This window comes from Streptomyces sp. NPDC034099 (genome assembly GCF_055575415.1).
The window spans coordinates 1-56,283 of sequence record NZ_JBVISR010000016.1; the positions used below are offsets into that span (position 1 = coordinate 1).

The 56,283-nt window shown below is 71.5% G+C and carries 54 protein-coding genes and 5 tRNA genes (1 of these 59 only partly in view); 20 read left to right on the top strand and 39 right to left on the bottom strand.

What is annotated here, in order from left to right:
* Positions 1-276: 276 nt before the first annotated feature.
* The 3 genes from smc to ACZ56V_RS33520 form a co-directional block, all read right to left on the bottom strand.
* A complete protein-coding gene (smc, locus tag ACZ56V_RS33510) occupies positions 277-3,831 on the bottom strand; it encodes a chromosome segregation protein SMC (protein WP_468947395.1) in 3,555 nt (1,184 codons plus the stop codon).
* Positions 3,832-4,081: 250 nt separating this feature from the next.
* Complete coding sequence (locus tag ACZ56V_RS33515) at positions 4,082-4,294, bottom strand: hypothetical protein (RefSeq protein ID WP_003973418.1); 213 nt, start codon at positions 4,292-4,294, stop codon at positions 4,082-4,084.
* A gap of 379 nt (positions 4,295-4,673) precedes the next feature.
* Positions 4,674-4,955, bottom strand: a complete 282-nt coding sequence (locus tag ACZ56V_RS33520) for an acylphosphatase (protein WP_467383605.1) — start codon at positions 4,953-4,955, stop codon at positions 4,674-4,676.
* 188 nt (positions 4,956-5,143) lie between these two features.
* On the opposite strand from ACZ56V_RS33520, the gene ACZ56V_RS33525 reads away from it, so the two are divergent.
* A complete protein-coding gene (locus ACZ56V_RS33525) occupies positions 5,144-6,328 on the top strand; it encodes a CAP domain-containing protein (protein WP_398914787.1) in 1,185 nt (394 codons plus the stop codon).
* A gap of 20 nt (positions 6,329-6,348) precedes the next feature.
* Here the strand turns inward: ACZ56V_RS33525 and ACZ56V_RS33530 are convergent, their stop codons facing one another.
* The 5 genes from ACZ56V_RS33530 to ACZ56V_RS33550 are packed head-to-tail and all read right to left on the bottom strand — an operon-like array spanning position 6,349 to position 10,076.
* Positions 6,349-7,590 carry a tyrosine-type recombinase/integrase gene (locus ACZ56V_RS33530; protein WP_468947397.1) on the bottom strand — a complete coding sequence of 414 codons (1,242 nt, stop codon included), beginning with the start codon at positions 7,588-7,590 and terminating at the stop codon, positions 6,349-6,351.
* Entirely contained in the window at positions 7,590-7,784 is a 195-nt protein-coding gene (locus ACZ56V_RS33535; RefSeq protein ID WP_308884359.1) for a helix-turn-helix domain-containing protein, read from the bottom strand. The genes ACZ56V_RS33530 and ACZ56V_RS33535 overlap by 1 nt, the downstream gene beginning before the upstream one ends.
* The gene (gene repSA / locus ACZ56V_RS33540; RefSeq protein WP_468947399.1) at positions 7,781-9,208 is read right to left on the bottom strand and encodes a replication initiator protein RepSA; all 1,428 of its coding nucleotides are present in this window, start codon (positions 9,206-9,208) and stop codon (positions 7,781-7,783) included. The genes ACZ56V_RS33535 and repSA overlap by 4 nt, the downstream gene beginning before the upstream one ends.
* Positions 9,205-9,942: a helix-turn-helix domain-containing protein gene (locus tag ACZ56V_RS33545; RefSeq protein ID WP_468947401.1), complete on the bottom strand. Its 738-nt coding sequence runs from the start codon at positions 9,940-9,942 to the stop codon at positions 9,205-9,207. The genes repSA and ACZ56V_RS33545 overlap by 4 nt, the downstream gene beginning before the upstream one ends.
* Positions 9,939-10,076 (bottom strand): hypothetical protein, encoded by a 138-nt coding sequence (locus ACZ56V_RS33550; protein ID WP_468947403.1) that lies wholly within the window; start codon positions 10,074-10,076, stop codon positions 9,939-9,941. The genes ACZ56V_RS33545 and ACZ56V_RS33550 overlap by 4 nt, the downstream gene beginning before the upstream one ends.
* Positions 10,077-10,373: 297 nt before the next feature.
* On the opposite strand from ACZ56V_RS33550, the gene ACZ56V_RS33555 reads away from it, so the two are divergent.
* Together ACZ56V_RS33555 and ACZ56V_RS33560 are read left to right on the top strand one after the other, a co-directional pair.
* A complete protein-coding gene (locus ACZ56V_RS33555) occupies positions 10,374-11,132 on the top strand; it encodes a GntR family transcriptional regulator (RefSeq protein ID WP_468947405.1) in 759 nt (252 codons plus the stop codon).
* Positions 11,129-11,677: a P-loop nucleotide/nucleoside kinase family protein gene (locus ACZ56V_RS33560; protein WP_468947407.1), complete on the top strand. Its 549-nt coding sequence runs from the start codon at positions 11,129-11,131 to the stop codon at positions 11,675-11,677. The genes ACZ56V_RS33555 and ACZ56V_RS33560 overlap by 4 nt, the downstream gene beginning before the upstream one ends.
* Positions 11,678-11,902: 225 nt before the next feature.
* Here ACZ56V_RS33560 and ACZ56V_RS33565 read toward each other — a convergent pair whose 3' ends face one another.
* Positions 11,903-12,067, bottom strand: a complete 165-nt coding sequence (locus tag ACZ56V_RS33565) for a hypothetical protein (protein WP_282089785.1) — start codon at positions 12,065-12,067, stop codon at positions 11,903-11,905.
* Positions 12,068-12,728: 661 nt separating this feature from the next.
* Here ACZ56V_RS33565 and ACZ56V_RS33570 point away from each other — a divergent pair.
* Positions 12,729-13,133: a winged helix-turn-helix transcriptional regulator gene (locus tag ACZ56V_RS33570; RefSeq protein WP_468947409.1), complete on the top strand. Its 405-nt coding sequence runs from the start codon at positions 12,729-12,731 to the stop codon at positions 13,131-13,133.
* Here ACZ56V_RS33570 and mutM read toward each other — a convergent pair.
* The 9 genes from mutM to ACZ56V_RS33615 all read right to left on the bottom strand — a co-directional run bounded on the left by mutM (position 13,123) and on the right by ACZ56V_RS33615 (position 22,242).
* Positions 13,123-13,983, bottom strand: a complete 861-nt coding sequence (mutM, locus tag ACZ56V_RS33575; RefSeq protein WP_398914785.1) for a bifunctional DNA-formamidopyrimidine glycosylase/DNA-(apurinic or apyrimidinic site) lyase — start codon at positions 13,981-13,983, stop codon at positions 13,123-13,125. The two genes, ACZ56V_RS33570 and mutM, sit on opposite strands and share 11 nt — an antisense overlap.
* Before the next feature lie 82 nt (positions 13,984-14,065).
* The gene (gene rnc / locus ACZ56V_RS33580) at positions 14,066-14,896 is read right to left on the bottom strand and encodes a ribonuclease III (RefSeq protein WP_051851890.1); all 831 of its coding nucleotides are present in this window, start codon (positions 14,894-14,896) and stop codon (positions 14,066-14,068) included.
* A gap of 7 nt (positions 14,897-14,903) precedes the next feature.
* Positions 14,904-15,077 (bottom strand): 50S ribosomal protein L32, encoded by a 174-nt coding sequence (rpmF, locus tag ACZ56V_RS33585; RefSeq protein ID WP_003951102.1) that lies wholly within the window; start codon positions 15,075-15,077, stop codon positions 14,904-14,906.
* Positions 15,078-15,079: 2 nt separating this feature from the next.
* Positions 15,080-15,733 carry a YceD family protein gene (locus ACZ56V_RS33590; RefSeq protein ID WP_104632562.1) on the bottom strand — a complete coding sequence of 218 codons (654 nt, stop codon included), beginning with the start codon at positions 15,731-15,733 and terminating at the stop codon, positions 15,080-15,082.
* A gap of 144 nt (positions 15,734-15,877) precedes the next feature.
* Positions 15,878-16,999, bottom strand: coding sequence for a cell division initiation protein (locus tag ACZ56V_RS33595; protein ID WP_398914782.1), 1,122 nt, complete (start codon positions 16,997-16,999; stop codon positions 15,878-15,880).
* A gap of 121 nt (positions 17,000-17,120) precedes the next feature.
* Positions 17,121-17,600, bottom strand: a complete 480-nt coding sequence (gene coaD / locus ACZ56V_RS33600) for a pantetheine-phosphate adenylyltransferase (protein WP_104632564.1) — start codon at positions 17,598-17,600, stop codon at positions 17,121-17,123.
* Between the two features lie 26 nt (positions 17,601-17,626).
* Positions 17,627-18,214 carry a 16S rRNA (guanine(966)-N(2))-methyltransferase RsmD gene (gene rsmD / locus ACZ56V_RS33605; RefSeq protein WP_356365638.1) on the bottom strand — a complete coding sequence of 196 codons (588 nt, stop codon included), beginning with the start codon at positions 18,212-18,214 and terminating at the stop codon, positions 17,627-17,629.
* 55 nt (positions 18,215-18,269) lie between these two features.
* The gene (gene recG, locus ACZ56V_RS33610; RefSeq protein ID WP_467383596.1) at positions 18,270-20,486 is read right to left on the bottom strand and encodes an ATP-dependent DNA helicase RecG; all 2,217 of its coding nucleotides are present in this window, start codon (positions 20,484-20,486) and stop codon (positions 18,270-18,272) included.
* A gap of 61 nt (positions 20,487-20,547) precedes the next feature.
* Positions 20,548-22,242: a DAK2 domain-containing protein gene (locus ACZ56V_RS33615; protein ID WP_467383594.1), complete on the bottom strand. Its 1,695-nt coding sequence runs from the start codon at positions 22,240-22,242 to the stop codon at positions 20,548-20,550.
* Positions 22,243-22,507: 265 nt separating this feature from the next.
* On the opposite strand from ACZ56V_RS33615, the gene rpmB reads away from it, so the two are divergent.
* The 3 genes from rpmB (at position 22,508) to ACZ56V_RS33630 (ending at position 27,265) form a co-directional block, all read left to right on the top strand.
* The gene (gene rpmB / locus ACZ56V_RS33620; protein ID WP_003973430.1) at positions 22,508-22,693 is read left to right on the top strand and encodes a 50S ribosomal protein L28; all 186 of its coding nucleotides are present in this window, start codon (positions 22,508-22,510) and stop codon (positions 22,691-22,693) included.
* Positions 22,694-22,787: 94 nt separating this feature from the next.
* On the top strand, positions 22,788-25,823 hold the full coding sequence (locus ACZ56V_RS33625) for an ATP-binding protein (RefSeq protein ID WP_468947414.1): 3,036 nt from the start codon (positions 22,788-22,790) through the stop codon (positions 25,821-25,823).
* Positions 25,824-26,062: 239 nt separating this feature from the next.
* Complete coding sequence (locus ACZ56V_RS33630; protein WP_468947416.1) at positions 26,063-27,265, top strand: FAD-dependent monooxygenase; 1,203 nt, start codon at positions 26,063-26,065, stop codon at positions 27,263-27,265.
* Here the strand turns inward: ACZ56V_RS33630 and thiD are convergent.
* Both thiD and ACZ56V_RS33640 read right to left on the bottom strand, forming a co-directional pair.
* Positions 27,246-28,046, bottom strand: coding sequence for a bifunctional hydroxymethylpyrimidine kinase/phosphomethylpyrimidine kinase (gene thiD / locus ACZ56V_RS33635; protein WP_468947418.1), 801 nt, complete (start codon positions 28,044-28,046; stop codon positions 27,246-27,248). The genes ACZ56V_RS33630 and thiD overlap by 20 nt on opposite strands.
* The gene (locus ACZ56V_RS33640; RefSeq protein ID WP_052838407.1) at positions 28,043-29,011 is read right to left on the bottom strand and encodes a thiamine-phosphate kinase; all 969 of its coding nucleotides are present in this window, start codon (positions 29,009-29,011) and stop codon (positions 28,043-28,045) included. The genes thiD and ACZ56V_RS33640 overlap by 4 nt, the downstream gene beginning before the upstream one ends.
* Positions 29,012-29,238: 227 nt before the next feature.
* Here ACZ56V_RS33640 and ACZ56V_RS33645 point away from each other — a divergent pair, with 227 nt between their 5' ends.
* Positions 29,239-29,472: an Lrp/AsnC family transcriptional regulator gene (locus ACZ56V_RS33645; RefSeq protein WP_398914769.1), complete on the top strand. Its 234-nt coding sequence runs from the start codon at positions 29,239-29,241 to the stop codon at positions 29,470-29,472.
* A 210-nt stretch (positions 29,473-29,682) separates the two neighbouring features.
* On the opposite strand, the gene ACZ56V_RS33650 is transcribed toward ACZ56V_RS33645, so the two are convergent.
* From ACZ56V_RS33650 to ACZ56V_RS33660, 3 genes are all read right to left on the bottom strand, one after another.
* Positions 29,683-30,852 (bottom strand): D-alanine--D-alanine ligase family protein, encoded by a 1,170-nt coding sequence (locus ACZ56V_RS33650; RefSeq protein WP_398914767.1) that lies wholly within the window; start codon positions 30,850-30,852, stop codon positions 29,683-29,685.
* Between the two features lie 102 nt (positions 30,853-30,954).
* Positions 30,955-31,965, bottom strand: a complete 1,011-nt coding sequence (locus ACZ56V_RS33655) for an NAD(P)H-dependent glycerol-3-phosphate dehydrogenase (RefSeq protein WP_468947420.1) — start codon at positions 31,963-31,965, stop codon at positions 30,955-30,957.
* On the bottom strand, positions 31,962-32,768 hold the full coding sequence (locus tag ACZ56V_RS33660) for a lysophospholipid acyltransferase family protein (RefSeq protein WP_398914765.1): 807 nt from the start codon (positions 32,766-32,768) through the stop codon (positions 31,962-31,964). The genes ACZ56V_RS33655 and ACZ56V_RS33660 overlap by 4 nt, the downstream gene beginning before the upstream one ends.
* A gap of 143 nt (positions 32,769-32,911) precedes the next feature.
* Here ACZ56V_RS33660 and cofC point away from each other — a divergent pair, with 143 nt between their 5' ends.
* Together cofC and ACZ56V_RS33670 are read left to right on the top strand one after the other, a co-directional pair.
* Positions 32,912-33,550: a 2-phospho-L-lactate guanylyltransferase gene (cofC, locus tag ACZ56V_RS33665; RefSeq protein WP_398914763.1), complete on the top strand. Its 639-nt coding sequence runs from the start codon at positions 32,912-32,914 to the stop codon at positions 33,548-33,550.
* A 9-nt stretch (positions 33,551-33,559) separates the two neighbouring features.
* On the top strand, positions 33,560-33,781 hold the full coding sequence (locus ACZ56V_RS33670; protein WP_468947422.1) for a hypothetical protein: 222 nt from the start codon (positions 33,560-33,562) through the stop codon (positions 33,779-33,781).
* A gap of 116 nt (positions 33,782-33,897) precedes the next feature.
* Here the strand turns inward: ACZ56V_RS33670 and ACZ56V_RS33675 are convergent, their stop codons facing one another.
* The 4 genes from ACZ56V_RS33675 to leuC form a co-directional block, all read right to left on the bottom strand.
* On the bottom strand, positions 33,898-34,554 hold the full coding sequence (locus tag ACZ56V_RS33675; RefSeq protein ID WP_076976489.1) for an HU family DNA-binding protein: 657 nt from the start codon (positions 34,552-34,554) through the stop codon (positions 33,898-33,900).
* A gap of 137 nt (positions 34,555-34,691) precedes the next feature.
* Complete coding sequence (locus ACZ56V_RS33680) at positions 34,692-34,922, bottom strand: SCO5555 family protein (RefSeq protein WP_052838413.1); 231 nt, start codon at positions 34,920-34,922, stop codon at positions 34,692-34,694.
* A 286-nt stretch (positions 34,923-35,208) separates the two neighbouring features.
* A complete protein-coding gene (gene leuD, locus ACZ56V_RS33685; RefSeq protein ID WP_468947424.1) occupies positions 35,209-35,802 on the bottom strand; it encodes a 3-isopropylmalate dehydratase small subunit in 594 nt (197 codons plus the stop codon).
* Between the two features lie 5 nt (positions 35,803-35,807).
* A complete protein-coding gene (gene leuC, locus ACZ56V_RS33690) occupies positions 35,808-37,238 on the bottom strand; it encodes a 3-isopropylmalate dehydratase large subunit (RefSeq protein WP_356365614.1) in 1,431 nt (476 codons plus the stop codon).
* A gap of 197 nt (positions 37,239-37,435) precedes the next feature.
* Here leuC and ndgR point away from each other — a divergent pair, with 197 nt between their 5' ends.
* Positions 37,436-38,152, top strand: a complete 717-nt coding sequence (gene ndgR, locus ACZ56V_RS33695) for an IclR family transcriptional regulator NdgR (RefSeq protein ID WP_011030305.1) — start codon at positions 37,436-37,438, stop codon at positions 38,150-38,152.
* Positions 38,153-38,219: 67 nt separating this feature from the next.
* Here the strand turns inward: ndgR and ACZ56V_RS33700 are convergent, their stop codons facing one another.
* Positions 38,220-38,447: a hypothetical protein gene (locus tag ACZ56V_RS33700; protein ID WP_468947426.1), complete on the bottom strand. Its 228-nt coding sequence runs from the start codon at positions 38,445-38,447 to the stop codon at positions 38,220-38,222.
* Here ACZ56V_RS33700 and ACZ56V_RS33705 point away from each other — a divergent pair.
* Entirely contained in the window at positions 38,343-38,924 is a 582-nt protein-coding gene (locus ACZ56V_RS33705; RefSeq protein ID WP_468947506.1) for a MerR family transcriptional regulator, read from the top strand. The genes ACZ56V_RS33700 and ACZ56V_RS33705 overlap by 105 nt on opposite strands.
* A 58-nt stretch (positions 38,925-38,982) precedes the next feature.
* Here ACZ56V_RS33705 and ACZ56V_RS33710 read toward each other — a convergent pair.
* The 9 genes from ACZ56V_RS33710 to ACZ56V_RS33750 form a co-directional block, all read right to left on the bottom strand.
* Positions 38,983-39,055: transfer RNA gene (locus ACZ56V_RS33710), tRNA-Glu, on the bottom strand.
* A gap of 44 nt (positions 39,056-39,099) precedes the next feature.
* Positions 39,100-39,171: transfer RNA gene (locus tag ACZ56V_RS33715), tRNA-Gln, on the bottom strand.
* A 20-nt stretch (positions 39,172-39,191) separates the two neighbouring features.
* Positions 39,192-39,264, bottom strand: a tRNA-Glu gene (locus tag ACZ56V_RS33720).
* A 62-nt stretch (positions 39,265-39,326) separates the two neighbouring features.
* Positions 39,327-39,399, bottom strand: a tRNA-Glu gene (locus tag ACZ56V_RS33725).
* A gap of 22 nt (positions 39,400-39,421) precedes the next feature.
* Positions 39,422-39,493: transfer RNA gene (locus ACZ56V_RS33730), tRNA-Gln, on the bottom strand.
* A 92-nt stretch (positions 39,494-39,585) separates the two neighbouring features.
* Entirely contained in the window at positions 39,586-40,320 is a 735-nt protein-coding gene (locus ACZ56V_RS33735) for an HAD family hydrolase (protein WP_356365609.1), read from the bottom strand.
* Positions 40,321-40,420: 100 nt separating this feature from the next.
* A complete protein-coding gene (gene gltX / locus ACZ56V_RS33740; protein WP_467383579.1) occupies positions 40,421-41,905 on the bottom strand; it encodes a glutamate--tRNA ligase in 1,485 nt (494 codons plus the stop codon).
* Positions 41,898-42,683 (bottom strand): fumarylacetoacetate hydrolase family protein, encoded by a 786-nt coding sequence (locus ACZ56V_RS33745; protein WP_356367570.1) that lies wholly within the window; start codon positions 42,681-42,683, stop codon positions 41,898-41,900. Before ACZ56V_RS33745 ends, gltX begins: the two co-directional genes overlap by 8 nt.
* Positions 42,684-42,890: 207 nt before the next feature.
* Entirely contained in the window at positions 42,891-43,079 is a 189-nt protein-coding gene (locus ACZ56V_RS33750; protein ID WP_356367568.1) for a hypothetical protein, read from the bottom strand.
* A gap of 602 nt (positions 43,080-43,681) precedes the next feature.
* Between ACZ56V_RS33750 and ACZ56V_RS33755 the strand changes: the two genes are divergently transcribed.
* The 8 genes from ACZ56V_RS33755 to ACZ56V_RS33790 all read left to right on the top strand — a co-directional run bounded on the left by ACZ56V_RS33755 (position 43,682) and on the right by ACZ56V_RS33790 (position 54,465).
* Positions 43,682-47,665: a nitrate- and nitrite sensing domain-containing protein gene (locus tag ACZ56V_RS33755; protein WP_468947429.1), complete on the top strand. Its 3,984-nt coding sequence runs from the start codon at positions 43,682-43,684 to the stop codon at positions 47,663-47,665.
* A gap of 9 nt (positions 47,666-47,674) precedes the next feature.
* The gene (locus ACZ56V_RS33760) at positions 47,675-48,088 is read left to right on the top strand and encodes a roadblock/LC7 domain-containing protein (protein WP_003973453.1); all 414 of its coding nucleotides are present in this window, start codon (positions 47,675-47,677) and stop codon (positions 48,086-48,088) included.
* Between the two features lie 111 nt (positions 48,089-48,199).
* On the top strand, positions 48,200-48,598 hold the full coding sequence (locus ACZ56V_RS33765) for a DUF742 domain-containing protein (RefSeq protein WP_003973454.1): 399 nt from the start codon (positions 48,200-48,202) through the stop codon (positions 48,596-48,598).
* A complete protein-coding gene (locus ACZ56V_RS33770; protein WP_003973455.1) occupies positions 48,579-49,154 on the top strand; it encodes a GTP-binding protein in 576 nt (191 codons plus the stop codon). The genes ACZ56V_RS33765 and ACZ56V_RS33770 overlap by 20 nt, the downstream gene beginning before the upstream one ends.
* 406 nt (positions 49,155-49,560) lie before the next feature.
* Positions 49,561-52,812, top strand: a complete 3,252-nt coding sequence (locus ACZ56V_RS33775) for a nitrate- and nitrite sensing domain-containing protein (protein ID WP_468947431.1) — start codon at positions 49,561-49,563, stop codon at positions 52,810-52,812.
* A gap of 10 nt (positions 52,813-52,822) precedes the next feature.
* Positions 52,823-53,236, top strand: coding sequence for a roadblock/LC7 domain-containing protein (locus tag ACZ56V_RS33780; protein WP_004983065.1), 414 nt, complete (start codon positions 52,823-52,825; stop codon positions 53,234-53,236).
* A 94-nt stretch (positions 53,237-53,330) separates the two neighbouring features.
* Positions 53,331-53,903 (top strand): DUF742 domain-containing protein, encoded by a 573-nt coding sequence (locus ACZ56V_RS33785; RefSeq protein ID WP_467383573.1) that lies wholly within the window; start codon positions 53,331-53,333, stop codon positions 53,901-53,903.
* On the top strand, positions 53,884-54,465 hold the full coding sequence (locus tag ACZ56V_RS33790) for a GTP-binding protein (protein WP_009314218.1): 582 nt from the start codon (positions 53,884-53,886) through the stop codon (positions 54,463-54,465). Before ACZ56V_RS33785 ends, ACZ56V_RS33790 begins: the two co-directional genes overlap by 20 nt.
* 275 nt (positions 54,466-54,740) lie before the next feature.
* On the opposite strand, the gene ACZ56V_RS33795 is transcribed toward ACZ56V_RS33790, so the two are convergent.
* Positions 54,741-54,938 (bottom strand): acyl-CoA carboxylase epsilon subunit, encoded by a 198-nt coding sequence (locus ACZ56V_RS33795; protein ID WP_059302326.1) that lies wholly within the window; start codon positions 54,936-54,938, stop codon positions 54,741-54,743.
* 17 nt (positions 54,939-54,955) lie between these two features.
* A protein-coding gene (locus ACZ56V_RS33800; protein WP_398914744.1) for an acyl-CoA carboxylase subunit beta crosses the window boundary here: on the bottom strand, positions 54,956-56,283 show its 3' portion. 256 nt of this gene lie beyond the right edge of the window; the window shows 1,328 of its 1,584 coding nt (coding positions 257-1,584); the start codon falls outside the window, past its right edge; it ends in the stop codon at positions 54,956-54,958.

Genomic DNA, 56,283 nt, shown 5'->3' on the forward strand with positions numbered 1-56,283 from the left:
AGATGACGTGCCCGAGATGATCGGGATGAGCCGTCCTGGCTCCTGAATTGGGCGCCTGCGATGTGCTGGCCACGTGAACTCCTCGGGCTACCGGCAACGCTGCCGGGGCGGTTCTCTCTTCGAGGTACCGACGAAGGGACCTGAAGGTAAAAGCAACGTTGCAGAGACTATGCCTTCAAGTTTCGAAGTCAATAGGACGAGAGGTGTGAGTTTGGAGATGCCGAGCGGGGTTACTCATTCAAGAGTTGAAGCTAACTGCTGGGGGAACTGCCGCAGCTACCGCAGCCGCTGGCTGATGACCTTCGACACACCGTCGCCCTGCATGGACACGCCGTAGAGCGCGTCGGCGACCTCCATCGTGCGCTTCTGGTGCGTGATGACGATCAGCTGCGATGCCTCCTGCAGCTCCTGCATGATCCGGATCAGCCGCTGCAGGTTGGTGTCGTCGAGCGCCGCCTCGACCTCGTCCATCACGTAGAACGGACTCGGCCGGGCCTTGAAGATCGACACCAGCATCGCCACCGCGGTCAGCGAACGCTCCCCGCCGGAGAGCAAAGAGAGCCGCTTGACCTTCTTGCCCGGCGGCCGGGCCTCGACGTCCACACCCGTGGTGAGCATGTTGTCGGGGTCGGTCAGGAACAGTCGCCCCTCCCCGCCCGGGAAGAGCCGGCTGAAGACACCCTCGAACTCCCGGGCCGTGTCCCGGAAGGCCTCGGTGAAGACCTGCTCGACGCGCTCGTCGACCTCCTTGACGACCTGGAGCAGGTCGGCGCGGGTCTTCTTCAGGTCCTCCAGCTGCTCGCTGAGGAACTGGTGCCGCTCCTCCAGCGCCGCGAACTCCTCCAGGGCCAGCGGGTTGACCTTGCCGAGCTGCTGGTAGGCGCGCTCGGCGGCCTTCAGCCGCTTCTCCTGCTCGGAGCGGACGAACGGACGCGGGCGGTTGCGCGGGTGCTCCGGGTCCTCGGGGAGCACCTCGCCCTCGGCGGGGGGCGAGGGCGGCACCTCTTGATGGGGGCCGTACTCGGCCGCGAGCCCCGCCGGTTCCACACCGAGTTCCTCCAGCGCCTTGGTCTCCAGCTGCTCGATGCGCAGCCGCTTCTCGGCGCCGAGTACCTCGCCCCGGTGAACTGAATCCGTCAACTTGTCCAGCTCCGCCTTGAGGTCGCGCCCTGCGGTGCGCGCGGCGGTCAGTTCCTGCTCGCGCCGGGCCTTGGCCGCCTCGGCGAGGGTGCGCTCCTGGTCGGCGCGGGTCAGCGAGACCTCGACGTGGGCGAGCAGCTGCCGGGCGCCGGTGGCGACCGCTTCGGCGACGGCCGCCTCGTGCCGCAGTCTGGCCCGCCGCTGCTCGGCGCGCGCGCGTGCCTCGCGTTCGGCACGGGCGGCCCGGTCCAGGGAGTCGGCCCGTCCGGCCAGTCCCTTGACCCGCTCCTCGTGGGTACGGACCTGGAGGCGGGCCTCCATCTCGGTCTGGCGGGCGTTGGCACCGTCGGCGGCGAGCCGATCGCGGGCCGAGGTGTCGGGCTCCTCCTCGACCGGCAGTTCCTCCGCGACGGCGAGCCGCTCGGCCAGTTCCTCGACCTCCATGAGCGCCTTGTCCAGCGCCTCCTGCGCCCGTTCGGCCGCGGCGGCGGACCGTTCGGCCTCCCCGGCGGCGCCGCGTGCCTGTCCCGCGAGCCGGCCCAGCTGCTGGGCCACGGACGACTTCTCCCGGTCGGCCGCCCGGCGCCGCTCCCCCAGCTCCTCGACGAGCGCCGCGCACTCCCGGCGCCGTGCCGCGGCCGCGTCCTGCGCCGCGGCCAGCCCCTCGCACCGCACGCCCAGCTCCGTCAGCTCGGCGGCGGCCTGGTCCACGGACGCCTGCACCTCCAGGAGGCTGGGCGCCCCGGCGGACCCGCCCTGCGCGAAGTGGGCACCCAGCAGGTCGCCCTCGGCGGTGACGGCGGTCAGGCCGGGGCGCGCGTAGACGAGATCCTCGGCGTCCTCCAGGGTGGCGACGACGACGATCCCCCGCAACAGCCGCCGTACGGCGGGCATGAGGTCCGCCGGTCCGCGGACCAGGTCGGCGGCATACGGCGGTCCGTCGACGCGCGTCTCGTGCGGTACGTCGTCGGGGGCGCCGGCGAGCAGCAGGGCGGCCCGGCCCGCGTCCTGCTTGCGCAGCAGGCGGATGGCGTCGGCGGCGGCCGCCGGGGAGGTCACCGCGAGGGCGTCGGCGGCGGCGCCGAAGGCGGTGGCCAGGGCGGCCTCGTGGCCCGGCGTCACGGTGAGGAGCCCGGCGGCGGGGCCGAGCAGGCCGGTGAGCCGGTCCTTGGCGGCGAGCAGTGCGCCGGTGCCGTCCTTGCGGCGCAGCCCGAGCGCGAGGGCCTCGTGCCGGGCCTGCGTGGCGGCGCGTTCGCGTTCGGCGGCGGTGGCCGACTCGCGGGCGGCGCCGAGGGCGGCCTCCGCCTCGGTCAGCTGCCGCTTGGCGCTCTCGTGCCGCTCGGCGAGTTCCTGGTCGTCGGCGTCGAGTCCGTCGACCTCGGCCTGGAGGGTCTCGTACTCCTCCTGGGCGGCGGCGGCCCGCTCCCGCGACGCGTCGCGGGCTTCGGCCAGCCGCTCGATCTCGGCCTGGGCGGAGGCCGCGCGGGACCGGGCGGCGCCGACCTGGCCGTTCAGCCGGGCCAGGCCCTCGCGGCGGTCGGCGATGGCGCGGGCCGCGTCCTTGAGGCGGCGCTCCTCCTGGGCCAGTTCGCGTTCGAGGTCGGCGCGGTGGGCGACCGTGTCCTCCAGGGCGTGTTCGGCCGCCTCCAGGGCCGCTTCCAGCTCGGCCTCCTGCTCGCGGACGCGGGCGGCCTCGCGCTCCAGTTCCTCGGGGTCGCGGCCCCGGCGCTCCTCGGGCGGCGCGGAGGTGGCGCTCTTCACGCGCGCGTCGGCCAGCGAGATCGTGCCGCGCACGCGTTCGGCGAGCTGGGACAGCTCGTACCAGGTCTGCTGGGCGCGCTGGAGGCGCGGGGTGAGCCGGCGTACCTCGTCCTCCAGGTCCGCCTCGCGGCGCAGCGCCCGGCCCAGCTCCTGCTCGGCGGTCTCCTTGCGTTCCTTGAGCGCGGCCTCGTCGGCGATCTCGGCCTGGAGCGCCTCGCGCATCCGTACGAGGTCGTCGGCGAGGAGCCGGAGCCGGGCGTCACGGAGGTCGGCCTGGATGACGGCGGCCCTGCGGGCGACCGCCGCCTGCCGGCCGAGAGGCTTGAGCTGGCGCCGCAGCTCGTCGGTGAGGTCCTGGACGCGGGCCAGGTTGGCCTGCATCGCGTCCAGTTTCCTGAGCGCCTTCTCCTTGCGCTTGCGGTGCTTGAGGACGCCGGCGGCCTCTTCGATGAACGCCCGGCGGCCCATCGGGTCGGCGTGCAGTACGGAGTCGAGCTGGCCCTGTCCGACGATGACGTGCATCTCGCGGCCGATGCCGGAGTCGGAGAGGAGTTCCTGGATGTCGAGGAGGCGGCAGGTGTCGCCGTTGATCTGGTATTCGCTGCCGCCGTTGCGGAACATGATCCGCGTGATGGTGACCTCGGCGTACTCGATGGGCAGGGCCCCGTCGGAGTTGTCGATGGTCAGCGACACCTCGGCCCGGCCGAGCGGCGGGCGGCCGGTGGTGCCGGCGAAGATGACGTCCTCCATCTTGCCGCCGCGCAGCGACTTGGCGCCCTGTTCGCCCATGACCCAGCTGAGCGCGTCCACGACGTTGGACTTGCCCGAGCCGTTCGGGCCGACGACGCAGGTGATGCCCGGCTCGAACCGGAGCGTGGTCGCCGAGGCGAACGACTTGAACCCGCGGAGGGTCAGGGCCTTCAGGTGCACGCCGTCGGACTTTACCTCTCGGGTGTGTCTCACTCCACGAACCGGTGAACCGACGCGGTTTCACCGGTGAACGTGCAGGGCACATCAGACGTTGAAGAGGGTGAAAGGTTGCGCGGGGACGGACACGGCGGGCGGGACGGGGGCGGGAAAGAAAGAAGGGACGCCGAAGCGTCCCTTGCAGACTCTGACACCTCAGCGGTTGTACGGGCGAACCCGACCACTGCTGTGCCGTAGTGGAGCGATGCAGTGATCAGGTGAGCGCAGGCTCCGCCTGGTGTGCGTCAACGCTCTCCATGCTCTCCATGATCCTGTCGTGAGAAGCGGCAGCCGCCAGCGCGTCGTTCTCCGCCTGGATTCGTCCGAGCTCGGATTCCAGGTCCTGGACGCGCTGCTGGAGCCGTCGCATCTCGGCGAGGAGTCGAGGGTCGGAGCCGCCGACGTAACCGAGAAGCGCCTTTGCCATGATGGATGGTCCTCCACAATGAGTGACCGCCCGAAGCGGTGTGGGTCGTAGGGGAATCGCACCCGCGGTGCTTGGCACTATGGAGTTTTTGCTGCCGTTCAACCATGCCAAACAGCTAAGGTGCGCGGGGCTTTCAGCGTCTCACCAAAAAGTTTGACGGTCAACACGATCACGCCCCGTATTGGCGGGCGCCCGGGGGCATGCGGCCGGGGAACGGCGGCGCTGCGACTCCTGCGGGCCCCTGGGGGCGTGGCGATCATTCTGCGTGCGGAGCCTGCCACGAGCGGCCGCCCTTGGCAACCACCTGCCCGTTTTCGCCCGGGCCGCCCTGGCGGGGAGGGCCGCTCCCCGCCCCCGCGGGCTCTCGCGCGGCGGGTCGTCAGCGGATGGCGAAGCCGTCGTAGCCCCCGCGGGGTGTGTCCCAGATCTCGGTGACTCCGTCCACGCGTCCGGGCGTGTCGTCCCCGCGCAGCCACGCGAGCAGATCCTCGCAGCGCTCGCGCGGGCCCTCCGCGACGACCTGGACGCGGCCGTCGCCCAAATTGAGAGCAAAACCACTCATCCCGCCGAGTTCCAGCGCCCTGGCCCGCGTGAACCAGCGGAAACCCACGCCCTGGACCTGTCCGCGCACCCACGCGACCAGCCGTACATCCTCGCTCATGACCGCAACCTAACCAGTCAATGTCTCACGGGACACTTCGCCCCCTGGCGCCATGCGGTACCGTCCCGACCCAGTGAATCCCACTTGAAACTCACTCGAACGTGTGAGTTCCGTGTTGATCGTGAGCACAGTCGACCGCAGGGCACGCCCGGCGCGAGGACGAGGACAAGGACGAGGAAGGCCAGGACATGGGACGCCACCGACGCTCCGCCGCCGGCCGCGCCGCCACGGGCCGCGCCGCGGGGGGCCATCAGACGGACGGTACGGCGGGCCACGACCCGCTGGCGCCGGACGCGGGCGAGGCCCCCACGATGGGAATCGCCCCCTATCTGAACCCCGAGGCCTACGCCGAGGTCCGCGCCAAGAGCGACGCCTACCTGTTCGCGGACGACCCGGAGGGCGAGGGCCCGCAGGCCGGCCGCACCGTGGCCTTCCCGAGTGACGGATACACGCCCGACGGCGGCTCGGCGTCCGGCACAGGGCGCCGGCGCCGTCGGAAGAGGGCGGCCACTCCGGTCCGTACCGGTCTGCTCGGCGTCTCCGCCGCGGTCGCCATCGGCACGGTGGCGGTGGCCACCGGCGTGGTGCCCGGCCTCGACAACTACCGGCTCGGCGGCAGCGGCGGGGGCGACCGGGTGCACGCCCAGGACGTCCCGACGAACAGTCCGTCGCAGCAGGGCGGTACCTCGGGCAGCGCCGACACCGGCCGGGGCGACGACGCCGCCACGAGCCGCGGCACCGACCGCTCCTCCTCGCCCTCCCATGCCTCCCCGTCGCCGTCGAAGGAGAAGGAGGAGTCCGCCGAGGACTCCCCGTCCTCCTCGCCGACCTCGCCCTCCGCCTCGGCGCCGGCCACGAAGCCCGCCGCCCCGGCCGGGACACCGTCGAAGACCGAGAAGCCGAAGACGACTCCCAGCGCGAAGCCCAAGCCCGTGCCCTCGCGCCCGGGCACCCAGGAGCCCGCGAAGCCCAGCGCGCCCGCCGCCGTCTCCGAGGGGGCCGTCGCCGAGGCGCAGGTCCTCAAGCTGGTCAACGACGAACGGGCCAAGGTGGGCTGCAGCCCGGTGGCCGCGAACAGCGCCCTGCGCGAACTGGCCGAGGACTTCAGCCGGGCCATGGCCACCCAGGGCTTCTTCGACCACACCGACCCCAGCGGCGCGACCCCCTGGGACCGTGCGGCGGCAGCGGGCATATCCGGCCTCGGGGGCGAGAACATAGCCCGCGGCCAGGCCGACGCCCAGGCCGTGATGGACGCCTGGATGAACAGCCCCGCCCACCGGGCCAACATCCTGAACTGCGACTTCAAGACCCTGGGAGTCGGCGTCCACTTCGGCTCCGGCGGCCCCTGGTGGACGCAGGACTTCGGCTACTGAGATAACCGCAGGTCAGAGGGCTAGACACCCTCGTGGGCCGTGTCCGGGCCGTCAGCGGCGGGGTCCCCGTCCGAGAAGACGCGATCCACAGCGGCCCGGGTCCGGGTCCCGCTCGATGGCATCAGGTGCGTGTACGTCCGCAGCGTGAAGCCGGGGTCGTGGTGACCCAGGTACTCGCTGAGAGCCTTGATGCTCTCCCCCGCGTCCAGGAGCACCGAGGCGTAGAAGTGCCGCAAGGCGTGCATGCCGTTGTCCCGACCGGTCTCGACACTCGCGGCCCGAAGCGCCGGCCGCCAGACGCGATCGTTGAAGCGGTTCCGGTCGAGCGGCAGCCCGGCAGCGCCGGTGAAGATGAGCGACGCCGTGACGGGCGGTCCGTCGAGGTTCTTCCACGGCAGCGTGATCCGCGTAGCGGGGTGGCGCTTGAGGTGAGCGGCCAGGGCGAAGGCGACAGACTGAGGCAGAGGAACGTCACGCTCCTTGCCACCCTTCGGCGGAGCGAACACCGGCCGGTGCAGACGCAGTAGCTTGACCTGCCGGACGACGTGGACCACTCCCCCGAGGAAGTCGACGTCTTCCACGGCCAGGCCGAAGACCTCTCCCTGTCGGAGTCCGCACCCGGCAGCGACGTTGACGAGCGCCTGATAGCGGTCCGGCAGGGCCGAGCGCACACTCATGATCTGCTCAGCAGGCCACGGCTTGACCTTGCGAGGCTCCAGACGCGGCGCCCGCACGGACCGAGCGCTGCACGGGTTGGCGCGGATGATCCGGTCTTCCACGGCCGAGGTGAACACCGTCGACACGTGGGCGAAGATGCCGCGTCGGTACCCGGCGGAGAGCCCACGATCCTCCAGCGTCCGCAGCCAGACCCGCAGATGCGTGGGCGTGAATGACGCCAGGGGCCGTGAGCCCAAGTACGGGATCGCGTGCAGGCGGAGACGGCTCTCCACCGACTCACGGGTCAGAGGGTCGGTGATCTGCGAGGCCATCCACTCAGTGGCGTACTGCTCGAACGTGACCTTGCCAGCCACGGGGTCCACGTAGTCGCCGCGCGACATGTCGGCCTCGATGTTGGCCAACCACTGCTCCGCCTTGCGCTTCTGCTTGTCGGGGAAGCTCTTGGACTTCTCGGAGCCGTCGGGGCCGACGTACCGGGCTCGGTAGCGCAGGCCGACGCCGAAGCGGTCGGTCTTGACCTTGACGGTCTTGCCGTCGATGCCAGTCTCGACCTTGTACCAGCGGTCTTGGACGTGTCCGGCCATCAGGCGGCCCTCTCCATCTGGGTCTCGACCCAGACGCGGACGTCTTCAGGGTCGAAGCGAAGGTGCCGGCCGACGCGGAAGCCGCGTGGTCCGGTCTGCTTGCGGCGCCACTGGTAGACGGTCTCGACCGGGATGCCGAGCAGGTCGGCCAGGTCGAGGGGGGTCAGGTAGCGGTCGGGCAGCGAGCGCTTCATGCCCACACCTCCATGTCGTCCATGTCGTGCAGGTCAGCGAGTGCTTCGCGTGCTGTGTCTCGGTTCAGGCGCAGGTCGCGGGCGATGCTGGCGGCGAGCCAGGATTCGCCGGGGCTATGGCCTTGTCCGGCGTAGGTCCAGTGGGCGAGGACGAGGGTCGAGCCGTCTGTGTCGTCCAGGTCTTCGGAGAGTCCGCGTTCGCGGCGTTCCTGGCGGGCGCGGTAGTCGGCGCGGGTCTGGCGCAGGGTGCCGAGGGTGGTGGAGTAGCGGCGGGACTTGGTGGAGAAGTGCCCGCGGAAGCCGAGCATGTGAGCCCACCGGGCCAACAGCCGGTCAGGGTAGGCGGCATCGAGCAGGCAGCACGCTTCGATCAGCCGCCGCGTGTGCGCGGGCAGGTCAAGCCGGTCGAGTTCGGCCAGCTCCCCGATGCGGCGGTCCACGGTGCCGGTCGTCTCGGCCGCTTTGGTGGCGTACTTGGCAACGTAGGAGGCGACGGCCTGTTCGGTCAGTTCCTCGTGGCCCAGGGCGCCGATGGGCTGTACGTCGACTTGCGTTCCCCAGCGCAGGGTGCGGGCGGGGAAGTCCCCAGCGGCCGGGACCGGTACGGCGACGCGGGCGGCGGCGGCCCGGATCGCAGCATCCAGGAGAGCGACGGTGGCCCATGCCGGCGGGGTGGTGTCGGGGCCGTCCGGTCCGTCGAGGCGCACCACGGCGTGGAAGTGGACGGCACCGCGTTTCTGGAACTCGGCGACCTTGCCGAAGGAGACCCGGCATTCCTCGCGCAGGGCGGCTTGGGTGATGCCCGCACGGGCGGCGATCTCCCGGCGCAGGTAGATGGTGAAGCGGCGCCACAGGTCCCCGGCGTGGTTGTTCCACAGCACCGCCCCGGCGTAGTCGTACCGCTCCGGGTCCAGGGCAGTGCCGAGGGCGGGGTCGGTCTCGGCGTGCTGGGCACCGCAGCGGCAGCGTCCCGAGGCTGGGCGGTTGTGGACCGGGCCGAAGGAGGGCGCGGTCAGGGTGGCGAAGACGCGGGGGTGATCCCGGACGGTGGTGGGCACGTCCTTGCCCTCGTCACCGGTGATCCCGGCGCGGATCAGGTGGTAGGTGTCCCCGGCGTAGGTCCAGGCGCAGGCGGGGCAGCGGGAGGCACGGCGGTTGCCGCAGGCCACGCGTAGGCGTCCGCCGGGCTCCTGCTCAGTGGAGTAGGAGTAGAGGACGTCGCCGGTCTTGGCGTCGCGGGTGACCGTGGAGCCTTGCAGGTGGATCGGATTGGAGCAGCCGCCCGTGCGCTGGATCTGCTCGCGCCACCGGTCGAAGCCCGGGGTGTTGGCGACCCTCAGAAGGTCGGCGAGGGTGAGGGGGTCGGTGCCCACGGCCGACGCCACGTCAGCGACGGCAGCCGTGGGGACGGGCAAATGCGTCACGCGGCCACCGCCCGAAGGTGAAGGGTGGCGGGCCGGGTCGGGGTGGCCGTGGCGTAGAGGTGATCGAGGGTGGCGAGGTAGCCGCCGACCATCGGTGCCGACCCCAGGCGGCGCAGGTGCAGGACCGGAGCCAGTGCCGGGGTGAGCCCGTCGATCGGCGTGGTGACGAGCAGGTCATCGTCCACGCGCATCACGTCGGCCCGCAGACCGGGGTGCGTCGACAGGCGCAGGCCCGGGACCGTCAGCAGTGAGGGGAACACGTCGCCCAGTCCGGTGACCGGTCCGGCCGGGTCCTCCGGGGTGACGATGCGAACGCGAACACCGGCCGATGCCTTGTCGGCCAGCAGGGTCGGCAGGTCCCAGACCGCATCGGCCAGGAACAGCAGGTTGGACACCGCCAGGTCGATGACCGTCGTCGCATTCGCCAGGGTGGAGCGCCACAGGCCGTAGGGGACGGTGGAGCGCATCGCGTAGCAGGCGACGACCTCATCCTGAGCGGTCGGCGTGGAGCGGTGACGCTCGCCGAGCTTGGGCCACAGGTGGTAGGCGTCCGCGCCGAGGAGCTTGGCGGCGGCTTCCGCGTTGCGGGCGTGCGGGGTCCGCTGCGAGTTCAGCCAGCGGTCGACCGACTTCGGATCGATGCCGAGATGATCGGCCAGGCCCTCGATCGTCACGTTCGCGGCGACCATGGCGGCACGCAGCCGCTCGTTCCCGGTGATCGTTGCGGCGCTCATGCGGCCACCGCCTCGGACAGCGAGGCCAGCGGCTGGCCCGTCTCCCAGACGAAGGGCACGGCCACCGGGCAGCGCTCCCGACCGTGGACCAGGACGCCGACGCCGTTAACGTTGATCCAGTCGAGCCCTCCCACCGCACCGCAGGCCCAGCACGGCGAAGGGACGACCACAGCGTCATCACGGCGGGACAGCGGGGCGGCTAACCGCGCCGGGTGCGAGCCAACAGGCATCACGGGCATGATGGGACTTCCCTTCGAGGGAGCCAGGGGCGGCGGTTCTTCTTGGCGGTTGAGGCGCCGTCCCTGGGCAGGCGTTGTTGTGCCGGATCTCTCATCCATGCGGTGCTACATCCCTAAGGTTCCCTAGGGCACCTTAGGGTGTCAAGCGGTACGCTAGGGAAGTAGCCACTGAGACAAGGGAGCTGACGCAATATGGCGGACCAGGCAGACAATCGAGCGCCCTATGCGCAGATTGCCGCCCACTATGCGGAGCTGATCACGTCCGGCGAACTCCAGCCGGGCTCGCTTCTGCCGAGCATCAAGAACCTTTCGCAGGAGTGGAGCGTCAGTGCCGCGACAGCCGAGAAGGCGTTGCGGAAGCTGCGAAACGAGGGCCTGGTCAGGGGCATCCACGGCATCGGGACCGAGGTCCTAGACCGCCCCGCCCCTATGTCCTCTGGGGCTCAGCGCCAGGACCGAGGCCGTCGCACCGGGTCCAGCTGGGGAACCGGCGAACGGTCCGACTCGCACCGGGCTTCGGTAGTGCCGGCGCCCGCAGAGGTGGCCCATGCATTGGACCTCAAGCCCGGCTCGAACGTGATCCGACGCAGCCGGGTCTACCGTGACCGACACGGCATCGTCGCGCACTCGACGTCATGGATTCCCGTCCGGTACGGAGAGCTGATCCCACAGCTCACGAGCAGCGAGCGGCTGACCGGGGGAACGTCACTGCAACTCATCGCGCAGGCAACCGGTCGCCCCATCACGCACCGGTTCGACACCGCGTCGGCTCGACTGCTCACCCCCGAGGACGCGAAGCTGTTGGAGCTGGACCCCCAGAAGGCCCCGCGGGACCCGGTGGTCGTCATGACTGCGAGGTTCGTCGACAGCGAAGGCGCCGTCGTTGAATACGGCGTCGACCTCGGCGGCCCCGGTCGTACGTGGCAGACGGAATCGGAAGTCACCCAGTGAACGGCGCGCGCCAGCCGTTCTGTGTTCTCATGGTGGGGCTCCCCGGCTCAGGGAAGACGACTCTGGCCCGTGCGCTAACAGCACGAGGGTTCGTCAGGCTCTGCCCGGACGAAGAGATGTTCCGGCGCCATGGGGTGTACGGGGTCGACTTCCCCCGAGGGACGTTCCCGACCCTTGAGCGGCCGATCCTCGAAGAGACCGCCGTCCAACTCCGCGAGGAGCTCCAGGCCGGTCACGACGTGGTGGTCGACCACGGCTTTTGGACGCCGGAAGACCGTGCCCACTGGCGATCGATCGCTACCGAAGGTGGCGCGATTTCGGTGGTCGTCTACCTGGAGGCCAGTCACGAAGAGCTGTGGTCGCGCGTCAGTAAGCGCAATGCTCGGCACGAGGACGACCCGAACTCGATCTACTTCGCCGAAAGCGACCTGATCCGCTATCGCAAGCGGTTCATGGCCCCAGAGCCCGACGAGCCGCACCTTGTCTACAACGGGGACCCCGAGTCTGTACTTAAGACGCTGCACTCGGAGCTGGACCGCGCATAGCCGGAAGCACGAAGCCACCCCGGCACGAGTTACAGGTTTCTCTACCTCATCAAGGCCCCCGCGCACGGCGCGGGAGCGCGCCGCCTCTGCGGCGCGGCCCGCCTCCTGTCTTCGCCCCGGCTGGCCGCGCCCGGCGGCGCGCAGGCGACTGCGGGGGCGTGGGATGGGGAAACCCTCTGTGGCTGGGGCGGTCGGCTCCACGGCTTTACCCGGACAAGGCACCGCTCAGTCAGTGTCAAGGGCTTCTCGAACGGCCTGCCGAAAGGTGGTCCGAGGAGCCTGGATCGCCGCCATCGCGGCATCGAATCTCACAGCGAGGTCAAGCAGTGCTTGCCTGTCGGCTTGCACCGCGTCGAACCACTCTTTCCCCGCTGAGTCCAGCTCGTACATGCTTTCGATCAAAGGCTCTGTCGCCTGAACCACCCGCCCTGGACCCGCGACGGAGACAGCAGCCACGGCAGCGCTGAATTCTGTCCACAGCTCATGGGTGCGGAGAAACCGTTCCTCTCGTAGGTCCCGGTCACTGCGCCCGGGTCGCAGGGCCTCAGCGGCAATCCACCAACCATTCGCTAACCGCTCACAACAGTCCAGCAGCGAGGTATAAGCCTGACGCCGCATGTCATCACGCCAATGAGCCTGTTCTGCGCGCCGTTGCTGTCGCTGGCCAAGGAGCGCGAACCAACCAGCTCCCAGACCACCTGCCGCACCTACTGCTGCACCGAGCACTGCCGCAATCCCCGAATCCACGGGGCGCTATTCAATCGCCAGAAGATGCTCGCCACAAGGCAAGGTGATCACGCTTCCGGCGGAAGCTATGGATGGGCCGTCTCGGGGCCGTCGGAGGGTGCTCAACGACGACCAACGCTGACAACCACCGACAGCTAAGTCGCAGGTCGCAGCGTTGATCGATTACGTGGCCGCAGGTCAGAGACCCGGCCCCGCACTTCTTCGGCTACTGACCACCCCGGACGGCGGTCCTGGCGCTGCCCCGGCACTGTCCCCCGCTCAGCGCGGTCTGCGGTGCAGCGCTGTGCTCACGTACGCTGGAGGCATGTCGACCACGCAGGAGCGCACGGCGGAGCAGGATCTGCCGTACGACGTGTTCTCCCGGGCCTGTCCCTCGCGCGGCACTCTGGAGCATGTCACGGGGCGCTGGGGCGCGCTGACGCTCGGCGCGCTGTACGACGGTTCCTTCCGGTTCAACGAGTTGCGGCGCCGGGTGGACGGCGTCAGCGAGAAGATGCTGGCCCAGACCCTGCACGCGCTGGAGCGCGACGGACTGGTGCACCGCGAGGCGCAGCCGACCAACCCGCCCCGTGTGGACTACGAGCTCACGCCGCTCGGGCGCGAGGTGGCCGGGCGGCTGCTCGCGCTCATCGAGTGCGTCGAGGGGCGGATGGACGAGGTGCTGGCGTCGCGCGAGCGGTACGACGCACAGCGGACGCCTACGGCGTGACCCTCGGCGCCCGCTGGCACTTCGGGCAGAAGTAGCTGGAGCGGTTCATCCACGGCCGGCGGCGCATCGGTGTGGCGCAGCGGCGGCAGGGCAGGCCCTCGCGGCCGTACGCGTCGAGCGAGCGGTCGAAGTAGCCGGAGTCTCCGTTGACGTTGACGTACAGGCTGTCGAAGCTGGTGCCGCCCACGGCGAGGGCGGCGTTCATCACGTCCCGGACGTGGCCGAGGAGTTCGGTGGTGCGGGGTCGGGTGAGGGTCGCCGTGGGGCGTTCGTAGTGCAGGCGGGCGCGCCACAGCGCCTCGTCCGCGTAGATGTTGCCGACGCCGCTGATCAGGGACTGGTCGAGCAGGGCCCGTTTGATCGTGGTCCGCCTGCGGCGCAGGGCGAGGTGGAACGCCTCGTCGTCGAAGAGGGGGTCCAGCGGGTCGCGGGCGATGTGCGCGATGACGTCGGGCAGTCCGTCGGGGGTGGTCTCGTGCAGGGAGAGGCCGCCGAAGGTGCGCTGGTCGACGAAGCGGAGTTCGGTGCCGAGGGCGTCGGCGAAGCGGACGCGGATGCGCAGGTGCTTCTCGGCGGGTGTCTCGTGCGGCTGGACCAGGAGCTGGCCGCTCATGCCGAGATGGGCGAGGACCGCCTGGTCGGTGTCCTCCAGGGGCAGCCACAGGTATTTGCCGCGGCGGCTGGGTGTGCCGACGCGGTGGCCCTCCAGGCGGTGGGCGAAGTCGTCGGGTCCCGCGAGGTGCCGGCGTACCGCGCGCGGGTGCAGCACCTCGGCGTCGGCGACGGTCCGGTGGGCGACCCAGCGCTCCAGACCGCGCCGTACGACCTCTACCTCGGGCAACTCGGGCATGGCTTCCCCTCGGGTGGGCCGGTGGCGAGCCGAACGCCCGCCCCTCGGGCGGGGCGGGCGTTCGGACCGTGCGGTGGACGGGTCAGGCGGAGGCGGACGCCCCGTCGGGGTCCACGTCGACGGCGTTCGCCGTCGCCTTGGCGCGCTCGTCCGCCGCGGCCCGGATGGACCGCCACGCGGATTCCGCGGCCTGCTGCTCCGCCTCCTTCTTGCTGCGGCCGGTGCCGGTGCCGTACGAGACGCCTCCGACGCGGGCGGCAGCAGTGAAGGTCTTCTCGTGGTCGGGGCCGGTCTCCGTGACCAGGTACTCGGGGACGCCGAGCCCTTCGGTCGCGGTGAGTTCCTGGAGGCTGGTCTTCCAGTCCAGGCCGGCACCGAGGTTCGAGGACTTCTCGATCAGCGGGTCGAACAGGCGGTGCACCAGTTCGGAGGCCGCGTCGAGGCCCTGGTCGAGATAGACCGCGCCGATCACCGCTTCGAGGGTGTCGGCGAGGATGGACGCCTTGTCCCGGCCGCCCGTGCCCTCTTCACCGCGGCCGAGCCGGATGAAGGAGCCGAGTTCGAGCCCGCGGCCCACCTCCGCCAGCGCACGCGAGTTGACCACCGCGGCCCGCAACTTGGCCAGCTGGCCTTCGGGCAGGTCGGGGTGGGTGCGGTACAGCGTGTCCGTGACGACGAGGCCGAGCACGGAGTCCCCGAGGAACTCCAGCCGCTCGTTCGTCGGCAGACCGCCGTTCTCGTACGCGTAGGAACGGTGGGTCAGTGCACGCACCAGAAGGGCGGACTCGAGCTGATAGCCGAGCCGCCCTTCCAGAAGCGTGTGGGACGAGGCCTGGGTGTCCGCCTTCTTCTTGGCGGGTGGGTCCGCCTTGGCGTCTTCCGCCTTCTTGGGGACTGACACAGTGCCTCTCACCAGCCGCTCAGACCTCGAGGACCTGGCGCTTGTTGTAAGTGCCGCAAGACGGGCACGCGATGTGCTGCTGCTTGGGCTCGTGGCAGCGCTCGCACGCAACCAGGGTGGGGACCGCAGCCTTCCACTGCGACCGGCGGTGGCGCGTGTTGCTGCGCGACATCTTCCGCTTCGGAACAGCCACGGCTACTTCTCCTGCTTCTCGGCGGCGTCCGCGGAGTCTGCCCCGTCGCCGCTCATCTCGTCCTTCTCGCCGTCTCCGAGTGAACCGGCGAGTCCCTGCAATGCCGCCCAACGGATGTCGACGGCGTCGTGGTGGTGGTCCGGGTCGTCCGACAGGCGCACTCCGCACTGGGAGCACAGACCCCGGCAGTCTTCCTGGCACACCGGCTGCATCGGCAGTGCGAGCACCACCGCGTCGCGCAGCACGGGTTCGAGGCCGATCAGTCCGTCCTCGACGAAGAACCTGTCCTCGTCGTCCTCGGCGTCGTCGCCCGGTTCCGCCACGGGGCGGCCACGGTCGTCGGCGTCAGGGTACGAGAACAGCTCCTGGAAGTCCGCTTCGAGCTGCTGCTCCAGCGGCTCCAGACACCTTACGCACTCCCCCTCGGCCCTGGCACGGGCGGTGCCTGTGACGAGCACCCCTTCCATGACCGACTCGAGCCGCAGATCGAGTTCCACGGGGGCGCCTTCCGGCACTCCGATGACTCCCTGGAGACCGAAGTCCTTGGGAGCGTCGACCGTGCGGGTCAGGCGCTGGAGCGCACCGGGCCGCCGTCCCAGCTCGTGTGTGTCGAACACGAGGGGGTCGCGGTGGTCGAGGCGCGCGTTCAGAACCATTCCTGCTTTCGGTCTTCGTGGGTTGGGGGCGCCGCCCTTCGGTGTTCCCGGGCAGCGGCGATCGCGGACGTACGCGCGACCGAAGAGCCAGGATACTGGACCATTCGCTCTCGGCCCAATCCGGGCCGGGGCGCCCCCCTGCCGCTAGTGGCCGCGGCCCTGTTCGTACGCCCGCAGCTGCTCGGCGCTGATCATGCTGGTGTCGAAGAGGCTGGTCTCGTCGAGCGCCTGCGGCTGGGCCTGCGGGGCGTGCGGGGGCTGCTGCGGGGGCTGGGGCTGGGCGTAGCCCTGCTGTGCGTCGTACCCGTGCTGCCCGCCGCCGTACTGGTAGGCGTACGGGTCGGCGCCCTGCTGCTGGTAGCCGTACGGATCCTGACCGGCGTCGTAGGTCTGCTGGTAGGCCGCGTACTGATCGGGCTGCTGCGGGGCGTAGCCGTACGCCGGGTCCTGGGCCGGCATCTCGGGCACGGCCTGCGCCGGCACCTGGGCGGCGGCGGGCTGCCGCTCGCCGTACTGGGGCTGCAGGGGCTGTTCGGCGGCGGCCGGGGCCGGGGCGTCGGAGAGGCCGGCGAGGTAGTCGGCGTCGCTGGAGTGCTGGACGGTGGTCATGTCGTCCGCGAGGGCGCCCAGGTCGTCGCTGGCGATGCGGCCGTGCAGCTTCTGGCGGCCCTTGCCGACCGCGTCCAGCGTCTTGGCCAGTACGGCCTCGAAGGCGCCGAGCTTGGTGTCGACGTAGGCGTCGGCGTCGCGGCGCAGGGTCTCCGGGTCGTGGCTGCGCTCGGGGGCGTCCTCGTCCTCGTAGCCGTTCTCGTCGAGGCCGGGTCCGGTGCCGAGGAGCTTCTCGCGGCCCCGGCCGACGGAGCCGAGGGTCTTGGTGAGGACGACCTCGAAGTTGGCGAGCTTGGAGTCGACGTAGTCGTCGGCCTCGGCGCGGATCTCCTCGGCCTCCTGGCGGGCCTCGGCGAGGATCCGGTCGGCCTCGGCCTGGGAGCGGCGGGCGACCTCGGTGTCGGCGATCAGTGAGCCGCGCTCGGCGTGCGCGCTCTCGATGATCCGGTCGGCCTCCTGGCGGGCCTGCGCGACCATCTGCTCGCGGTCGCCGATCAGCTCCTGCGCCTGGGCGAGGGAACCGGGCAGTTGCGCGCGCAGCTCTTCCAGCATCGAGAGCAGTTCGGCGCGGTTGACCACGCACGAGGCCGACATGGGCATGGCGCGGGCGCCGGAGACCATCGCGGTGATCTCGTCGAGCTTGTTCTGCACGTCCACCGTGTGCTCGCCACTCTCTACAGCTGTGTTGGAGACGGACGGGACGACTGTACGACCCTGGGGTGTCCCGGGGACACCGGGTGACGGGTTGTCAGTCTCCGTGGGCTGCGCGACGGGGCGGTCAGCGGTTGCGCAGACGCTCCGTGAGGGCTTCCAGGACCAGCGGCGGCACCAGGTGGGCGACGTCGCCGCCCCAGGTCGCGACCTCCTTGACCAGGGAGGACGACAGGAAGCTGTAGGTGGGGTTGGTGGGGATGAAGAGGGTCTCCACACCGGAGAGGCCGTTGTTCATCTGGGCCATCTGCAGCTCGTAGTCGAAGTCGCTGACCGCGCGCAGGCCCTTGACGATGGCCGGGATCTCGCGCTGCTTGCAGAAGTCGACCAGCAGGCCGTGGAAGGACTCGACGCGGACGTTCCCGTACTCGGCGGTGACCTGGCGGATGAGGTCGATCCGCTCCTCGATCTCGAACAGGCCCTTCTTCGCCTGATTGATCATCACGGCGACGTAGACCTCGTCATAGAGGCTGGAGGCCCGGGCGATGATGTCGAGGTGTCCGTTGGTGATCGGGTCGAACGACCCGGGACAGACGGCACGGCGCACTTGTGTTCCCTCGCTCTCCGGTCCGGTCATCGTGCGTCTTCGCACGTAGAGGCGGCGCGACCGTACCAAAACGTTCCCTCGCCGTAGCGACGGGCCCGGATCGCTTCGAAGCCGTGCGGCCAGCGGAATTCGCCGCCCCTGGTGCTGCGCTCCACGGTGACGAGCGCTTCGGTCGCGAGCCACCCCTCCGTACGGAGTGTGAGCAGGATCTCCCGAAGATCGTCGTCCGAGACGGCGTACGGCGGGTCCAGGAAGACGACGTCGTACGGCTCGTCCGGGGCCGGGGTGCGGATGATCTGTTCCGCTTTGCCCGCCCTGACCTCGGCGCCGGGCAGACCGAGGGACTTGACATTCTCCCGGACCGTGCGGGCGGCCCGGGCGTCGGCCTCGACGAGCAGGACGTGCCCCGCGCCGCGCGAGAGCGCCTCCAGGCCGACGGCGCCGGACCCCGCGTACAGGTCGAGGACCCGCTCGCCGTCCAGCGGGCCGCCGAGCAGGGACTGCCAGGTGGAGAACAGGCCCTCGCGCGCGCGGTCAGAGGTGGGGCGGGTACCGGTCCCCGGCGGGACGGCCAGGCGACGTCCGCCGGCCTTGCCGGCGATCACGCGGGTCATTTCTGCGTCCTTGTCGGTGTACTCGGGTGGACGGACGGTGTCCGCTGCCAGTCTGTCAGCCCTTCTCCAGGTACTGCTCCCGGTCCTCGTCCAGCAGCGCCTCCAGGGCCGTGCGCAGCCCCGGCAGGCCGGTCAGCTCCGGGTCGGCGGCGACGACGGCCGCGGCCTCCTGTCTGGCCTCCGCGATGATCTCCTCGTCCTCGATGACGGCGAGGACGCGCAGGGAGGTGCGGGCGCCGGACTGGGCCTGGCCGAGGACGTCGCCCTCACGGCGCTGTTCGAGGTCGATGCGGGAGAGCTCGAAGCCGTCGCGGGTGCTCGCGACGGCGTTCAGCCGCTGTCGGGCCGCGCTCGCCTCGGGCATCTCGCTGACCAGCAGGCACAGGCCGGGGGCGGAACCGCGCCCGACCCGGCCGCGCAGCTGGTGCAGCTGGGAGACGCCGAAACGGTCGGCGTCCATGATCACCATCGCGGTGGCGTTGGGGACGTTCACGCCGACCTCGATGACGGTGGTGGCGACCAGGACGTCGGTCTCCCCGGCGGCGAAGCGGCGCATCACCGCGTCCTTGTCGTCGGGCTGCATCCTGCCGTGCAGGACCTCCACCCTGAGCCCCTGCAGCGGCCCCTTGGCCAACTGCTCGGCGACGTCGAGGACGGCGAGCGGGGGCCGTTTCCCGGCGTCGTCCTCGGGCGATGTGCGCGGCGCGGTCTTCTTCTTCGGGTCGTCGTCCTCGTCGCCGATGCGGGGGCAGACGACGTACGCCTGGTGGCCGTTCGAGACCTCCTCGCGGACCCGTTCCCAGGCGCGGGCGAGGAAGTGGGGTTTGTCGGCCGCCGGGACGACATGGCTGGCGATCGGGGACCGGCCGGCCGGGAGCTGGTCCAGGACGGAGGTCTCCAGGTCGCCGAAGACCGTCATCGCGACGGTGCGCGGGATGGGCGTGGCGGTCATGACGAGCAGGTGCGGGGGCTGCTTGCCCTTGCCGCGCAGGGCGTCGCGCTGCTCGACGCCGAAGCGGTGCTGCTCGTCTACGACGACCAGGCCGAGGTCGTGGAACTGGACCTTGTCCTCGATCAGGGCGTGGGTGCCGATGACGATGCCCGCCTCGCCGGTGGCCAGGTCGAGCAGGGCGGGCCGGCGGGCGGCGGCGCCCATGGAGCCGGTGAGCAGCACCACCTTGGTGGCGTGCTCGGCGCCGCCCAGCATCCCGCCCTCGGCCAGCTCGCCCATCATCTCGACGACCGACCGGTGGTGCTGCTGGGCGAGCACCTCGGTGGGCGCCAGCATGACGGCCTGCCCGCCCGCGTCGACGACGGCGAGCATGGCGCGCAGGGCGACCAGGGTCTTGCCGCTGCCCACCTCGCCCTGGAGCAGCCGGTGCATCGGGTGGTCGGTGGCGAGGTCGTCGAAGATCTCCCGGGAGACCCTCTGCTGGCCGTCCGTGAGGGTGAAGGGGAGGCGGTCGTCGAAGGCGGTGAGCAGGCCGTCCGGGCCGGGCTTCCTGGGAACGGCGGGAAGTTGGGTCTCGGCGTGGCGGCGGCGGGCGAGGGCGACCTGGAGGACGAAGGCCTCGTCCCACTTCAGACGGGCCCGGGCGTCCTCGATGTCCGCCTTGGTGTGCGGACGGTGGATCTTGAGGAGCGCCTCGGGCAGGGAGAGCAGGCCCCGGCCCTCGCGCAGGGAGGTTGGCAGGGGGTCGACGGCTTCCCGGGCGCTGGGCAGCACCGTCTGGATCGCCTTGGCGAGCTTCCAGGACTCCAGCTTGGCGGTGGCCGGGTAGAGCGGGATGAGGGCGCCCGCCCAGGACTCGACGGTCTCCTCGCCCTCCGTGTCACCGCGCAGCAACTCGTACGCCGGATGGGCCAGTTGCAGTCGGCGGTTGAAGACGGAGACCTTGCCGGCGAACATCGCGCGGGTGCCCGGCAGGAGTTCCTTGTGGGGCTTGTGCACGCCGTTGCCGAAGAAGACCAGTTGGAGGCGGCCGCTGCCGTCCGTGATGGTCACTTCGAGGCGCTGTCCCTTGCCGCGCGGGGCCTTCGAGGAGGCGAAGGTGTGCAGCCGGGCGTCGGCGACCTGGGCGACCACGGTGACGTGCTCGTCCATGGGCAGGTCGGCGAGGTGGGTGAGCTGACCGCGCTCCTCGTATCTCCGGGGGTAGTGGTGGAGGAGGTCGCCGACGGTGTGCAGGCCGAGGTGCTCGGCCATCACCTTCGCGGTGGCGGGGCCGAGCACCTTCTTCAGGGGTTCTTGCAGTGCGGGCACGAGATCCATTGCACACCACGTCACTGACAACGGCCCAGGGGAGCGCCGTACCGGTCTCCCGGCGTTCCGCCTACTCCACGCCGACGAGCAGCAGGGCGCCCTGCCGGCCGCCCCGGTAGACCACCGTGTCGACGGCGAGGTAGGCCTCCCGGACCCGGGCTTCCAGCTGGTCGGCGACGGCCGGGGGCGCCTCGTCGCCGAGGACCAGGGTGACCAGCTCGCCGCCGGCCGACAGCATGCGGTCCAGGACGGTCGCGGCGACCTGGGAGACATCCGCGCCGATCACGGCCACGTCGCCGTCGATGAGGCCGAGCACGTCACCGGCCTGGCAGATGCCGGCCGTGGTCCAGGACTGGCGTTCGGCGACGGTGACCTCGGCGTGGCGGGTGGCGCCGGCCGCCGAGGTCATCGCCACCACGTCCTCGTCGAAGCGGCGCTCGGGCTCGTGCACGGCGAGCGCGGCGATGCCCTGGACGGCGGAGCGGGTCGGGATGAGGGCGACGCGGACGCCCTCGGTGCGGGCCTGCTCGGCCGCCGCGGCCGCGGTGTGGCGCAGCTCGGCGTCGTTGGGCAGCAGCACCACCTCGCGCGCGTGGGCCCGCCGCACGGCCTGGACCAGCTCACCGCTCGCGGGCGGCTCCCCGGGGCGGGCGAGGAGGGTGGTCGCGCCGGCCTCGGCGTACAGCGCCGCCAGCCCTTCCCCCGGTACGACGGCCACCACGGCGCGCTGGGTGCGCTCCCGCGGCGGGCGCTCGGTCCCGGTGGTGTGCGCGTCGCCGTACCCGAAGTGGGTGATGCGGATCCGGTACGGCCGCCCGGCCTCGACGCCCGCCTCCACGGCGGCGCCGGCATCGTCGACGTGCACGTGGACGTTCCACAGTCCGTCGCCGCCGACCACGACGAGCGAGTCCCCGAGGGCGTCGAGCCGCTGCCGCAGGCGGGCCACGGCCGGGTCATCGGCCTCCAGGAGGTAGATCACCTCGAAGGCGGGACCGTTCTCGTCCTCGTCGGCGGGGTGCTCCTCCCGCGCGGCGTGCTCCACGCGCGCGTGCGGCGCCGCGACCGGACCCGGCGACCGGCCCGTGAACGTCTCCACCAGGGCCGCGAGGACCGTCACCAGTCCGTGCCCGCCCGCGTCGACCACTCCGGCGCGCTCCAGGACGGGCAGCTGGTCCGGGGTGGCGGCGAGCGCCGCGCGGGCACCCTCGTAGGCGGCGCGAGCCACCTCGGCGCAGTCGCCCTCGGCTCCGTCGGCCGCGTCCGCGGCGGCCGAGGCGACGGTCAGGACGGTGCCCTCGACCGGGTGGGCCACGGCCTGCCGGGCGGAGGCGGCCGCGTGCCGCAGGGCCAGCCGCAGTCCGGGGCCTTCGGTGTGGGCGGAGTCACCCCGCGCGGCGAGCACCTGGGCCATGCCGCGCAGCAGTTGCGCGAGGATGGTGCCGGAATTGCCCCGCGCGCCGATCAGCGCGCCGTGTGCCATGGCGCCCACGGCGTCGGCCAGCGAGGGCCCGTCGTACGCGTCCAGGGGCGCCTTGCCCGCGTCCCGGGGGCCCTCGTCCACCTCGTGCGCCGCGAAGACGGCCTCGACGGCGGCGACGGCGGACTCGACGGTCAGGTAGAGGTTCGTGCCGGTGTCCCCGTCGGCGACGGGATAGACGTTGATCGCGTCGATCTCCTCGCGCGCCCGTCCCAGCGCGCGCAGCGACAGACCGCACCAGGTACGCACCGCCAGAGCGTCGAAGAACCTCTGCGGTACCTGCGCCACCTGCGCCTCCCTGAGCTGCGGACGTGGCTGGCAGCGTAGACCTTGGGACCCGGCCCGTCGGAAGAGGGCCGGGACGAGCCCCTGAGCTGCCGTGGTAGTTTCGTTGTACGGGAGCAGCCGTTGTATGCTGCTCCGGTTGCCCGATCCCGATCGGGCTCTCCCCCTGGCACCGCCACTCAGATCCCGGACCGTTCGCGACTCCGAGAGCTTGATCCCGGCATGCCGGGATCAACCGTAAGTGCATCTGAAGTCTTTGGAGTGACCCGTGGCTGCCAACTGCGACGTCTGCGGCAAGGGGCCGGGCTTCGGCAACAACATCTCGCACTCGCACCGCCGTACGTCCCGTCGCTGGAACCCGAACATCCAGCGTGTGCGTACCGTGGTGAGCGGGACGCCGAAGCGCGTGAACGCTTGCACCTCGTGCATCAAGGCCGGCAAGGTCTCGCGCTGACGCATCAGCTGAGCGCGCGGCCACTGCCTGGTCCGCTGCATGGAGCCGGTCCACCTCGTGTGGGCCGGCTTTTTGCCGTGCCAGAATTCCGGGAATGCGCTTCGGGATTCTCGGCCCCCTGGACATCCGCACCGACGACGGCACCCCCGTCGACCCCGGCGGTCCCCGGCCCCGAGCGCTGCTGACGCTCCTGCTCCTCGACGCCGGCCGCACGGTCCCCGCGGCCCGGCTGATCGACGGCCTGTACGGCACCGAGCCGCCCGCCGGTGCCGCGAACGCCCTCCAGTCGCAGATCTCGCGCCTTCGCGGGCGGCTGGCCCCGCACATACCCGTCGAGGGCGGCGGCGCGGGATACCGCATCGTCACGCCGCCCGCGTCCGTCGACAGTCACGTATTCGAACGTCTGTGCAATCAGGGGCGCGCCGCTCTCGCCGCCGGTGACCACGCGCGCGCGGCGGCCGGGTTGCGTGAGGCGCTCGCGCTGTGGCGCGGTCCCGCGCTGCCCGACCTGCCGGAGGCGCCCGCCGAGGCGGCCCGGCTCACGGAGCTGCGGCTGACCGCCGTACAGGACCGGGTCGAGGCGGATCTGGCGCTCGGGGGTGGCGCCGAGCTGGTGCCCGAGCTGCGGGGACTGCTGTCCGCGCATCCCTTGAGCGAGCGGCTGTACGGGCAGCTGATGCGGGCCCTGCACGCGGGCGGGCGGTCCGCCGAGGCGCTGACCGTGTACGAGGAGGCGCGGCGCACGCTGGCCGAGCAGCTCGGCACCGACCCCTCGCCCGAGCTGTCCGCCCTCCACGGTGAACTGCTGCGGGGCCACACCGCCGCCCCGCGCCGGCCCCGGCTGCCGGCCCAGCTGACCCGCTGTGTCGGCCGGGACGCGGAGCTGGACCGCATCACCGCCCTGTTCGCCGACGCGCGCCTGGTCACGCTCACCGGCCCCGGCGGCACCGGCAAGACCCGGCTCGCGATCGAGGCGGCGAGCCGGTGCGAGACGTCGGTCTCCCCGGCGGACGTCTGCTTCGTCGAGCTGGCGCCCCTGACCGACGGCGGGCAGATCCCGTACGCCGTGCTCACCGCGCTCGGTGTGCGCGAGGGCTTCCGCACCGCGGGCGTGGACGCCACCGAGCGGCTGCTGACCGCCCTGGAGGGCCGCGAGGCGCTGCTCGTGCTCGACAACTGCGAGCACCTGGTCGACGCCGCCGCCGCACTGGCGGCACTGCTGCTGGGCACCTGCCGGGGCGTACGGATCCTCGCCACCAGCCGGGAGAGCCTCGGGATCACCGGCGAGACCCTGGTGCCGGTTCCGCCGCTGTCGCCGCGCCCGTCGGTCGAGCTGTTCCTGGAACGCGCCCGCGCGGTGCGCCCCGGTTTCGACGGCCACACGCGCGTGCCGGAGATCTGCGCGGGCCTGGACGGGCTGCCCCTGGCCATCGAGCTGGCCGCGGCCCGGCTGCGCACCCTCGGCCCGGACGAGCTGGCCGACCGCCTGGACGACCGCTTCCGTCTGCTCAGCCGGGGCGACCGTTCCAAGGCGCCCCGCCACCGCACGCTGCGCGCCGTCGTCGAGTGGAGCTGGGAGCTGCTGGACGAGGAGGAGCGGGAGCTGGCCCGGCGGTTCACGGTGTTCACCGGGGGCGCCACGCTGGAGGCCGTGGAGGCGGTGTGCGGGGTGCCGCACCCGGAGGACCTGCTGGCCTCGCTGGTGGAGAAGTCGCTCCTGGAGCACCTGCCCGAGGGCCGCTACCGGATGCTGGAGACCCTCCGCGCGTTCGCGGCCGAGGGCCTGACCGGCCGCGCCGGACTGCGCGACGCGCACGCGGCGTACTTCCTGGACCTGGCCGAGCGGGCGGAGCCGCACCTGCGCACCGGCGGCCAACTGCCCTGGCTGGCCCGGCTCGCCGCCGAGCTGGGCAATCTGGACGCGGCCCAGCGGCACCTCACGGAGACCGACCCGCGCGAGGCCCTGCGGCTCATGGCCGCGCTGACCTGGTTCCGCCGGCTGCGCGGCCTGCACGGCGAACAGGTGCCGCGGGCCCGCGCGCTGCTCGCAGCGGTCGGCGAGGAGCCGCCCGAGGGACTGGCCGAGGAGTACGCGCTGTGCGCCATGAACACGGTCTCCTGGGACGGGGACGGGAACGGTGATCCGGCCGGGACCGGGCGGGTCGCGCGGGTGTCGGCGCTGATGGAGTCGCTGGACCGGCCGCTGCGGCTGCCGTTCGCGGTCGTCCTGCACTCCCTCACCTGCGGGCCCGTACTCGTGGCGGACGCCGTGCCGAGGGTCCAGGTCGGGAAGGCCCCCTGGGGGCTGGCCCTGCTCGACATGGGTATCGGCTACCAGGAGCTGTTCGCCGGCCGGGCGGCCGGGGCGGAGGCCGCCTTCGCCCGCTCCCTGGAGGGGTTCCGCGCCACCGGTGACCGTTGGGGCATGGCCAACTGCCTCGACCCGCTGGGCGGTTTCGCCAACCGGCGCGGCGCGTACGACCGGGCCCTCGAACTGCTCGACGAGGGCCTGGCACACGTGCGGGAGCTGGAGGCGCCCGAGGAGACCGCCGACCTGCTGCGCTCGCGCGGGCTCGTGCTGCTGCACCGGGGCGAGACCGAGCAGGCCGCCACGCACTTCACGCACTCCGCGGCCCTCGCCCGCACGGCCGGGGCCGGTGACAAGGTGGCGAGCGCCCGGCGGGGCCTGGGCGACGTGGCCCGGCTCTCCGGCGACACGGCACGCGCGCGCGCGGAGTACGAGGACGCGTTGCGGCTGTGCGCCGACAACTGGTTCAGCACCGGCGAGTCGGTCCGCATCCTGGTGGGCCTGGGCCGCACGGCCGCCGCGGAGGGCGACGCGGAGACCGCCGCCGACTGGCTGGAGCAGGCCCGGGTGCTCGCCCGCGACTCCCCCGACGTGCTCGCCCTGGCGGAGGTCGCCGAGTCCCTGGCCGTCGTCGCACCGGCCCCGGAGCGCGCCGCCGAACTCCTCGGCGCCGCCACGGGTCTGCGCGGCGCCCCGGCCCCCGGCGACCCGGACGCCGCCCGCGCCGAGCGGCACGTCCGCGCCCGGCTCACCCCCGAGGCGTACGACCGCGCCTTCGAGCGCGGACGGGGCCTGCGTGCGGCGGCGATGGGCGAACGGTAGACGGCGGTGGGCGAGGGGCAGGCGGCGACCACCCCCGGAACACACCCGTCAGGTCCTCGCGCGGCTCCCCGAGCCGACTCCGGCGGCCCGCCACACGCACCGGGGGAACACCGCCCGCGGCCTCGGGGACGACACCCCCGCCCCCCGGCCCACCCCTGCGGCCGTGCGGTCAGCCGCCGTCAGTCCCCGGTAGGCGGACGGTGGGCCAACGGTAAGCGGTGCCGCCGAGGCTCTGTGCCATGACGCATACACACCGCCTCGGCCACCTCACCGTCCTCGTCTCCGGCGCCGGCGTCGCCGGGCCCGCCCTCGCCCTCTGCCTCGCTCGGTACGGTGCCCGGGTCACCGTCGTGGAGAAGGCACCCGCACTGCGCGGGGACGGCTTCGCCGTCGACTTCCGGGGCCAGGTGCACCGGAGAGTGCTCACCGCCATGGGAATCTGGGACGAGATCCACGCCCGCCAGACCCACATGGGCCGCCAGAGCGTCGTCGACGCCGACGGCACGCCGCGCGTGGACCTGCCCCCCGAGATGATGAGCGGGGACGTCGAGATCCTCCGCGGCGAACTGGCGAGGATCCTCCACGAACGCACCGAGGACACCGTCGAGTACGCCTTCGGCGACTCGGTCGACACGCTCACCGACACCGGGGACGGAGTCGACGTCACCTTCGAGCACGCCGCGCCCCGCCGCTTCGACCTCGTCGTCGGCGCCGACGGCCTGCACTCGCGCACCCGCCGCCTGGTCTTCGGCGACGAGTCCCGGTACCTGCGCTTCCAGGACCACTACGTGGCCGGCTTCGGCGTCCCCAACCACCTGGGCCTCGACCGCACCGGCCGCCTGTACAGCGAGCCGGGCCGCGCGGTCTGCGTCGGCAACTACGACGGGGACCCGGAGCGCGCGGGCGCCCTCCTGGTGTTCCGCTCGGAGCCGTTGGCGTACGACCGTGGGGACGTGGCCGCGCAGAAGCGGATCCTGCGGGAGCGGTTCACGGGGATGGGCTGGGAGGCGCCGAGCGTGCTGAAGGCGCTGGAGGACGCCGACGACCTGTACTTCGACGCGATCGCGCAGATCCACGTCGACCGGCTCACCCAGGGGCGCGTCGCGCTGCTCGGCGACGCCGGGTACGGCGCCACCATGGGCGGCATGGGCACGGGCGTCGCGATCGTCGGCGCCCATGTCCTCGCCGGGGAACTCGCCCTGGCCGGTGGCGACCACCGCACCGCGTTCGCCGAGTACGAGACGCGGATCCGGGACTTCGCCAAGGGCTGCCAGAAGATCTCCGGCAACGCGGGCCCGTTCTTCGCCCCGCCCACCGAGCGCCGTATCCGCAGCCGCGACCGCATGTACCGGCTGCTCAGCCACCGCCTGATGGCGGGCTTCTTCAAGCGGCTGACGGAGAAGGCGGCCACCGGCATCGAACTCAGAGAGTATCCCGCCTGAGGGCCCAGCCGTGGTCCACCGGCCCGATCCCGCCGCCGAGCGGGAACCCGGCCGCGATCGCCCCGGTGACGTACTCCTTGGCCGCGCTCACCGCCTCCGGCACCGACTGCCCCTTCGCCAGCCCGCACGCCACGGCCGAGGCGAGGGTGCAGCCGGTGCCGTGCGTGTGGCGGTTGTCGAGGCGGGGTGCGCGCAGCCAGTGCTCCTCGGAGCCGTCGGTGAGCAGGTCGACGGCGTCACCGGCCAGGTGGCCGCCCTTGATCAGCGCCCAGCGCGGGCCGTACTGCAGCACGGCGGCCGCGGCCCGGCGCAGGTCGGTGTCGGACTCGACGCGTACGCCGGTGAGTTGGGCTACCTCGTCGAGGTTGGGCGTGGCGACGGTGGCGGCCGGGAGGAGCCTGGTGCGGACCGACTCCAGGGCCGAGGCTGCGAGCAGCGCGTCCCCGTGCTTGGAGACGCCGACCGGGTCGACGACCGCCGGGGCGTCGGTGCCGGCGAGCAACTCGGCGACGGTCTCGACGAGTTCGGCGGAGGAGAGCATCCCGGTCTTGACCGCCTGTACGCCGATGTCGTCCACGACGCTGCGGTACTGGGCGCGCACCGCGTCCACCGGCAGTTCCCAGGCGCCCTGCACGCCGCGGGAGTTCTGCGCGGTGACCGCGGTGAGGACGCTCATGCCGTGGGTGCCGAGGGCGAGCATCGTCTTCAGGTCGGCCTGGATGCCGGCGCCGCCGCCGGAGTCGGAGCCCGCCACGGTGAGGACCAGGGGCGGTGCGGTCACGACTCCACGTCCCCGCCGAAGTGGTCCCAGCCGCCCTTGCTGGTCCACGGTGCCCCGTCCACGGTCACCTGGGGCAGCGCGGAGGGGTTGAGGACCTCGCCGATGACCTTCCAGCGGGCGGGCAGCTTCACGTCCGGCGGGAAGGTCGCCACGATCGCGTGGTCCTCGCCCCCGGTGAGCACCCACTGCATGGGGTCGACGCCGACGGCCTGCCCGATGTCGTTCATCTGGGAGGGGATGTCGATCTGCCCGGAGCGCACGTCGATCCTGACCTTGCTGGCCTCGGCGATGTGTCCCAGGTCGGCGATCAGTCCGTCGCTCACGTCGCACATGGCGGTGGCGCCCAGGCCCGCGGCGGCCGGACCCGCGTGGTACGGCGGTTCGGGGCGGCGGTGGGCCTCGACGAAGGCGCGCGGCGAGCGGAAGCCGCGGGACAGGACGGCGAACCCGGCGGCGGACCAGCCCAGCCAGCCGGTCACCGCGACGAGGTCGCCGGGCTGGGCGCCGCCCCGGGTGACGGGCTCCTGGTTGCGCAGGTCACCGAGGGCGGTGATGGACACGGTGATGGTGTCGCCGCGCACCACGTCGCCGCCGACCACGGAGGCGCCCGCGACCTGGCACTCGTCGCGCAGCCCGTCCATCAGCTCGGTCGGCCAGGTCACCGGCAGTTCGGCGGGCACGACCAGGCCGAGCAGCAGCGCGGTCGGCACGGCGCCCATGGCGGCGATGTCGGCCAGGTTCTGCGCCGCCGCCTTGCGGCCCACGTCGTACGCGGTGGACCAGTCCCGGCGGAAGTGCCGCCCCTCGACGAGGATGTCGGTGCTGGCCACCACCCTGCGGTCGGGCGCGGCCACCACCGCGGCGTCGTCGCCGGGGCCGACCCGGACCGCGGGGGTGGTGGTGAGACGGGAGGTGAGCTCCCTGATGAGCCCGAACTCCCCCAGCTCACCAACAGTGCCCTTCATCGCCTTGGCTCCCCTTCCGTCCCTGTCCGTGCCCGGTCGCGCGTCATCTCTGTCCTCGTTACCGTCGAAAGGACCGTCGCCACGGTCGGCGTGATCGTCAACTCGTGTTGCTCAGGCACCCCGACGCGCGAGGTCCGGGGCCCGCGGGTCTCCCCGCGGAGAGCGGCTACGCGATACCGTGGCGTTCCTTTTCCCCACATGATCCTCGTGGCCGCTCTGGAGGTTCCGTGGTACAGGCGTACATCCTGATCCAGACGGAGGTCGGCAAGGCGTCGACCGTCGCCGAGACGATCAGCAAGTTCCCTGGAGTGATCCAGGCCGAGGACGTGACAGGACCCTACGACGTCATTGTCCGCGCCCAGTCCGACACCGTCGACGAACTGGGTCGCATGGTGGTCGCCAAGGTCCAGCAGGTGGACGGCATCACGCGCACCCTGACCTGTCCGGTCGTCCATCTCTAGCCCCTCTCCGCCCACTCGCCGCCTGCTGTGCGGTCCGCTCGCTCTCGCCCTGTTGATCGCCACAGCGGGCTGCTCCTCAGCAGACGACTGCGATTCGGCGGCGGTTCCCGGACCGGACGGGAAACCCGCTGATCATACTGCGAGAAGGCGACCCCCGAGGGGATCGCCTTCTCGGCCGTGCACGGCGCGGGTGCGGCGGGGCGGAAGGCGTCAGCGCAGTCCCGTGGACCGCCGCAGTGCCGCCTGGACCAGCCGGTCCACCAGCTCCGGGTAGCTCACGCCGCTCGCCTGCCACATCTGCGGGTACATGGAGATCGGCGTGAAGCCGGGCATGGTGTTGATCTCGTTGATCACGAACTCGTCGTCCTCGGTGAGGAAGAAGTCCGCGCGCACCAGCCCCTCGCAGGAGGCCGCGTCGAACGCCGCCACGGCGAGGCGCTGGACCTCGGCGGTCTCCTCGGCCGTGAGCGGGGCCGGCACGATGCCGGGGGTCGAGTCGATGTACTTGGCCTCGAAGTCGTAGTACGCGTGCTGCGAGGGCGGCGGGATCTCCGCGGGGACGGACGCCCGGGGCCCGTCCTCGAACTCCAGCACCCCGCACTCGATCTCCCGGCCCCGCAGCGCCGCCTCGACCAGGATCTTCGGGTCGTGCCGCCGGGCCTCCTCGATCGCCTCGTCCAGCCCCGCGAGGTCGTCGACCTTGGTGATGCCGATCGAGGAACCCGCGCGCGCGGGCTTCACGAACAGCGGCCAGCCGTGCTCGCCGGCGAAGTCAACGATCTTCCCGCGGGCGCCGGAACGGTCCTGCTCCCACTCGCGGGGCCGGATCACCACGTACGGGCCGACCTTCAGCCCGTAGGAGGTGAAGACCGCCTTCATGTACTCCTTGTCCTGGCCGACGGCGGAGGCGAGCACGCCCGCGCCGACGTAGGGCACCCCGGACAGCTCCAGCAGGCCCTGGAGGGTGCCGTCCTCGCCGTAGGGGCCGTGCAGCACGGGGAAGACGACGTCGACCTCGCCCAGCGCCTTGGGCACCGAGCCCGGTTCGCTGTAGACGACCTCACGGCTCGCGGGGTCGACGGGCAGCAGCACGCCGCCCTCGGTCGACTCGGCCAGTTCCTCGACGTCGGGCGTACGGCGTTCGGTGATCGCCATGCGTTCCGGTTCGTCGGCGGTGAGGGCCCAGCGGCCGTCCCTGGTGATGCCGATCGGCAGGACGTCGTAGCGCGTCCGGTCGATGGCCGCGAGGACGGCGCCGGCGGTGACCACGGAGATCCCGTGTTCGGAGCTGCGCCCGCCGAACACGACGGCCACACGCGGCTTGCGGGGCGGCCGCTTGGGGCTCTGCTCGGGGCTCTGGGGGAGGTTCTCGGTGCTCATATCGCGTCGAGAGTACCCGCCCGCGGTGCGGTGAGACAGCGTCGGCGGGCCGCGTGGCGCGCGGGTTCCGCTCCTCACCCGGGGGGCCTCGCCCGGCGTCGCTCAGCGTCGTTCGGGCTTCGCGCTGCGCGACATCAGTTCCTTCACGGCGACCACCGGGGACTTGCCCTCGTGCACGATGGCGACGACGGTCTCGGTGATCGGCATGTCGACGCCGTGCCTGCGGGCCAGGTCCAGCACCGACTCACAGGACTTGACGCCCTCGGCGGTCTGCTTGGTGACCGCGATGGTCTCCTCCAGGGTCATGCCCTTGCCGAGGTTGGTGCCGAAGGTGTGGTTGCGGGACAGCGGCGAGGAGCAGGTCGCCACCAGGTCGCCGAGCCCGGCCAGGCCGGAGAAGGTCAGCGGGTCGGCGCCGAGGGCGATTCCCAGGCGGGTGGTCTCGGCGAGGCCGCGGGTGATGAGGGAGCCCTTGGCGTTGTCGCCGAGGCCCATGCCGTCCGCGATGCCGACGGCGAGACCGATCACGTTCTTCACGGCGCCGCCCAGTTCGCAGCCGACGACGTCGGTGTTGGTGTAGGGGCGGAAGTAGGGCGTGTGGCAGGCGGTCTGGAGGCGCTGGGCGACGGACTCGTCGGGGCAGGCGACCACGGCGGCGGCCGGCATGCGGGCGGCGATCTCCCGGGCCAGGTTGGGTCCGGTGACCACCGCGATGCGTTCGGCACCGACCTTGGCGACGTCTGCGATCACCTCGCTCATCCGCATCGCGGAGCCGAGTTCGACGCCCTTCATCAGCGAGACCAGGACGGTGCCGGGCGCCAGCAGCGGCGTCCAGTCCGCGAGGCCCGCGCGCAGCGTCTGGGAGGGGACGGCGAGGACGGTGAAGTCGGCGTCCCGCGCGGCCTCGGCGGCGTCGGTGGTGGCGCGCAGGTTCTCGGGCAGCTCCACGCCGGGCAGGTAGTCCGGGTTGGTGCGGGTGGAGTTGACGGCGTCGGCGAGTGCGGCGCGGCGCCCCCACAGGGTGACCTCGCAGCCCGCGTCGGCGAGAACCGTGCCGAAGGCGGTGCCCCAGGATCCGGTGCCGAAGACGGCCGCCTTGACCGGCTTGCTCACGTGCTCTGCCCTTCTGCCTGCGGTCCCTGGGTCCGTGTCCGGGTCGGCGTCGACTGCGCCGACCGCGACTGCGCCTGTGTGCGGCGCCGCTGCTCGATCCGCTCGCGGCGCGGGTCGTAGGGGGTGTCGGGCGCCTTCTCGCCGCGGATCTCCTCCAGCTGGCGGGTGACGGCGGCCATGATGACCTCGGTGGCCTCCTTCAGGAGTTCCGTGGTCATCTCCTTGCCGTAGAACCGCGTCAGGTCGACCGGCGGACCGGCCAGCACCTGGTGGGTCTTGCGCGGCAGGAGGTTCGGCTTCTTGGCGTACGGCGGCAGCAGCTCGTTGCAGCCCCACTGGGCGACCGGGATCACCGGGCACTTGGTCTGCAGGGCGACGCGCGCGGCACCGGTCTTGGCGGTCATCGGCCAGCCGTCGGGGTCGCGGGTGAGGGTGCCCTCGGGGTAGAACGCGACGCACTCGCCGCGCTCCACGGCGTCGATCGCGGCCCGGTAGGCGCTCAGCGCGTCGGTGCTCTCGCGGTAGACGGGGATCTGTCCGGTCCCCCGCATCGCGGCGCCGACGAAGCCCTTCTTGAAAAGGCCGCTCTTCGCCAGGAATCGCGGGACGCGTCCGGTGTTGTACTGGTAGTGCGCGTACGCGAAGGGGTCGACGTGCGAATTGTGGTTCACGGCGGTGATAAATCCGCCCTCGGCCGGAATGTTCTCCATTCCCCGCCAGTCCCGCTTGATCAGAACCACCAGCGGCGGTTTGCAGATCACCGCGGCCAAGCGGTACCAGAAGCCGATTCTGCGGCGGGGCACGCGGACACCTTTCCTCCAGGGCCTGGGGCCGGACAAGTGTCGCCCCGGGCCGTCCGTCTGTCGAGAACACCGTACGCCCCGAAGAGTGAACCGCCAGGTCTCGCAGGTGACAATGACGGCGACGAGAGAAGGACGGAACGCTCGTGCAGTGGACCTTGGTCGTACCCGTGAAGCCCCTTGCCCGGGCCAAGAGCAGGCTGTCGGACACCGCGGACGACGGGGTGCGGCCGGGACTCGCGCTGGCGTTCGCACAGGACACCGTGGCAGCCGCGCTGGCCTGCCCGGCGGTCGTGGATGTGGCAGTCGTCACGGACGACACGCGGGCCGGACGGGAGCTGGCGGCGCTCGGCGCGGTCATCGTCGCGGACGAGCCGGGCGGCGGTCTGAACGCCGCGCTGGCGCACGGTGCGGCCGTGGTACGGGCGGCCCGGCCCAAAAGCCCGGTGGCCGCGCTCAACGCCGATCTCCCCGCACTGCGGCCTGCCGAATTGGCGCGGGTACTGGCCGCGGCCGCGCAATTCCCACGTGCCTTTCTCCCGGACGCGGCCGGAATCGGCACCACCTTGCTGGCCGCGCTGCCGGGCCACGAATTGGCCCCCGCATTCGGCACGGATTCACGGGCCCGCCACCGGGCGTCCGGCGCGGTGGAACTGCGTCCCGGCGCGGTGGATTCCGTACGGCAGGACGTCGACACCGGCGGTGATCTCCGCACCGCGCTGACGCTCGGGGTGGGGCCCCGTACGGCCGCGGTGGCGGCGCGGCTGCTGATCGCCGGGCAGTAGGCTGCCGGCATGCAGGCGACCGCGTACACATACGACCCCGAAAGCCGCAGCGGGCAGGTGCTGCTCGACGACGGCACGCCCCTGCCCTTCGACGCGGCGGCCTTCGACGCGGGGGGCCTGCGGCTGCTGCGGCCCGGGCAGCGGGTGCGGATCGAGACCGAGGACACGGAAGCGGGCGCGGACACGGGCGCGAGCCGCCGGATCACGCTGGTGACGCTGCAGACGTTCTGAACCGGGGGCTTGCCGCCGGACCCGGACACGCCGCGGGCCGGACTCCCGAGGGAGTCCGGCCCGGCGCGTGAGTGCCCTGTGCCCGTTCGCCCGCTGCCGCGGGTTCCGCCTGCTTGCTACTTCTTGCGGGCGGTGGCCTTCTTGGCGGTGGTCTTGCGGGCCGTCGACTTCTTGGCCGGGGCCTTCTTGGCGGTCGCCTTCTTCGCGGGGGCCTTCTTGGCGGCGGTCTTCTTCGCGGCCGCCGTGGTGGTCTTGGCCGCGGACTTCTTGGCGGTGGTCTTCTTCGCCGTCGTCTTCGCCGCTCCGGTGGTCTTCTTCGCGGTGGTCTTCTTCGCCGCCGCGGACGTCTTCTTGGCCGCGCCCGTGGTCTTCTTCGCGGCGCCCGTGGTCTTCTTCGCGGCGGCCTTCTTGCCCGCGGCCTTGGAGATGGTGGGCGGCGGGCCGGACAGGCTGCCCTTGGGGGCCTTCTTGACCGCGATGTCGTTCTTCGGAAGCTTCTTCGAGCCGCTCACCAGGTCCTTGAAGCCCTGGCCCGCGCGGAAGCGCGGCACGGAGGTCTTCTTGACCCGAACCCGCTCGCCCGTCTGAGGGTTGCGGGCGTAGCGGGCGGGACGGTCGACCTTCTCGAAGGAACCGAAGCCGGTGACCGAGACCCGGTCGCCCGCGACGACGGCACGGACGAGGGCGTCCAGGACCGCGTCGACAGCGTCGGCGGCCTGCTGCCGACCGCCCAGCTTGTCGGCAATCGCTTCTACGAGCTGCGCCTTGTTCACGTCTTCCCCTTCGGAGACATCGCCAGAACGAATGTGTTCAAGCTTTTTCGCACGTTAGGCAGATATATACCGCAAATCAAACACGAAACGGGCTAATCACCCTTGTGCCGCAACGGACTCGGGCCGCCCTGGCCGGTTCAGCCTTCCTCTTCGGGGAATCGACCCGCGTCGAGGTCGGCGGTGAACCGATCCAGCCGCCTTGCCGCACCGGCGAGATCGTGTTTGGCCGCGGCCGTAATGACCAGCAGCTTCCGGGTCAGCGCCATCCGTACGCCCTCCGGGACTTGCAGTGCGCGCACTCTTGTGTGCGCTTCCTTGAGCCGGACCGCGACCGCCGTATAGAGCTCGAGTTGGCCGTCGTGTTCCATGCACAGATTGTGCCATCTGGGGCGAGTTGTCGCCTGCGCAGGGGGCAACTGCCGCCTCGAACGGCCTTCCTGACGCACTCGGAAGCCGGTCCTCCATCACCTGCGTACCCCGGCAACCACGCCTCTAACGTGGGAAGTTGTGCGTCACATCGGTCTCGGGCGGGCGCGGACGGAATGAAAAACGGCCGTACCCCCGATCGGGCTGATCGGGGGTACGGCGGGGATGTCGGGTGGCCGAAACTCGACCTTGCGGAGCCCCGGGGAGGCTCGCGCGGGCTCCGGGTGATCAGACCTGGACGGTCTGCGGCTTGAACGAGGGGCGCTTCGCCTCGTACGCGGCGATGTCCGCCTCGTTCTGGAGGGTGATCGAGATGTCGTCCAGCCCGTTCAGCAGCCGCCAGCGGGAGTTCTCGTCCAGCTCGAAGGAGGCCGTGACGCCGTCGGCGCGGACCTCGCGGGCCTCCAGGTCGACGGTGATCTCGGCCTGCGGGTCCCGCTCCACCAGCTCCCACAGCGCGTCCACGATTTCCTGGTCGAGGACCACCGTGAGCAGGCCGTTCTTCAGCGAGTTGCCCCGGAAGATGTCGGCGAAGCGGGAGGAGATCACGGTCTTGAAGCCGTAGTTCTGCAGGGCCCAGACGGCGTGCTCGCGGGAGGAGCCGGTACCGAAGTCGGGGCCGGCGACCAGGACGGTGGCACCCTCGCGCTCGGGCCGGTTGAGCACGAACTCCGGGTCCTTGCGCCAGGCCTCGAAGAGCCCGTCCTCGAACCCGTCCCGGGTCACCTTCTTGAGCCAGTGGGCGGGGATGATCTGGTCGGTGTCGACGTTGCTGCGGCGCAGCGGGACGGCCCGGCCGGTGTGCTTGACGAACGCTTCCATGACTCTCAGACTCCAGCGGGCGTGGGGACGTCGGCGGCGGACAGGTCGGCCGGGGAGGCCAGGTGGCCCAGGACCGCCGTCGCGGCCGCGACCTGCGGTGACACCAGGTGGGTGCGGCCGCCCTTGCCCTGGCGTCCCTCGAAGTTGCGGTTGGAGGTGGACGCGGAGCGCTCACCGGGGGCCAGCTGGTCCGGGTTCATGCCCAGGCACATCGAGCAGCCCGCGTGCCGCCATTCGGCGCCGGCCTCCTTGAAGACCACGTCCAGGCCCTCGGAGACGGCCTGCAGACCGACCCGCGCGGAGCCCGGCACGACCAGCATGCGTACGCCGTCGGCGACTTTGCGGTCCCGGACGATCTCGGCGGCGGCGCGCAGGTCCTCGATGCGGCCGTTGGTGCAGGAACCTACGAAGACGGTGTCCACCTTGATGGAGCGCAGCGGCTGCCCCGCCTCCAAGCCCATGTACTCCAGGGCCTTTTCGGCGGCGAAGCGCTCCGAGGCGTCTTCGTAGGAAGCCGGGTCGGGGACGGCGGCGGAAAGCGGCGCGCCCTGGCCGGGGTTGGTGCCCCAGGTGACGAACGGCGCCAGCTCGGCGGCCTCGATGACCACCTCGGCGTCGAACTCGGCGTCGTCGTCCGTACGCAGCGTCTTCCAGTACGCGACCGCCGCGTCCCAGTCGGCGCCCTCGGGGGCGTGCGGGCGGCCCTGGAGGTAGGCGAAGGTGGTCTCGTCGGGGGCGATCATGCCCGCGCGGGCGCCGGCCTCGATCGACATGTTGCAGATGGTCATCCGGGCCTCCATCGAGAGCTTCTCGATGGCCTCGCCGCGGTACTCCAGGATGTAGCCCTGGCCGCCGCCGGTGCCGATCCTCGCGATGATCGCCAAAATCAGGTCCTTGGCCGTCACGCCGTCGGGCAGTTCGCCGTTGACCGTGATCGCCATGGTCTTCGGGCGGGCCATGGGCAGCGTCTGGGTGGCCAGCACGTGCTCGACCTGGGAGGTGCCGATGCCGAACGCCAGCGCGCCGAAGGCGCCGTGCGTCGAGGTGTGCGAGTCGCCGCAGACCACGGTGGTGCCCGGCTGGGTCAGGCCCAGCTGCGGGCCGACGACGTGCACGACGCCCTGCTCGACGTCGCCCAGCGGGTGCAGCCGTACGCCGAAGTCCGCGCAGTTCTTGCGCAGCGTCTCCAGCTGGGCCCGGGAGACCGGGTCCGCGATGGGCTTGTCGATGTCGAGCGTCGGGGTGTTGTGGTCCTCGGTGGCGATGGTCAGGTCGAGCCGCCGCACCGGGCGGCCGCTCTTGCGGAGGCCGTCGAAGGCCTGCGGGCTGGTCACCTCGTGCAGCAGGTGCAGATCGATGAAGAGGAGGTCGGGCTCGCCCTCGGCGCGCCGGACGACGTGGTCGTCCCAGACCTTCTCCGCGAGTGTCCTACCCATCGCTTTCCCTTCGGTCGGCGACGAGGCGCCGACCCAACTAGAGATCTTGGGGAAGCGGTGCCCGCACCCCTGTGTTTCCGGGCAACCGCCACCAGGCCCTCTCGTCACGGGCCGTTGTGACTTCCTGCCGTCCAGGGTGGCGCGTTCCATGGAAAATTGAACTTGCGTTTCACAGAGTGAGACGGGAGTATCGTGTCATGGACAACAGTAGCGGCGTCGGCGTTCTCGACAAGGCGGCCCTCGTCTTGAGCGCTCTGGAGTCCGGCCCGGCCACCCTCGCGGGGTTGGTCGGTGCGACCGGACTGGCACGACCCACGGCCCACCGCCTGGCCGTGGCGCTGGAACACCACCGTATGGTGGCGCGCGACATGCAGGGCCGTTTCATCCTCGGCCCGCGCCTGGCCGAGCTGGCCGCGGCGGCCGGCGAGGACCGCCTGCTCGCCACCGCGGGCCCGGTCCTCACCCACCTGCGCGACGTCACCGGCGAGAGCGCCCAGCTCTACCGCCGTCAGGGCGACATGCGCATCTGCGTGGCCGCGGCCGAGCGCCTGTCGGGCCTTCGGGACACCGTCCCGGTCGGCTCCACGCTCACCATGAAGGCCGGTTCCTCGGCGCAGATCCTGATGGCCTGGGAGGAGCCGGAGCGCCTCCACCGCGGTCTCCAGGGCGCCCGCTTCACGGCGACCGCGCTGTCCGGAGTGCGCCGCCGGGGCTGGGCCCAGTCCATCGGCGAGCGGGAGCCCGGCGTCGCGTCCGTCTCCGCGCCGGTGCGCGGCCCGTCCAACCGCGTGGTGGCCGCCGTGTCCGTCTCGGGGCCCATCGAGCGCCTCACCCGCCACCCCGGCCGTATGCACGCGCAGGCGATCATCGACGCCGCCGGCCGCCTCTCCGAAGCGCTGCGCCGCAACGGCTGATCCTCGCAGGACACCTCTGACCGGCCAACGGGCCCGCCTCAACGCCGCGGCGGGTCCCGCGCCGTCCTCAGGCCCCGGGGGCTTTCTCCGGCATCCTCTCCGGGGCGACGGCCCCCTTGTCCGCCCGCTCCCCCACGGTCTCCCCCGCCGCCTCCTGCGCGCTCTTCCGCGACCGGTGCGCGAAGCGGTCCTGCGCGCGCCTGCCCCGCCGTTCGAGCGGCACCCGTCCGTGCGCCGCCGCGAGCCCGAAGGGCGGCATGTCCGCGTAGATCGACTCGTACGACCCCTCGGGCACGACGTACGCCTCGTGCCACAGCCCCACGTGCCCGCGCACCGCGCCCTTGCGCTCCTGCTGGGGCGCACCATCCGGCTGGGGGCCGCCCTGTGGGCGCTGCCGCAGGACGCCGAGCCGGACGACGCGGACCCGGCGGTGGCAGCCGCGCGCGCCGAGGCGGACCGGCTGCTCGAGCTGCTGGGCTGGGAGACCTCCCGGGAGTTGGCACCGCTCTCCCCCGTGCACCGCTCCCTGGTGGTGGCGGTGGCCGCACTGCGCCGCCCCGGCTATCCGTGGGACGCGGAAGTGATGGCGCCGTACGGCGAGTTGATGCTGGAGGTGGCCCGGCGGGACCTGGACTTCATGGAGACCCACGCCTCGGAGGCGGAGAAGGTCGAGATGGCGGTCGCGGCGGCGGTGCTCTTCCAGCCGGTGCTGCGGGCCCTGCACCGGCTGGCGCAGGAGGAGGAGTCGGCGCGGCGGTACGGCATCGAGTAGGCGTCGGGGAACGCCGAAGGGGGCTCCCGCCTCAGCGGAAGCCCCCTTGGGACTCGCGTACCCCCGACCGGATTCGAACCGGCGCTACCGCCTTGAGAGGGCGGCGTGCTAGGCCGCTACACAACGGGGGCGTGGATCTTGCAGGCGTTCAATGCTGCATCGCCGCAGATCCGAGCTGGTCTACCAGGACTCGAACCTAGACTAACTGAACCAGAATCAGTCGTGCTGCCAATTACACCATAGACCAATGTGGTTTAGACCAGTTCGTACCCCCGACCGGATTCGAACCGGCGCTACCGCCTTGAGAGGGCGGCGTGCTAGGCCGCTACACAACGGGGGCCCTAGCGATCCTGCATCGAGGACAGTGGGAGCGACCCGAACTGTCCTCGCGGGAAGGATCTGTACCCCCGACCGGATTCGAACCGGCGCTACTGCCTTGAGAGGGCAGCGTGCTAGGCCGCTACACAACGGGGGCTTTGCAGATATAGCTCTGCGAGCTGGCCTACCAGGACTCGAACCTAGACTAACTGAACCAGAATCAGTCGTGCTGCCAATTACACCATAGGCCACTGGAACGCAAGCCCCGAAGGGGTTCTTGTTCTAGCGTTGCGCTTCCGGTTCCCGGCCCTTCGGCCCGCTCTCCGGCGGCGCAGGAAGAACATTACCCGAAGGTGGACGGGGCTCCAAAACGGGTATCGCCGCCGAGGAGCGCGGGAAGTTCGGCGAGCGAGGCGATCCGGCGCGGTCCGGCCGGCGGGTCGACGGTGGCGTACACGCCGCCGCGGTCGATCCACACGGAGAGCAGCCCGGCGTCGGCGGCGCCGCGTCCGTCGATCTCCGGGTGGTCGCCCACGTAGGCGACCTCGTCCGGACCGAGGGCGAGCGCGTCGCAGGCCGCGAGGAAGGCCCCGGCCTCCGGCTTGGAGACGCCCAGCTCGGCGGCGCACAGGATGGCCTCGAAGCGGTCGTGCACGCCGAGGACGCGCAGCTTGCGGTCCTGGACGGTGAGGCTGGAGTTGGAGAGCACGGCGTGCCGGTGGCTGTCGGCGAGGGCGTCCAGGACGGGCATCACGTCCGGGAAGAGGGACCAGGCGGCCTCGTAGTGCGTGACGTACCGCTGGAACCAGTCGTCGGCCTCGGCGTCCGTCAGCTCCGGCCGGCCCAGGAAGACCCGGGTGCGGTCGCGCCGCTGTGTGACGAAGTCCACCTCGCCCGCCGAGAAACGCGCCCACTGCTGGTCGGTGATCTCCCGCCAGCGCACGAGGGCCTCGTCGGCCGACCCGTACCCGGCGAGCAGCCCCTCGGCGACCAGATGGGCGCGCATGCCCTCGCGGTCGGCGGTGGTGTAGTCGAAGAGGGTGTCGTCGACGTCCCAGACCACGGCGCGGATGCTCATGATCCGACGGTAACGCCGGGACACCGGCCGTGTCCGCCGTACGCCCGAGGGGCGGCCCCGGGAAGTCCGGGAGCCGCCCCTCGGGCGCGAGTGCGTGCGGCTACGCCGCCAGCCGCGCCAGCGCCGCGTCGATCCTGGCCAGCGCCTTCTCCTTGCCCAGGACCTCCAGGGACTCGAAGAGGGGCAGGCCGACCGTGCGGCCGGTGACGGCGACGCGGACGGGGGCCTGGGCCTTGCCGAGCTTGAGGCCGTGGGCCTCGCCGGCGGCCAGGACGGCCTCCTTGAGGGACTCCGGGGAGGTCCAGTCGGCGGCGTCCAGCCTCTCGCGGGCCGTGCGCAGCAGGGCGTCCGAGCCCTCCTTCATCGCCTTGGTCCAGCTCGCCTCGTCGAAGACCGGCTCCGGCAGGAAGAGGAAGTCGACGTTGTCGGTGATCTCGGAGAGGACCTTCAGGCGGGTCTGCGCGTGCGGCGCGATCGCCTGCCACTTGGCCTCGTCGAAGTCCTCGGGCGCCCAGGGGGCGGCGGGGGCCTTCAGCCAGGGGCGGCAGCGCTCGGTGAAGTCCTTGACCTCGAGCAGCCGGATGTGGTCGCCGTTGATCGCCTCGCACTTCTTCAGGTCGAAGCGCGCCGGGTTGGGCTGCACGTCGGAGACGTCGAAGGCCGCGACCATCTCCTCGACCGTGAAGATGTCCTGGTCGGCGGAGAGCGACCAGCCGAGGAGGGAGAGGTAGTTGAGCAGTCCCTCGGGGAGGAAGCCGCGCTCGCGGTAGAGATTGAGGCTCGACTGCGGGTCGCGCTTGGACAGCTTCTTGTTGCCCTCGCCCATGACGTACGGGAGGTGGCCGAAGGCGGGGATCTCCTTGGCGACGCCCAGCTCGATCAGCGCCTTGTACAGGGCGATCTGCCGCGGGGTGGAGGAGAGCAGGTCCTCGCCGCGCAGGACGTGGGTGATCTCCATCAGGGCGTCGTCGACCGGGTTGACCAGCGTGTAGAGGGGCGCCCCGTTGGCGCGGACGATGCCGTAGTCCGGGACGTTCTCCGGGAGGTAGGTGATCTCTCCGCGGACCAGGTCCGTGAAGGTGATCGCCTCGTCGGGCATCCGGAAGCGGACGATGGGCTCCCGGCCCTGCGACACGTACTCCTCGACCTGGGCGGCGCTCAGCTCGCGGCAGTGGCCGTCGTAGCCGGAGGGCTTGCCGGCGGCGCGGGCGGCCTCGCGGCGGGTGTCCAGCTCCTCCTGGGAGCAGTAGCAGCGGTAGGCGTGGCCGGCGTCCAGGAGCTTGCCGGCGACGTCCCGGTAGATGTCCATGCGCTGCGACTGGCGGTACGGCGCGTGCGGACCGCCGACCTCGGGGCCCTCGTCCCAGTCGAAGCCCAGCCAGCGCATCGAGTCGAGCAGCTGGTCGTACGACTCCTCGGAGTCGCGGGCCGCGTCGGTGTCCTCGATGCGGAAGACCAGCGTGCCCTGGTGGTGGCGCGCGAAGGCCCAGTTGAACAGGGCGGTGCGGACCAGGCCCACGTGGGGGTTGCCGGTGGGGGACGGACAGAAACGGACGCGTACGGGGGAGCCGGGTGCGCTAGCCACGCTTGACAACCTTGTTGGTGAGAGTGCCGATGCCTTCGATGGTGACGGCGACCTCGTCGCCGACGTTGAGGGGGCCGACGCCGGCCGGGGTGCCCGTGAGAATCACGTCGCCGGGGAGCAGCGTCATCGCCTCGGAGATGTTGACGATCAGATCCGCGATGGAGTGGATCATCTCGCTGGTGCGGCCGAGCTGCCGCTGGCCCCCGTTGACCGTGAGCTGGATGGTCAGGTCGCCCGCGGTCGCGAGGTCGAGGTCCGTCTCCACCCAGGGGCCGAGCGGGCAGGAGGAGTCGAAGCCCTTGGCCCTGGCCCACTGCTTCTCGCGGCGCTGCACGTCGCGGGCGGTGACGTCGTTGGCGCAGGTGTAGCCGAAGATCACGTCCTGCACGCGCTCGCGCGGGACCTCGCGGCACATGCGGCCGATCACGACGGCCAGTTCGGCCTCGTGGTGCAGTTCCTCGCTGAAGGAGGGGTACTGGATGGCGTCGCCGGGGCCGATCACGGAGGTGGACGGCTTGAAGAAGGCGAACGGGGCGTCGGGCACCTCGTTGCCGAGTTCGCGGGCGTGCTCGGCGTAGTTGCGGCCGAAGGCGACGACCTTGTTGGGGAGTACCGGCGGCAGGAGCCGCACCTTGCTCAGGGGCACCTTGGTGCCGGAGAGCTCGTAGTCCGCGAACGGGATGCCCTTGATGATGTCGAGGACGAGCTGGTCCGGCTGGTCGCCCTCGACCGCGCCGAAGGCGACGTTCCCGTCGATGGAGAACCTGGCGATGCGCACGGGTTGCTTGGCCCCTTGACTGAGCTGGCTGGAGTCTGACGCTCCAGGCTAACGCGGCGGGCCTGCCCGGCGGATCAGGCCGAAGGAAAGACGCGGTGCCTCACCAGTGCAGATGGGCGTGCCACACCCCGCGTCTCCGGCATGATCCGCCGGGCAGGCCCTCAGGGGCGCGGGCAGCCGCTGAACGGTCTCCGGCTCGGTGCCGTACTACTCTGCGACCGACGCCGCGACCGGGGCCTCCATGAGGATCGTGCGGCGGGGGTTGGCGGTCTGGGCGGGGAGCTCGACGGCGTGCTCCGGCTGTTCCGGCGTCTGCAGTTCGTCGGCGCCCTCGAGGTGCGCCAGTGTCGTGCGTCGCGGGTTGGCGATCTTGTGGAACATCATCGTCGTCTTCACGGTTGTACGAGGCCCTGTCGTGTCCGGGCGCCCGAGGGGCGGCGAAAGCCCCTGCAAGGGCGCGGGTTGTCGGTTTTGCCTTCTCTGTAAAGCGTCAGGCTAAACACGCCATTCCCCGCCAACCGTGGGGGAGCCCACGATCCGAGTGTGAGTTTGCTCACTTATCAAGGGTCAAACCGGTCAATTGCGACGCCGATACCACTCGGACCAAACAGACATTGCACACCTGAAGCCATCATTCCGCTGCTGATCATGTCGACTGGGACACCCTTCACGCCTCGGCGACTCGCGTGCATACGTCCGCTTTACGGGTGATGATCTTCTACGGCTGGTGACCCGGCCCTCACGTGGTGTCACGTATCTCACGGCCTGCCCCACGGGCCTTGTTGGAGATCCTGCACTGTGCTGGAATTCCACGGACCGCCGCGGGATCGAGCCGGCGCACAGGGGGCGCACACCAGCGCCGAGCGGCGGCGAGAAGGGGGAACCAGCGCCGGTCACTCACGACCAACACAGGGGCGAATTCAGGGCGCCCCTTCGACGCCGACACCGTGCCCAGCCGTTCACGCGGACGGGCGCCTGGTCCAGAGGTTGCGACGCTAGTGCAGGGACGTTTCAAGAGGGATGGCAGCGCTTCGGCGGAGCCGGAGCCGCAGGGCGGGACTGGCCCCAAGGCCGTCAGCTCCTCGCCCCAGCACGCCCAGAACCCGGGCCAGACCCAGTCCGGCGACGGCGGCGAGCGCGCCGGTCAGGCGGCGGGCCCGTCCGCTCCCGGCCAGCAGCCGCCCACCAAGCCGGCCAAGGGCTCGACCGGCCCCGGCCCGCGAATAGCCCTGCGCAACTGGCGGATCTCCACCCGTCTGGTCTCGCTGCTGGCGCTTCCGGTGGTCGCGGCGACCTCGCTGGGCGCACTGCGCATCAACCAGTCGATGGACGACATCCAGCAGCTCGAGAACATGAAGCTGCTGACCGAGATGACCAAGCAGGCCACGGAGCTGGCCGCCGCGCTCCAGGAGGAGCGCGACCAGTCCGCCGGCCCGCTGGCCCACGGCTCGAAGTCCAGCGCGATCGCCGTCAAGGGCGACCGCGAGCAGACCGACCGGGCCCTGAAGAACTTCCTCGACAAGTCCGAGCAGATCGACGCGGCGAGCAAGGACGGCAAGCTCGTCGGCGTCCGGGACAGCCTCGTCGGCATCGCGAGCGACCTGAACGACCTGACCAAGGTCCGCAGCACGGCGTACACGGCCAACGACAACTCGACCCAGACCGTCGAGGCCTACCACCGCCTGATCACCCACCTGCTCGACCTCTCGCAGGACATGGCGGAGGCGACCAGCAACCCCGACATGATCCAGCGCACCCGCGCCCTGTCGGCCTTCTCCTCGGCCAAGGAGTACGCGTCGATCCAGCGCGCGGTCCTCGCCGCGGCGCTCCCGGCGAACAACACGGACAAGGGCGACCTCGCCGAGAACGACCGGCTGTACGCCCAGTCCGCGCTGCAGAGCCAGACCTCCGAGCTGCGCAGCTTCACCAGCATCTACGGCGAGGGCGCCGAGGACCTGCTCAAGCCGATCTCCGAGGGCAACCCGGTGATCGAGGCGTCCGACCAGTACGCGGGCCGCGCCCTCAGCAAGACCGACGGCCTGGCGGGTCTGAGGTCCCGGTCCTACCAGGACTGGCTGGACGACAGCTCCACCAAGATCCAGCAGATGAAGAACATCGAGCTGAAGCTGCTGGAGGACATGGAGCAGCAGGCCCGAGAGCTGCGCAACGAGTCCGAGCAAGAGGCCATCATCTCCGGTGTCCTCATCCTGCTCGTGCTCGGCGTCTCCCTGGTCGGCGCGTTCGTCGTGGCCCGGTCCATGATCCGCTCGCTGCGCCGCCTGGAGGACACCGCGACCAAGGTCGCCCAGGACCGCCTGCCCGAGCTGGTCAAGCAGCTCTCCGAGACCGACCCGCAGGACGTCGACACCTCGGTGGAGTCGGTCGGTGTGCACTCCCGGGACGAGATCGGCCGAGTGGCCGCGGCCTTCGACGACGTGCACCGCGAGGCGGTCCGCCTCGCCGCCGAGCAGGCCCTGCTGCGGGGCAACGTCAACGCGATGTTCACCAACCTCTCGCGCCGCTCCCAGGGCCTCATCCAGCGTCAGCTCTCGCTCATCTCCGAACTGGAGTCCCGCGAGGCCGACCCGGACCAGCTGTCCTCGCTGTTCAAGCTCGACCACCTCGCGACGCGCATGCGCCGTAACGGTGAGAACCTCCTCGTCCTCGCCGGTGAGGAGCCGGGCCGGCGCTGGACCCGCCCGGTCCCGCTGGTCGACGTGCTCCGTGCCGCCGCCTCCGAGGTGGAGCAGTACGAGCGCATCGAGCTGGCCTCCGTGCCGAGCACCGAGGTCGCCGGCCGCGTGGTCAACGACCTCGTGCACCTGCTCGCCGAGCTGCTGGAGAACGCGACCTCGTTCTCCTCGCCGCAGACCAAGGTCAAGGTCACCGGTCACGCGCTGCCCGACGGCCGGGTGCTGATCGAGATCCACGACACCGGCATCGGTCTCTCGCCGGAGGACCTGGCCGCGATCAACGAGCGGCTCGCCTCGCCGCCCACCGTGGACGTCTCCGTCTCCCGCCGCATGGGCCTGTTCGTGGTCGGCCGCCTCTCGCAGCGCCACGGCATCCGCATCCAGCTGCGTCCGTCCGACTCCGGCGGTACGACCGCGCTGGTCATGCTGCCCGTCGACGTCGCCCAGGGCGGCCGCAAGCCGCAGCCCAAGCAGGGCCAGCCCGGCTCGGGCAACGGCGGTCCGGCCGCCGCGCAGGCCGCCGCCGGTGTCGCGGCGGCCCGCCGCGGCGGACAGGGCGGCGGTGCCCTCGCGGGCGGCGGCGCCTTCGGCGGTGGCGGTGCCCTCGGCGCCGGTGCCCCGGGCGGCCGGCTCAGTGCCGGCCAGGGGCCGCGGGCCGCACTGCCCGGGCGCGACGCGGGTGGCCGACCGGGTGCGCCGGGTGGCCCGCGCGGGCCCCAGACCCCGGGCACCCCCACGGCTCCGGGCCAGCAGAACCGTCCGGCCCCGGCCGGCGCGGGAGCCGGTGCCGGTCAGGCGCCGGGCGCCCCGCAGGGCCTGCAGGCCGCGGGCATGAACGCGCCGCAGGGCAACGCGCCGGCCGGCAACGCCTCGCAGGGCCAGGACATGTTCGGCGGCACCCGCGCCCCCGCGGCGCCCCCGCAGCGCGCCAAGCGCGGCGGCAACGGCGACGCCGAGCAGGGCCGTCGTCCCCAGCTGCCGCCGCGCGGCGGTCCGCGGGCCGAGCTGCCCGGCGGCAACCCGCAGCCGCGGGTGCCCAGCTGGAGCGACGAGAACGCGCAGCCGCCCGTGCCGCGCGCCTCGCTGGACGCCCCGCGCGGTCACGACGAGCCGGACAGCTCCCGCACCGACCGGACGTCGCGCCTCGACGAGCGGCAGGGCCCTGGATCGACCGCGGAGATGCCGGCCGTGCCCCGGTTCGGCGAGCCGCAGTCCCCCGCCGCCACGGCCGAGTTCGCCCGCCCCGACTTCGACGCTCCGGCGCCCCGCCGTGACGAGTCGCAGGACACGGGCCAGTTCGCCCAGCCCGGCCAGAACCAGTACGACGGCCGGAACCAGTACGACGGCCGGAACCAGTACGAGGACCAGTACCGGCAGGACCAGTACGGACCGGGCCAGTACGGCCAGGGCCGGCCGGACCAGGGCCAGTACGACCAGGGCCGGTTCGGTCAGGACGCGCCGCAGAACGACCAGTTCGCACGGCCCGAGCCGGCCGCCCCGCAGCAGGGCGGCGGCCCGTTCGTCCGCTCGGACGTGTTCGGCGGGCAGCCCGCCCAGGCCGCCCCGAACGGTTCGGCCCCGGCCGACCGGTTCGCCGGCGCCCAGGGCTACGACAACGGCTCGACCGGGCGGCACGACCTGCCGGCCCGTCAGAACCCGGCGCCCACCGGACAGTTCGAGCGTCCTCAGGTGGGCGACACGCAGGGCGGGAACGACTTCGGCGCCCCGCGTCCGCCGGCCCCGCAGCGACCGGTCGCACCGGATCCCGTGACCCAGAACACCAACGGCACTCCCCCGCAGGGGCCGGGAGACGGATGGGCGCTGCCCCCGGCCACCGGTCCCGGTGACGGGCGTACGCCGCTGTACGACACGCTGGAGACCAACTGGTTCCACGGGGACCGCGAGTCGAGGGCGCCGCAGGACGCCCCGGCCGCGACCCCTGAGCCGCAGGCCGCCCAGCCCCAGACCCCGGCGGCCCCCCAGCGGCCGGCCACCTCCGCCTGGCGCAGCTCGCCGAACGACGACCTCGTCCGGCAGGCGGAGCGCGTCAGGCAGCCGGCCGCGGGCGGGGTCACCACCTCCGGCCTCCCGCGCCGGGTCCCCCGGGCCAACCTCGTCCCGGGGACGGCTCAGCAGCAGTCGCACCAGAGCGGTCCGGCGGTTTCGCGTGCGCCCGACGACGTGCGCGGCCGGCTGACCAATCTCCGTCGGGGAATCGCACAGGGCCGTCAGGCCGGTACCAACCAGACCGGCAGCTACCCGCGGCCCACTCACCAGCAGGAGCGTTAGTTGAGCCCGATGAGCCAGGCGGCACAGAACCTCAACTGGTTGATCACGAATTTCGTGGACAACACCCCAGGGGTGTCCCACACCGTCGTCGTGTCCGCCGACGGACTCCTCCTGGCGATGTCGGAGGGCTTCCCTCGCGACCGCGCCGACCAGCTCGCGGCCGTCGCCTCGGGGCTGACCTCACTGACGGCCGGGGCCTCCCGGATCTTCGAGGGCGGCAACGTGGCGCAGACGGTCGTGGAGATGGAGCGGGGGTTCCTCTTCCTCATGTCCGTCTCGGACGGCTCGTCCCTGGCCGTCCTCGCGCACCCGGAGTGCGACATCGGCCTCGTCGGCTACGAGATGGCGCTCCTGGTCGACCGCGCGGGCGCGGTCCTCACACCCGACCTGCGCGCCGAACTACAAGGCAGTCTGCTCCACTGATCGGCCCCGGCACCACCCGTGTTACCAAATCACCGTCCGGCCGCCACAATCCCCCCACCGGCCTCGTCAGACGGCTTGACTGACCGACTTGCTGTCCCGCCCGGAGGATTCATGACCCCGCCCACCGCCTCTCATGATCCGTACGCGGAGCCGTACGAGGACGAGGGCGACCAGCCGCTGGTACGTCCCTACGCGATGACCGGCGGCCGGACCAGGCCGCGCTACCAGCTCGCCATCGAGGCGCTGATCAGTACGACGGCCGACCCGGCAGCGCTCATGGGACTGCTCCCCGAGCACCAGCGCATCTGCCACCTGTGCCGCGAGGTGAAATCGGTGGCCGAGGTGTCGGCCCTGCTGGCGATGCCGCTCGGTGTGGCGCGGATCCTGGTCGCGGACCTCGCGGAGGCCGGGCTCGTCGCCATCCACCAGCCTGGCGGCGACGAGAACAACGGCGGTGCGCCGGACGTGACACTGCTCGAAAGGGTGCTCAGTGGACTTCGAAAGCTCTGACGGAGGGCGGGCGACCACCTCCGCGAAGATCGTGGTGGCCGGCGGCTTCGGCGTCGGCAAGACCACGTTCGTGGGCGCCGTCTCCGAGATCAACCCCCTGCGCACCGAGGCCGTGATGACCTCGGCCAGCGCGGGGATCGACGACCTCACGCACGCCGGGGACAAGACGACCACGACGGTCGCCATGGACTTCGGCCGCATCACGCTCGACCAGGACCTGATCCTGTACCTGTTCGGCACGCCGGGCCAGGACCGGTTCTGGTTCATGTGGGACGACCTGGTGCGCGGCGCGATCGGCGCGGTCGTGCTGTGCGACACCCGCCGGCTGGCCGACTGCTTCCCGGCCGTCGACTACTTCGAGAACAGCGGTCTGCCGTTCGTCGTCGCGCTCAACGGCTTCGACGGTCAGCAGCCCTACTCCCCGGACGAGGTGCGCGAGGCGCTGCAGATCGGCCCGGACACCCCGATCATCACGACCGACGCCCGGCACCGCGCCGACGCCAAGTCGGCGCTGATCACGCTGGTCGAGCACGCGCTGATGGCCCGCCTGCGGTAGGTCCGCCCACCGCCGCAGCCAAGTCGGCAGGCTTCTACGGCACTTGTCGTAGACGAGTCGGAGCCGGCTGTGTCCTTTGACACGGTCGGCTCCGCTGTTCATAACGTTTCGGCAGAGGAATCGGGTGGTACCGACACGCGACGCGGTCAACTGGTCTCGCTGCGCGCACGAACGCCCCGTCTTTTGACGGACCTCTCTCTTTATGACCGTTTTACGCGAGGCTTACATCACGTGTAACCCCCGCGTTCCACTGTTTGGAAGAGCGCTGGTCGCCGTGCTGGAATGCCAGAACTGCCCCATGGTCTAAGACGTACTCAGCAGTAGCGCGTACTCGATGACTGACGGAGTGGGTTCTGAGACACAGCGGCACGACACAGGTGCCGACCGCCGAGAGGTTGTTGGTCGAGTGAGGCGAAGCAAGAACAGTCCCGAGCCATCGGCCCGGGGCAACTTCACCCCGCCGCCGCGCACAGCGGCGCCCGCCCCCGTCCCCGCCGCGGAACCCAAGGCCGAGCCCGCGCCGAGCGGTAGCCGTTTCACGCCGCGCAACTGGCGGGTGACCACCCGGCTGAACGCCATCCTGCTCATACCCGTGCTGGTCGGCCTCGTCATGGGCGGCTTCCAGGTGAAGAGCTCGATCGACACGTGGCAGGACGCCGAGGACGCCGAGAGCACCGCGCGTCTGGTGCGCGCCTCCCTCGGCTACGCCAACGCCCTCTACAACGAGCGCGACCTCACGGCGGCCCCCCTGCTGCAGGGCAAGGGTGAGAAGGACGCCACCGTCGGCAAGGCCCGCCAGGCCACCGACGACGCGGCCGACGTCTTCGACGAGGCGGCCCAGGGCATGCCCGCCAAGGCGGGCCTGGAGCGCCGGCTGAAGGTCTTCCGCGAGCAGGAGCCCAAGCTCCAGACGCTGCGGGCGGCCGCGTACACCTCCAAGCTCAAGGGCGTGGAGACCGAGGAGGGCTACACCGGCGTCGCCCACCCCCTGATGGAGTTCGCCAACGAGCTGGGCCTGGGCACCGGCAACATCACCTCCTACGGCCGGACCGTCTACGCGATCTCGCTGACGAAGGCGGCGCTCTCGCTGGAGCGCTCCATCGGCATGCACATGCTGGTCAAGCCGGGTCCGGAGCCCAGCCACCTCGCCAGCCAGCGCGTCGCGCTCTCCTCGTACGCCTACCTGGAGCGCATCGCGATCGAGGAGTACATCGGCGGCGGTACCGAGGCGGACGCGCAGAAGCTCGAGGACGCCGAGGCGAAGCTCAAGGAGGACGGCGCGGCCATGGCCAAGGAGGCCAAGGCCAAGGACCCGGACTACGTGCCGCCGCCGTCCGACCCGACGACGATGATCTCGGAGCTGGCCGGACTCGCGTCCACGGACACCAGCGCCCGGGCGGAGCTGGCCCGGCAGGGCATCACGCCGGAAAACTGGTGGGCGGTCAACACCCTCAAGTTCGACGCGTACCAGAAGATCGAGTCGGACCTGGCCGACAAGGCGGTGTCCGAGGCGTCCGGGATCGCCGACGACGCCGAGCGTGACGCCTACATCACGGGTGCCGCGGTCGTGATCGCGCTGCTCGCCGCGTTCGTCCTGGCCGGCATGGTGGCCCGCGGAATGAGCCGCTCCATGCGCCAGCTGCGCAACGCCGCCTTCGGCATCGCCGAGCAGCGCCTGCCGATGCTGGTCGACCAGCTCTCCCGCACCGACCCCGGCCGGGTCGACACCCGGGTGCAGCCGATCCCGATCACCTCGACCGACGAGATCGGCGAAGTCGCCCGCGCCTTCGACCAGGTGCACCGCGAGGCCGTCCGGCTCGCCTCCGAGCAGGCGCTGCTGCGGGGCAACATCAACGCGATCTTCACCAACCTGTCGCGCCGCAACCAGTCGCTGATCGAGGGCCAGCTGAGCCTGATCACCGACCTGGAGAACAACGAGGCCGACCCCGACCAGCTGGAGAACCTCTTCCGGCTGGACCACCTCGCCACCCGTATGCGCCGCAACGGCGAGAACCTCCTGGTCCTCGCCGGCGAGGAGCCCGGCCGCCGATGGGACCAGCCGGTCCCGCTGGTCGACGTGCTGCGCGCCGCCTCCTCCGAGGTGGAGCAGTACGAGCGCATCGAGCTGTCCGGCGTGCCGGAGGCCGAGATCCACGGCCGCGCCGTGACCGACCTCGTGCACCTGCTCGCCGAGCTGCTCGAGAACGCCACCACGTTCTCCTCGCCGCAGACCAAGGTCCGCGTCACCGCGACCCGGCTGCCCGACGGCCGCGTGATGGTGGAGATCCACGACAAGGGCATCGGCCTGACCGCCGAGGACTTCGCGGACATCAACCACAAGCTGGCCAACCCGCCGACCGTGGACGCCGCGATCTCGCAGCGCATGGGACTGTTCGTGGTCGGCCGGCTGTCCGACCGGCACGGCATCCGCGTCCAGCTGCGCCCCTCCGGTGAGCAGGCGGGCACCACCTCGCTGGTCATGCTCCCGGACGCCATCACCCACGGCGGTGGCGGCGGCGAGCAGCAGCCGCGCGACGAGTTCACCGTCTCGCAGATCATCCCGGAGCAGAACTTCCAGGGCGAGAGCTTCGGCCAGGTCGGCCAGCCCATGCGGACCGCCGCCGAGCTGGGCTTCGACGACAGCCGGTACGCCGAGGTCCCGGACGACATACGCGAGCTGGACCCGGTGGGCCGCTCGCTGATGCGCGAGGAGCGCCGCGCGGCCCTGGAGGCCCAGTCGCATCCCGAGCTGCCGGGTCCGGCCGACCAGGGCGACGGCGGAAGCCGCGAGGCCACCGCCTTCCCGGAGCAGTTCACCGGTCAGCAGCCCGGGTACGACCAGCCCCTCGACGGCTACCAGCAGCAGCCGAACGGCGCTTACCAGGGGCAGCCCAACGGCGGCTACCAGGAGCAGCCCAACGGCGGCTACCAGGAGCAGCCGAACGGCGGCTACGACCCGCAGTCGGCGTACGCAGACCCGCAGCAGGCCTACCAGGAACCGCAGCAGGCGTCGTACGACGAGCAGTACTACGCGCCGAACGGCGGCCTGCCGGAGTCCGGGAACTACTCGCCCTTCGAGCAGCGGCGCCACCAGGACGACTGGCCGCAGCAGGACGGATACCAGAACGGTTATCCGGACCAGTACGCCGCGGGTGCCCCCCAGGCGCAATCCGCCCAGGCCGCTGACGTGACCGAGGCGGACCGCGTAGGCTTCGACCGTCCAGGGCCTGCCCCCTCCGCCGCCCACGAGCTGACCGACGCGGGTCTTCCCCGCCGCGGCCCCACCGCGGGCGACGCGGGACACGTGGGCCAGGAGACGCCGGCCGCCGCACCGGGGGCGGGCGGCGAGGACACCTGGCGGTCGGCCAACGACGACCGCTGGCAGCAGGCCTCGGCGCTGCGCAAACCCAAGGCGGGCGGGGTGACCTCCTCGGGTCTGCCGCGGCGGGTGCCCAAGGCCAACCTGGTCGAGGGCGCGGCCGAGACCACTCCCCAGGGAGGCCCCCAGATCTCCCGCGCTCCGGAGGACGTCCGGGGCAGGCTGAGCAACCTGCGGCGCGGCGTCGAGCGAGGCCGCAACGCAGGCAGTGAAACGAACGGCCAGGACACAAGGAATGAACACCGTGGTCCTGACAGCACCTACAACCAGGAGCGTTAGTGTGAGCCCGATGAGCCAGGCGGCGCAGAACCTGAACTGGTTGATCACCAACTTCGTGGACAACACCCCGGGGGTGTCCCACACGGTGGTGGTCTCCGCCGACGGACTCCTTCTGGCGATGTCCGAAGGGTTCCCTCGCGACCGAGCCGATCAGCTCGCGGCCGTCGCCTCCGGCCTGACCTCGCTGACCGCCGGCGCCTCGCGCATCTTCGAGGGCGGCAGCGTGAACCAGACGGTTGTGGAGATGGAGCGCGGATTCCTCTTCATCATGTCCATCTCCGACGGCTCGTCCCTCGCGGTTCTCGCACACCCCGAGGCGGACATCGGTCTCATTGGGTACGAGATGGCCCTTCTGGTGGACCGAGCGGGCACGGTTTTGACCCCCGATCTGCGGGCTGAGCTCCAAGGGAGCCTTCTCAACTAAAGGACAGACGGTGCGTTTTGGCGTCCCGTGGCCGTAAAGTTTCGGGACGCGGCTCCACAGCGATGGGTGCCAGGCACAGTCGGAGGAGGAAAAAGTGGCAACACCCCCAGGCGGTCCGTCATCGGGCAACTGGTCGTACGGCCCTGGCCAGGGCCAAGGCGACGGCTCGGCGCACGGATACGGCTACCCCTCCGTGCCGAGTCACCGGCAGCCGTACGCGCCGCAGGGCCCCGGCCCTGCGCCGTACGACCAGCCGCATGCTCCGCGCATCCAGCCCGTGCAGCCGCAGCGCCGCACCCCTGAGCCGGCGCCCGCCGGGGCGTCGAACAACCCCCTGGTGCGCCCGTACGCCATGACGGGCGGCCGCACCAGGCCCCGGTACCAGCTCGCCATCGAGGCGCTGGTGCACACGATCGCGCAGCCGCACCAGATGCAGGGCCAGCTGCCCGAGCATCAGCGGATCTGCAATCTCTGCCGGGAGATCAAGTCGGTGGCCGAGGTCTCGGCCCTCCTGACGATCCCTCTCGGCGTGGCCAGGATCCTCGTCGCCGACTTGGCGGAGGCGGGACTGGTCGCCATCCATCAGCCCGGCGGCGACGAGAGCGCCGGCGGCCAGCCAGACGTGACACTGCTCGAAAGGGTGCTCAGTGGACTTCGCAAGCTCTAGCGGCGGTCCTTCCCGCTCCACCACTTCCGCGAAGATCGTGGTGGCGGGCGGCTTCGGCGTGGGCAAGACCACGTTCGTCGGCGCTGTCTCGGAGATCAATCCGCTGCGCACAGAGGCCGTGATGACATCCGCGTCGGCGGGCATCGACGACCTCACCCACACGGGGGACAAGACGACCACGACGGTCGCCATGGACTTCGGACGCATCACGCTCGACCAGGACCTGATCCTGTACCTCTTCGGTACGCCCGGCCAGGACCGGTTCTGGTTCATGTGGGACGACCTGGTGCGCGGCGCCATCGGGGCCATCGTCCTGGTCGACACGAGGCGGCTCGCCGACTGCTTCCCCGCGGTCGACTACTTCGAGAACAGCGGCCTGCCGTTCGTCATCGCGCTCAACGGCTTCGACGGTCAGCAGCCGTACAACCCGGACGAGGTCCGGGAGGCGCTGCAGATCGGCCCGGACACCCCGATCATCACGACCGACGCGCGGCACCGCGCCGACGCCAAGTCGGCGCTGATCACGCTGGTCGAGCACGCGCTGATGGCCCGCCTGCGCTAGCCTGCGGGCAGTCGTGCCGCCCCCTCCCCTCCGCCTGCGGGCAGTCGTCACCTCCCCCAGTGCCTCGAGGGCCTGGGAGGTGCCCCCAGGGCGGCACGGGTGGGCGCAGGCGGCACCCCGTCAGCGCCGGGTTGCGCGACGCCCCCTGCGGCCACTGGGCTGCCGGGGGCGGTTTCGTTGCCGGGTGCGCGTAGTACGTGGCTGGTCGCGCAGTTCCCCGCGCCCCTGAACGAGCGAGGCCCCTCCTGACGGAGGGGCCTCGCTCGTATCTCGGGTCAGCGCCAGCTGTGCGGCGCCCTGAAGCCCGGCTCGCGTTCCAGGCGGCGCCAGCCCGCGCGGGCTCGGCCGCCGCCGTGGGTGGGGGCGATCTCGGCGGGGCGGGCGGCGGCGCGGGCCAGGAGGAGGGCCGTGATGGCGGCGACTTCCTCGGGCTCGGCGTGGCCCTTCTCGACGCGGATGTCGGGAGTGGACATGGAAGTGGCTCCTCGGATCACTGCGGCGGGTTGCCGTGCTTGCGGGACGGCAGGTCGGCGTGCTTGGTGTGGAGCATCGCCAGGGACCTGATCAGCACCTCGCGGGTTTCGGCGGGGTCGATGACGTCGTCGACCAGGCCGCGTTCGGCCGCGTAGTAGGGGTGCATCAGCTCGGACTTGTACTCCTTGACCATGCGGGCCCGCATGGCCTCGGGGTCCTCGGCCCCGGCGATCTGCCGGCGGAAGATGACGTTGGCGGCACCCTCCGCGCCCATGACGGCGATCTCGTTGGTCGGCCAGGCGTAGGTGAGGTCGGCGCCGATGGACTGGCTGTCCATGACGATGTAAGCACCTCCGTACGCCTTGCGCAGGATGAGCGAGATCCGGGGCACGGTCGCGTTGCAGTAGGCGTAGAGGAGCTTGGCGCCGTGGCGGATGATGCCGCCGTGCTCCTGGTCGACGCCGGGCAGGAAGCCGGGTACGTCCAGAAGGGTGATGATCGGGATGTTGAAGGCGTCGCACATCTGGACGAAGCGCGCGGCCTTCTCCGACGCCTCGATGTCCAGGACTCCGGCCAGGGCCTGCGGCTGGTTGGCGACGATGCCGACGACCTGGCCGTCCAGGCGGGCCAGGGCGCAGATGATGTTGCGGGCCCAGCGCTCGTGGACCTCCAGGTACTCGCCCTCGTCGACGAGTTCCTCGATGACCTTGGTCATGTCGTAGGGGCGGTTGCCGTCCGCCGGGACCAGGTCGAGCAGCACGTCCGAGCGGCGGTCCGCGGGGTCGGAGGACTCGTGGCGGGGCGGGTTCTCCCGGTTGTTCTGCGGGAGGAGGGAGAGGAGGTAGCGGACCTCGGCGAGGCAGGTCTCCTCGTCGTCGTAGGCGAAGTGGCACACGCCGGACGTCTCGGCGTGCACGTCCGCGCCGCCCAGGCCGTTCTGCGTGATCTCCTCGCCGGTGACCGCCTTGACCACGTCCGGACCCGTGATGAACATCTGCGAGGTGTCGCGGACCATGAAGACGAAGTCGGTCAGGGCGGGGCTGTAGGCCGCGCCGCCCGCGCACGGGCCGAGCATCACGCTGATCTGCGGGATGACCCCGGACGCCTTCGTGTTGCGCTGGAAGATGCCGCCGTAGCCGGCGAGCGCGCTGACGCCCTCCTGGATACGGGCGCCGGCGCCGTCGTTCAGCGACACCAGCGGGGCACCGGCCGCGATGGCCATGTCCATGATCTTATGGATCTTCGTGGCGTGGGCCTCGCCCAGCGCACCGCCGAAGATCCGGAAGTCGTGGGCGTAGACGAAGACCGTGCGGCCCTCGACCGTGCCCCAGCCGGTGATGACAC

Coding starts and splice junctions, on each gene's coding strand:
- ACZ56V_RS33520 (WP_467383605.1), bottom strand. CDS start 4,955: ATGAGCGAGGATGTACGGCTGGTCGCGTGGGTGCGCGGACAGGTCCAG.
- ACZ56V_RS33780 (WP_004983065.1), top strand. CDS start 52,823: ATGAGCCAGGCGGCGCAGAACCTGAACTGGTTGATCACCAACTTCGTG.
- ACZ56V_RS33670 (WP_468947422.1), top strand. CDS start 33,560: ATGCAGGCGACCGCGTACACATACGACCCCGAAAGCCGCAGCGGGCAG.
- ACZ56V_RS33530 (WP_468947397.1), bottom strand. CDS start 7,590: ATGGCCGGACACGTCCAAGACCGCTGGTACAAGGTCGAGACTGGCATC.
- ACZ56V_RS33545 (WP_468947401.1), bottom strand. CDS start 9,942: ATGAGCGCCGCAACGATCACCGGGAACGAGCGGCTGCGTGCCGCCATG.
- ACZ56V_RS33625 (WP_468947414.1), top strand. CDS start 22,788: ATGCGCTTCGGGATTCTCGGCCCCCTGGACATCCGCACCGACGACGGC.
- ACZ56V_RS33515 (WP_003973418.1), bottom strand. CDS start 4,294: ATGGCAAAGGCGCTTCTCGGTTACGTCGGCGGCTCCGACCCTCGACTC.
- ACZ56V_RS33795 (WP_059302326.1), bottom strand. CDS start 54,938: ATGTCCACTCCCGACATCCGCGTCGAGAAGGGCCACGCCGAGCCCGAG.
- ACZ56V_RS33650 (WP_398914767.1), bottom strand. CDS start 30,852: ATGAGCACCGAGAACCTCCCCCAGAGCCCCGAGCAGAGCCCCAAGCGG.
- ACZ56V_RS33535 (WP_308884359.1), bottom strand. CDS start 7,784: ATGAAGCGCTCGCTGCCCGACCGCTACCTGACCCCCCTCGACCTGGCC.
- recG (WP_467383596.1), bottom strand. CDS start 20,486: ATGGATCTCGTGCCCGCACTGCAAGAACCCCTGAAGAAGGTGCTCGGC.
- ACZ56V_RS33570 (WP_468947409.1), top strand. CDS start 12,729: ATGTCGACCACGCAGGAGCGCACGGCGGAGCAGGATCTGCCGTACGAC.
- mutM (WP_398914785.1), bottom strand. CDS start 13,983: ATGCCCGAGTTGCCCGAGGTAGAGGTCGTACGGCGCGGTCTGGAGCGC.
- ACZ56V_RS33760 (WP_003973453.1), top strand. CDS start 47,675: ATGAGCCAGGCGGCACAGAACCTCAACTGGTTGATCACGAATTTCGTG.
- ACZ56V_RS33680 (WP_052838413.1), bottom strand. CDS start 34,922: ATGGAACACGACGGCCAACTCGAGCTCTATACGGCGGTCGCGGTCCGG.
- ACZ56V_RS33525 (WP_398914787.1), top strand. CDS start 5,144: ATGGGACGCCACCGACGCTCCGCCGCCGGCCGCGCCGCCACGGGCCGC.
- leuC (WP_356365614.1), bottom strand. CDS start 37,238: ATGGGTAGGACACTCGCGGAGAAGGTCTGGGACGACCACGTCGTCCGG.
- ACZ56V_RS33630 (WP_468947416.1), top strand. CDS start 26,063: ATGACGCATACACACCGCCTCGGCCACCTCACCGTCCTCGTCTCCGGC.
- ACZ56V_RS33590 (WP_104632562.1), bottom strand. CDS start 15,733: ATGGTTCTGAACGCGCGCCTCGACCACCGCGACCCCCTCGTGTTCGAC.
- rsmD (WP_356365638.1), bottom strand. CDS start 18,214: ATGACCCGCGTGATCGCCGGCAAGGCCGGCGGACGTCGCCTGGCCGTC.
- ACZ56V_RS33765 (WP_003973454.1), top strand. CDS start 48,200: ATGACCCCGCCCACCGCCTCTCATGATCCGTACGCGGAGCCGTACGAG.
- ACZ56V_RS33640 (WP_052838407.1), bottom strand. CDS start 29,011: ATGAAGGGCACTGTTGGTGAGCTGGGGGAGTTCGGGCTCATCAGGGAG.
- leuD (WP_468947424.1), bottom strand. CDS start 35,802: ATGGAAGCGTTCGTCAAGCACACCGGCCGGGCCGTCCCGCTGCGCCGC.
- ACZ56V_RS33565 (WP_282089785.1), bottom strand. CDS start 12,067: ATGTACGAGCTGGACTCAGCGGGGAAAGAGTGGTTCGACGCGGTGCAA.
- ACZ56V_RS33555 (WP_468947405.1), top strand. CDS start 10,374: ATGGCGGACCAGGCAGACAATCGAGCGCCCTATGCGCAGATTGCCGCC.
- ndgR (WP_011030305.1), top strand. CDS start 37,436: ATGGACAACAGTAGCGGCGTCGGCGTTCTCGACAAGGCGGCCCTCGTC.
- ACZ56V_RS33735 (WP_356365609.1), bottom strand. CDS start 40,320: ATGAGCATCCGCGCCGTGGTCTGGGACGTCGACGACACCCTCTTCGAC.